The following is a 56,708-nucleotide window of genomic DNA, read 5'->3' on the forward strand; positions in this document are numbered from 1 at the left end:
TGACGAGGCGGCGAGTCCGCGCGCAGGAGGCGGTGTGAAGTCGATCCTGGCGGTCATCGACCTGCAGAACGTGTTCGCCGACCGGGCGAGCCCCTGGTTCACCCCGCGCTTCGCCGAGGTCGTCCCGCCGATCCGGCGGTTGGTGACGGCTTTCGGCGACGACGTCGTGTTCACGCGGTTCGTCGCGCCGGCACGTCCGGAAGGGGCGTGGAAGCAGTACTACGAGCAGTGGCCGTTCGCCTTGCAACCGCCGGATGCGCCGCTGTACCAGGTGGTCGACGCGTTCCAGCCATCCTCCACTGTGGACACGACCACGTTCGGCAAGTGGCACCCCCGGATGGCGACCCGCGTCGGCGGCGCCGGGCTGGTGCTGGCGGGCGTCTCGACGGACTGCTGCGTGTTGTCGACGGCACTGGCCGCGGCGGACGCGGGCGTCTCGGTGACCGTGGTGTCCGACGCGTGCGCGGGCGTGGACGACGAGAGCCACGCGAAGGCGCTGGACATCATGAGGCTGTACGGGCCGCTGGTGAAGGTGGCCACCACCGCCGAGGTGCTCGGCTAGGCTTGTCGCGGTGAGCCTCGAAGCCTCAGCGATCGCGTTGACGACTGCGGTGGTGAAGGCGGCTGCGAAGGTTTGGCTGGGAGACCGGACCATCGCCGTAGACGCCACGGCCAAGGTCTTCGATCTCCTGGAAAAGCAGGTCACCGGCCTCAACGACCGCCGCAAGCTCCGGCTGCTGTTCACGAACCTCGAATCCCGGGTCGCCGACCGGCTGCTGCCGTTCCTCGACGTCGAGTTCCGCGCGCTGCCGGAGAACGAGCGAGCCGCCGCGGTGGAGGCGGTGCGCGAGACGTTCGAGCACGCCGCGTTGACCGACGACGACCTGTTCGCCGCCGACCTCGACGCCGCCTACCTGTACCGCTACCTGCTCCGGACCGTCCCCGGCGTCACCAGGCTCCTTTCGGCGGACGCGACCGAGCTGTACCAGCGGGTGCTGCGGGAATGCTGCGCGTACCTGGTGCAGGTGACGAGCACCCTGCCCCGCTTCCAGCCCGGCGCGCTCGTCGAGGTCCTCCGGCGCGAGACGGAAATCCTCGAGGCGGTCCGGAACGTGCTCGCCGCGTTGCCGGAACGCCGTCACCCGGACGACTTCGCCGCGGACTTCCGCCGCCAAGTCGTGACGGCCCTCGACCGGATGGCCCTGTTCGGAGCGGGCCTGACGGACGCCACCCGGCTTTACCCCCTGTCGGTGGCGTACCTGAGCCTGAGCGTCAGCACCGACCACGACGGCGCGCCGGCAGACCGAATTGAGCACGTCCTGCCGCGGTCTTCGCGGATCCTGCTGCGCGGTGAGGCGGGATCGGGCAAGACGACGCTGCTGCAGTGGCTGGCCGTCCAGTGCGCGAGCCGGCAATTCCAAGACGTCGACGGCTGGGCCGATCTGGAGCCGTTCCTGGTGCGGCTGCGGCGGTTCAGCCGGTCGCCCCTGCCGACGCCGGAACGCTTCCTGGACGAGGTCGGCCGGCACATCACCGACGAGATGCCGACCGGGTGGGTGCAGCAGCGACTGCGCCGCGGGCAGGCCGTCCTGCTCGTCGACGGCCTCGACGAGCTCCCGGACGAGCGCCGCCGTGAGGTCCGCGAGTGGCTTCGCGAACTCGTCGGCGCGTTCCCGCGGGCCCGGTTCGTCGTGACCACCCGCCCGTCCGCGGTGGCTCCCGACTGGCTGCGCCGCGACGGGTTCACCGAGGTCCGGCTGCAACCGATGACGCCTCGCGACGTCCGCACGTTCGTCAAGCGGTGGCACCGGGCGATGCCGGCCGCCGAAGACCGCGGCGACGCACTGGTCGAAGCCATCGGCGCACGGAGCGCGTTGCGGCGACTGGCCGAGAACCCGTTGATGTGCGCGCTGCTCTGCGCGCTCCACCACGAAGGCAACGGGCGGCTGCCGGACAACCGCATGGAGCTCTACGAAGTCGCGTTGCGGATGCTGCTCGACAGCCGGGACATCGAGCGCCGGATCGAAGCAGCCGTCCGGCTTTCCCTGACCGAGAAACAGGTGCTGCTGCGGAACCTGGCGTACTGGCTGGTCCGCAACGGCCACACGGACGTCCCGGCCGTCGACGCCGAAGCCCGCATCGCGGCGAAGCTGCGTTCGATGGGGCAGATCGACGTCACCCCGCGAACGGTGTTCCGGCACCTGCTGGACCGCGGTGGCGTGCTGCGCGAGCCGGTTCCGGGCCGGATCGACTTCGTGCACCGCACGTTCCAGGAGTACCTGGCCGCGCAGGCGGCGGTCGAAGAAGACGACATCGGCATCCTGACGGCGAACGCGCACCTGGACGAGTGGCGTGAAGTGGTCGTGCTGGCGGCCGGTCACGCGCATCCGGCGCAGCGCGAACGCTTGCTGGACGGGATCCTCGGCTGGGACGCGGAAGAGCCGCAGCGGCTGAAGCTGGACCTGGTGGCGTTGGCCTGCCTCGAGACTTCGCCCGAGCTGAGCGAACGGCTGCGGAACGAGATCGAGGACCGCGCCAGCACCCTGATCCCGCCGTCCGGCTCCGATGTGGCCGCGGCGTTGGCGGCGGCGGGTGAGTTCGTACTGGACCTGCTGATCGACTGCGAACCGGAGCCACCGCAGGTTCCGTTCCTCATCCGCGCGGCCGCCCTCATCGGCGGCCCGGCGGCGCTCGACCTGATCGCCCGGCATCGCAGAAGTGACGACCCTCAAGTCGTCAGCGAACTCCTCACGGCTGAAGCACAGTTCGAACCCGGGGAGTACGCGGAACGAGTGCTGGCTGATTCGCCTCTGTTCGACGGATACGTCAGCTTGTACGACCCGGCGAAGCTGGTGATGTTGCCCCACCTCCGTCATCTCGAAGGGCTGCGGTGCCGGTTCACGGACGGCTACGGGCGGCTCGACTTCGTGCGCGATCTGCCTCGGCTCCATTCGCTCGTGGTCGAAGACACCGCAGGCTACGACCTGCCCTCGCTGTCGGGCACCGGACTGACCCACCTGACACTGGCCGGTCCCCCGTTGCGGGAGTCGGCGGACCTCAGCCCGCTGGCCGAAGTCCGCGGGTTGCGCTCGATCGAGGCTCGGGTCGCCACCCACGGCTGGCGGGCGCTGGCCGAGCTACCCGCCTTGAAGCACCTGCAGCTGAGCTGGATCCCCGACCCCGTCGAGCTGGCCGACCTGGTGCCGCTGACCGGCCTGCGGTCGTTGTCACTGAGCCACGTCTTCCGGCTCGGTGACCTCACGCCTCGCGTTCCTGGCGGCCCCGACCTCCCTCGCTTTCCTGGGCTGCAAGGCACTCGAAGACGTGTCGCTGCTCACCCGGTGGGCGGCCGGCCTCCGGTGGTTGCGCCTCGTCGCGTGCCCGCCCGTGGATCCGGCGCCGATCGCCGAGCTGACCAAGCTGCGGCTGCTCGACCTGACCGCGACCGACCTGCCGGACCTGGCGCTGCTGTCCGGGCTCCGGCAGCTGGAGGACCTGCGGTTGCGGGATCTGCGCGGCATGCCCGAGTTGACCCCGCTCGCCGATCTCGGCCGGCTCGAAAAGCTGACCGTGACGGGGATGGGCCGGCTCGATCTGCGGCCGCTCGCCGGGCGCTCGAAGCTCGACATCCGGATCAGCGATCTGGTCGAGCCGGTCGGGGTGGAGCTGCTCGGGCCGGACAGCACCGTCGTGACCGTCCAGGACCGCTGACACCGGACGTCCGGCCGGGCGAAGTAGATTCGCGTGCGTGATCGACCACATCAGCATCCCCACCGAGGCCGGTTCCTTCGACGCCATCGCCGCCGGCCCCGAAGACGGGCGGCCCGTCCTCCTGCTGCACGGCTTTCCCGAAGCGGCGGTCGAGTGGGAGCACCAGGTTGCCACTCTCGGGGTGCTCGGGTTCCGGGCCGTCGCGCCGGATCAGCGTGGCTACTCGCCCGATGTGCGGCCCGAACCGGCCGGCGACTACTCGATCGATCACCTCGTCGGGGACGTCGTCGCGATCACGGAAGCGCTGGGCTGGCCGAAGTTCGACCTCGTCGGGCACGACTGGGGTGGCGCCGTCGCCTGGTGGACCGCCGATGGGCACCCCGAGCGGCTGCGCAGCCTCACCGTTGTCTCGACACCGCACCCGGCCGCGCTCGCCGAGGCCATGAAGACCGACGAGGACCAGTACCTGCGCAGCCGCTACATGACCGAGTGGCGGCAGACCCGCATCACCGAACGGCGGATGCTGGAGAACGACGCCCGCGCGCTGCGCGACATGTTCGAGCGGCGCGTCCCGCCGTCCAAGGTCGACGACTACGTGCGGCGGCTGTCCGAGCCGGGTGCGCTCACCGCCGCCCTCAACTGGTACCGGGGCGGACGGCCGGGCGGGAAGATCGGCAAGATCGCCGTGCCGACGCTGTACCTCTGGAGCACCGAGGACGTCTCGTTCGGCTCCACCGCGGCGCTCGACACCGCCAACTGGGTCACCGGGCCCTACCGCTTCGAGATGCTCGAAGACGTCACGCACTGGGTGCCCGAGGAGGCGCCGGAAGTCGTCACCTCGTTGCTCGTCGAACACCTCAACGCGCGGTAACCACGCGTCACCCCGCCGGGCGGAAGGCGTTAACCCACCCTCCTCGCGGTACGGCTCGCAGGGGCCCGTCGTGTTCACTGGGGCACGTGGATATCGCGACCGAAACCGAAATCGAGCAGGTCGTCTTCGTCACCGAGGACGGCGTGCCCACCGGCGAGACCGGCCCGAAGCTGGCCAGCCACCACGAGCACACCCGGTTGCACCTGGCCTTCTCGTGCTACGTCCTGCGGCGCAGCGACAACGCCCTGCTGATCACCCAGCGGGCGCTCCACAAGAAGGTCTGGCCAGGGGTGTGGACCAACAGCGTCTGCGGCCACCCCGCGCCCGGCGAACCCCTCGAGGACGCCGTCCGGCGCCGCGCCGCCTACGAGCTCGGCCTGCCGTCGCTGTCCGGACTGCACTGCGTGCTGCCGAACTACCGCTACCGGACACCGCCGTTCCAGGGGATCGTCGAGAACGAGTTCTGCCCGGTGTTCGCCGCGTGGGCCGACGCCGAACCGGCGCCGAACCCCGAAGAGGTCGGCGACTGGCGCTGGGTCGCCTGGGCCGACTACACGGAGCTACTGAGCGACACGACCGCTGAGATGAGTTACTGGGCCAAGGACCAGTTCTCCCAGCTCAAGGGGATCGAGCCGTTCTCCGGACTCTGAGCCGTCTACTGCGCACGGTAGTCGCACCACTCTCGTTTGAGCGAAACTCACCTTCGCCCACCCCGGCGTCTCAAGCGCGGCTTCCGCCACGACGACAACCAAGGGGTGGTGGAAGTGGGCATGGTCGCCGAGGGTGAAAGCGCGCTGGAACGGACAGTCAGCCCGCAGCCGCCCGACCTGCTCCACCTGCACGAGGCCGTCGCCGGCCTCTTCGCCACCCAGGGCGATTGGCGGCGCGCCTACCAGCACCTGCGGTCCGCGCTGGCCATCGCCCGTGATGGGAGTCTCCGCGACGCGCTGACGTCGAGCTACAACCGCCGTTACCTCGACGAGCGGCTGTACGGACCGTTCACCGACCGTCCACCGCTGGGGCTCGCGCTGATCGATCTCGACCACTTCAAGAGCGTCAACGACACGTACGGTCACCTCGTCGGCGATCGCGTCCTGTGCGGCGTCGCCGATCTCCTCCAGCAGGGCCTGCCGCCGGACGGCTTCTGCGCCCGCTACGGCGGCGAGGAGTTCGTGCTGTGGCTGCCGGGGATCGACGCGCGGCACGCCTTCCGCATCGTCGAGGATGCGCGCCTCCGCGTCGCCGGTCATCCCTGGTCAGCCCTGCAGCCGGGACTGCGGGTGACCATCAGCGCGGGCCTGGCGCACGCGGCGCCGAAGTCCGTGGCGCCGGAGCGCCAGCTGCGCCACGCGGACGCTCTGCTTTATGCCGCGAAACGCGCGGGCCGCAACAAAGTGGTCTATCACGACGCGCAAACGACACAGTTAATAACCCACTCTGAGTAACACGAACGCGGCAATACTCCGTTCGCCAACCAGGGCCATCACCCGTTTGTCGACGCGCACCGGCCGTTCGTCGACTCAAGGTGAAGAAAATTCCGGGAGGGTGTCGTCACGAACAGGGGGTATCCGTACGATAACGAAAACCTCCGCGGGAACGATCACCTCCTGCGGGGGAAGACGGCCAAGTCGAAGCCACCCTGCGATCCCCGCGAAAGGAGACCGAGTGCCGGACGAGCACGACAGCCCGGGAACCGGTCGCCACTCCGGCAGTCCCGCGCGGCCCCGGCCCGGACGGCGCCGGTCGATGGAGGACCAGGGCGGGATCAGCGTCTCCGACGTCGTCGCCAAGACCACCGGCGTCCGTCCCCTGCCGGCCCGCGAGCAGCAGGACCGCTCCGACCAGCCGGGACATCGGGCCCGCCCCGCCGAACCACCGGTCCCGCCGGCCCCGGCCCGGGCGGCGCAGCCGCGGCCTGCGCAGGCTCCTGCAGAAGACCCAGTACCCACGGACGCCACTCGTCAACCGCGCACACCGCGACCGCGCCAGCCGCGCCGCACGACGGCCGCCGCCCCGCTGCCGGAGGCCCCGCTCCAGCGCCGCCCGCCGGCCGCGAACCCGGGCGCGCAGCAGACGTCGGCGGCACCGCAGCCACCCCGGCGGCTCCGCCGCCCGATGTCCGAGGGCACCGCATCCCAGGCCGACAGCGCCCCGCCGCGCCGCCCGGGGGCCGACGCGGACCGAGCTGCGCCCCCACGTCCGGCCCCGGACCACGCCGCGCCTCGCCGTTCCGCAGGCGCCCCCGAAGGACGCGCGGCAGGCACCGAGGCCGCTGGGCTCCAGCGCCCGACCCCGGACAGCCCGGCACCCCGCCGCACCACCGGCGCCGCTGAAGAGCGCACACAGCGCCGCCCCGCAGCGCCCCACGAGGCCGCTGGGCTCCAGCGCCCCACTCCCGACAGCCCGGCACCGCGCCGCGCCGCCGAAAGGCGCCCGTCCCGCCCCGCGACCGGCACCGAGGCCGCAGCGCCCCAGCGCCCGACCCCCGACAGCCCGGCACCCCGCCGCACCACCGGCGCCGCTGCCGAAGGACCGACCTCCCAGCGCCCCGCCGCCGACGGCCCCGCACCCCGCCACACCGCAGGCACCGCAGGCACCGCCGAAAGACGCCCGTCCCGCCCCGCGAACGGCACCGAGGCCGCAGCACCCCAACGCCCCACTCCTGACAGCCCGGCACCCCGCCGCACCACCGGCACCGCCGCCGACGGCCCCACCTCCCAACGCCCCGACGGCCCCGCACCCCGCCGCGCCGAAGGAGCGCCCCCGCGCGCTGCGGCCGGCCCCGATGGTCCGGCCCCCCAGCGTTCCTCGGCCGCGGTACCGCCGCGGGCCGCGCTTGATCCGCTGACCATGACCGACGAGATGGAAGCGATCGACGAGGCGACGCAGTACCGCCGCAAGATCGACCACACCCTCGCCCGGTTCTCCGCCGCGCACGACGAGATGGAAGCCGAGGAGGCCAAGCGGCGCGAACGCCGTGAACGCCTCTCGCCCGCCTCGCTGCTCGAGAGCACCCGCACCGCCCTTCACCGCGTCGTCACCACTGCGCCTTCGCCCGAAGAAGAGGCCGCCGAGCTGGCCGCGCAGACCCGGCTGCAGGAGAAGAAGCAGCGGAAGATCGACCAGTCGGCGCGGTTCGGGCGGATCGCCGCCGCCGTCGTCGCCGGGCTGGTGTTCCTCGGCATCGGGGGCGCGTGGGGCGCCCAGACCTACTTCGACGCCAAGTTCACCCAGGTCTCCGCCCTCGACGAGAACTCGGCCGACATCCAGGACGCCGAAGCGCAGGCCAACGACGAGAACTTCCTGATGGTCGGCTCCGACACCCGTGACGGCGCCTCCGCCGAAGAAGGCGTCGGTACCGCGGACAGCACGCCGGGGGCGCGCTCCGACACCGTGATGGTGGCGCACATCCCCGCGGACCGGAAGCGGGTCGTCGTCACGTCGTTCCCGCGCGACCTCGAGATCAACCGCCCCGAGTGCCAGCGCTGGGACCCGGCGCAGAGCAAGACGACCGACGAGAAGGTCCCCGCCCAGAAGATCGCGAAGCTCAACACCGCGTACGCGATCGGCGGACCGCCCTGCACCACCAAGGTGATCCAGCAGATCACCGGCCTGCGGATCAACCACTTCGTCGGCATCGACTTCAACGGCTTCAAGGAAATGGTCGACGCCGTGCACGGGGTGACCGTGCACAACGAGACCCCGATCGACGACACGATCCTCGGCAAGGTGCTGCTGGAGACCGGCGACGTCACGATCTCCGGCGACCAGGCGCTGAACTTCGTGCGCGCCCGGCACGTCAAGGGCGACCCGACCTCCGACTACGGCCGGATCAAGCGGCAGCAGGAGTTCATCGGCGCGCTGCTGCGGAAGGTCATGTCGTCGGACGTCGTGCTCGACCCCGGCAAGCTCAGCGACTTCATCACGGCGTTCGCGAAGGCCACCTTCGGCGACAACCTCGGCGTCAAGCAGATGATGACGCTGGCGCAGTCGATGAAGGGCCTCGACCCGTCGAAGATCACCTTCCTGACCGTGCCGACGGTCGGGTTGCCCAACAACCGCGGCAACGAGGTCCTCGTCGTCAGCAAGACGAAGACCCTCTTCGACGCGCTGCGCAACAACACCCCGCTGCCCGACCCGAACGCGCCGATCCCGGTGAGCGAGCAGGCTCCGCCGACCAGCACGTCGAAGTCGAAGGCGGGCTCGTCCAAGTCGACGACCACCAGCAAGAAGAGCGGCACCACGGGCTGATCCGCGACGATCGTTAGGCCGGGTTCACGTGCGGTTCACCCGGCGATGCGGTATCAGACCACGGTTGGCCGTAGGGTTGGGCCATGCGTGAGGCTTACCATGTCGAACTCGAACAGCTCGCCGACCACCTGGCCGCGATGTCGGTCCAGGTCGCCGAAGCGATGGAGCGGGCCACGCGGGCACTGCTGGAGGCCGATCTGAGCCTCGCCGAGCAGGTGATCAGCGACGACGCGAAGGTCGACAACGCCCGCGCCCAGTGCGAGGAGCAGGCGTACGCCCTGCTGGCCCTGCAGGCGCCGGTGGCGACCGACCTGCGCACGGTGCTCGCGGCGATCCACGCCGCCGAAAGCCTGGAACGGATGGGCGACCTGGCGCTGCACGTGGCGAAGACCGCGCGGCGCCGTCACCCCGAGCCGGTGCTGCCGGAGTCGGTGCGGCCGTACTTCGCCGAGATGGGCGAGGTCGCGGTCAAGCTGGCCCGCCAGACCGAGCAGGTCATCAAGTCCAAGGACGTCGAAGCGGCGAAGACGCTCGAGTCCGACGACGACCAGGTGGACGACATCCACCGCCACCTGTTCACGGTGATCATGGACCGCGAGTGGCCGCACGGCGTGGCCGCGGCGGTCGATGTCACCCTCCTCGGCCGCTTCTACGAGCGCTACGCCGACCACGCGGTTTCGGTTGCGAAGCGGATGATCTTCGTCGTCACCGGCAAGATGCCGGGCTACGGCTCCGACGACGACATGTGAGCCCTGACCACGAGAAAGCCCCCGGCCGGCGCCGGGGGCTTTCTCATTGCTCCACTTAGGACGAACCGGCAGGCTCAGCCGAAGCGGCCGGAAATGTAGTCTTCCGTGGCCTTTTCGTCCGGGTTGGAGAAGATCTTCTCCGTGTCGTTCAGCTCCACCAGCCGGCCCGGCTGCCCGACACCGGCGAGGTTGAAGAACGCCGTCTGGTCGGAAACCCGCGCCGCCTGCTGCATGTTGTGCGTGACGATGACGATCGTGTAGTCCTTCTTCAGCTCGCCGATCAGGTCCTCGATCGCCAGCGTCGAAATCGGGTCCAGGGCCGAGCACGGTTCGTCCATCAGCAGCACGTCCGGCTGGACCGCGATCGCGCGGGCGATGCACAGCCGCTGCTGCTGACCGCCCGAGAGCCCGCCGCCCGGCTTGTTGAGGCGGTCCTTGACCTCGTTCCACAGGTTCGCGCCGCGCAGGGCGCGCTCGGCGATCTCGTCGAGGGTCTTCTTTCCCTTGGCGCCGCCCAGCTTCAGGCCGGCGACGACGTTGTCCCGGATGGACATCGTCGGGAAGGGGTTGGGGCGCTGGAAAACCATGCCGATCGTGCGGCGCACCTGGACCGGGTCGACCGCCGAGGCGTAGATGTCCTCGCCGTCGAGCAGCACCTGGCCGTCCACGCGGGCGCCGGGAATCACCTCGTGCATGCGGTTGAGCGTGCGCAGCACCGTCGACTTGCCACAGCCCGACGGGCCGATGAACGCGGTGACGTTGCGCGGCGGCACGGAGAGGGTGACGCCGTCCACGGCGTGGAACTTGCCGTAGTAGATGTCCACGTCCTTGACGTCGATTCGCTTGGCCATCAGAAACAGCTCACTTCTTCTTCGGCGCGACCAGGCGCGCGAACACGGTGGCGAGGAGGTTGATCAGGGCGATGATGAGCACCAGGGTCAGTGCCGCGCCCCAGATCCGGTCGAAGCCGACCGAGCCCGGCTCCATCGGGTTGCTGACGCGTTCGTTGTTCATCAGCAGGGGCAGCGCGGCCTGCTCGCCGCTGAAGATGTCCCAGTTCGTGTAGGCCGAGTAGCCGACGAGGACCAGCAGCGGCGCGGTTTCGCCCATCACGCGGGCCAGCGCCATCATGACGCCGCCGATGATGCCGGACATCGCCGTCGGGAGCACGATCTTCATGATCGTCTTCCACTTCGGCACGCCCAGCGCGTACGACGCCTCGCGCAGGTCGTCCGGGACGATCCGCAGCATCTCTTCCGACGAGCGGACGACCACCGGGATCATCAGCAGCACCAGGGAGAGCGAGACGGCGAAGCCGCTGCGCGGCAGGCCGAACGTCGTGATCCACAGCGCGTAGATGAACAGCGCGGCCACGATGGACGGCACCCCGGAGAGGATGTCCACCATGAACGTGATGGCCTTGGCGAGCTTGCCGCGGCCGTATTCGACGAGGTAGATCGCGACGAGCATGCCGATCGGCACCGCGATGATCGCGCAGACGAGGCCCTGCAGCAGGCTGCCGATGATGGCGTGCAGCACGCCGCCGCCGACCTCGTCGGACAGCACGTCCCCGAAGTCCTGGCCCCACCAGTTGCTGTACGGGATGCGCTTGATGCCGTTCACGACCACCGTGTACAGCACCCACACCAGCGGGACGACGGCGATCAGGAACGACAGCCAGACCAGCGTGGTCGCCACGCCGTTCTTGACCTTGCGAGCCAGGCTGACCTGCTGGAACGCCGGAGTCGATGCGGGCGCTTCGAGCGAGGTGGTGGACACGCTCAGTCCCCCTTCTTGCCGATGACGGACCGCGCGGCGAAGTTCACCACGAAGGTGAGCACGAACAGCACCAGGCCGGCCGCGATGTACGCGCCCGCCGAGACCTCGTTGTTGAACTCGCTGTAGTTCGCGGCGATCTTCGACGCGAAGGTGGCGCCACCGTCGAAGAGGCTCCAGTCGAAGTTCTTGCCCTGCGGGATCAGCAGGATGACGGCCAGCGCGATCGTCTCGCCCAGCGCGCGGCCGAGGCCGAGCATGGACGCGCCGACGTACCCGGCCTTGCCGAACGGCAGCACGGTGGTGCGGATGACTTCCCAGCGCGTGGCGCCGAGCGCGAGCGCGCCCTCGATGTGCGGGGTCGGCGTCCGCTCGAACACCTCGCGCGAGAGCGAGGTGATGATCGGCAGGATCATCACGGCCAGGACGATGCCGGCGGTGAAGATCGTGCCGCGCACGCTCGGCGCGACGTTGCCGGGCGCGAGCAGCGGGAACCACGAGAACGCGTCGTTGATCCACTGCGCGAACGGCTCGATCGCCGGGGCGAACACCAGGATGCCCCAGAGGCCGAAGATGATCGACGGCACCGCGGCGAGCAGGTCGATGACGTAGGCGAACGGGCGCGCGAGGCGCGGCGGCGCGTACTGGGTCAGGAACAGCGCGATGCCCAGCGACACCGGCATCGCGATGATCAGGGCCACGAGCGACGTCGCCACCGTCACCTCGAGCAGGTCGAGGATGCCGAAGGACATGTTCGCGGGGTCGCTGGTCGACCAGCCGTGGTTGGTCAGGAAGTTGACCTTGTCGGCTTTCAGCGCCGGGATGGCCTGGATGAGCAGGAAGAGCCCGATCAGGCCGATCAGGCCGACGACGAAGATCCCGGCCCCGGTGGTCAGGTTCTCGAAGATGCGGTCACCGGGCCGCACCTTCTTCGGCTTCTCGCTCGGGGGCGGCTCGGGCGCCGCCGTCGAGGTGGGTTGCTCCGAAATCGGGTCCTCCGGGGGCGTGAGTGCGGACGACGAACGCCCACCGGGGTCGCCGGTGGGCGTTCGCGTCGAGGGTGACTCGCTCATCAGTTACTTCCGACCAGCCTCTATCACTCGTCGATCAGTCGCAACGCCGGTCAGGAGATCGCCTTGACCGCGGTCAGGACCTTGGTCTGCAGCGACTGCGGGATCGGCACGTAACCCTTCGCGGACAGCGGCTTCTGACCTTCGGTCGCGGCCACCGTCAGGAACGCCTTGACGGCCTTGGCAACGTCCGGGTTCGCGTACTTCGAGCAGACGATCTCGTAGGTCGTCAGCAGCAGCGGGTAGGCACCCGGGGTGTTGCCGGCGTAGATGCCGTTGAGGTCGAGCGCGAGGTCGTTGGTGCCGTCCTTGAGGAACTTGGCCGCGTCGAGGGACTTCGCCACGTTCTCCGAGGTCAGCTCGACGCCGCCGGAGCCGCTGTCGATCAGGGCCGGGGTCAGGCCCTCCTTGGCGAACGCGCCCTCGACGTAGGTGATGCCGCCGTCGGAGGCCTTCACCGCGGTCGCGACGCCGTTGGAGCCCTGCGCACCGTTGCCGACGCCACCGTTGAACTTCTTGCCGGCACCCTTGGTCCAGTCCGCCTTCGCGGCCGCCGCCAGGTACTTCTGGAAGTTGTCGGTGGTGCCCGACTCGTCGGAGCGGGAGACGACCTGGATGGCCTTGTCCGGCAGGTTCAGGCTCTCGTTGCCCTTGACCGCCTTGATGGCCGGGTCGTTCCACTTGGTGATGGCACCGCTGAAGATCTTGGCGGTGACCGACGGGGACAGCGTCAGCTTGTCCACGCCGGACAGCTTGTAGGCGACCGCGATCGGGCCGACGACGAGCGGGATGTTCCAGGCGTCGCTGGCGCAGCGGGCCTTGGCGGCGGCCGCGTCGGCGTCCTTGATCGGCGAGTCCGAGCCGCCGAAGTCGATCTGGTTGGCGTTGAACTGCTTGACGCCCGCGCCCGAACCGCTCGGGTTGTAGTTGACCTGCTGGCCCGAGCACTTCTTGCCGTACTGCTGCGTGAAGATGTCGATCGCGTTCTTCTGCGCCGACGAGCCTTCCGCGGACAGCGGGCTCTTGCCGCCGCACTCCACGTCGGCGGTGCCGGTCGCGGCGGGCGCCGAAGCCGAGTTCGAGCCGCTGCTGTTGGACGCCGCGGGGTCGGTGCCACAGGCGGCGAGCACCAGAGCGGCGCTCGCCACGATGCCGACCGCGCTCAGGGGCCGCATGATCTTCACTGCTGTTTCCTCCATCAGGAGCTTCGCCGGTTCGGTCGCGGCGGAGGTCGCCGTGCCCGGATCCGGACATTAGGCAGCGCTGATGGACGGTCGGCCGGGATCACATGAACGCAAAGTGAACAAGGCGCCCGATGTGAGGAGTGCTACTCCGTCGCAAGGGCGCCGTGTCCGGGCCGTGACCTGCGTGTTTGCCGTCAGTGACGACGTGCTCGCACGGCGTCGACCGTGCTCACCGACCGTACTGGACGTCGGTTTCGTGACGCGTGAACCCGAGCTTGGTGTAGACCGCCAGCGCCGGCGCGTTGTCGCCCTCGACGTACAGGATGATCTGCCGCAGCCCGCGGCCCGCGAGGTACCGCAGCCCGGCGAGCGTGAGCGCCCGGCCGAGGCCGCCGCCCTGCGCAGCCGGGTCGACGCCGACGACGTAGACCTCGCCGACGCGCTCGCCGCCGAACCGGCCCGGGGCCGGCTCGTGGACCTTCGTCCAGTGGAACCCGATCACCTCGCCGTCTTCTTCGGCGAGAAAGAAGCCGTCCGCGTCGAACCACGGCCGCCGCTCGTCGGCGCGGACGTCTTCGACGGTCAAGGCGCCCTGCTCGGGGTGCCAGTCGAAGGCCCGCGCGTTGACCCGGACGACGGCGTCCTCGTCTTGCCCCGGCACGAACGTCCGCAGCGAGACGCCGTCGCGCAGCACCGGCTCCGGCCAGTCCGCGTTTTCGACGGCCACGTGCAGGATCAGCAGCTCGCGCTTGCGCTCCAGGCCGCTCTTCCGGGCCAGGCGCCGCGCGCCGGGGTGGTCACCGTGCGCCCAGACGCGGAACCCGACCGCGGCACGCTCGTCGAGCGCCTGAAGCAGCTTCGCGCCGTACCCGCGGTTGCGGTGGGCGGGGTGCACGAACAGCTCGGCGACCTGGTGCCCGAACGAGTTACCGGTGGTGTTGAGGTGGGCGTAGCCGACGACGTCGTCCTCGACGCAGGCGACGAGGTGCTCACCGCCGTCGAACTCGCCGGGCAACGGCCCCGCGGGCTCGACCTCGGGCCGCCCGTCCGCTTCGCGCACGGCCAGCAGCAGCCGCCGCACGTCCTCGAGCTGCTGTTCGTCCAGTTCCTGGCGCCACTCGCCGTCTCCGCTCACCCTGCGACCGTACCCGCGCCGGACGCAACGCGACGGCTGTGCGGGACGTCTTCCGTGCGCGGAAGGGGGATCAGTGGGCGAGTTCGGGAGTACTGATCCGGCCAAAAGCAGGCCGACCCCCACACGGCACGTAACCGTGGCTAGGAAGTCATTCGGCCGTGACTGTGGTCGGATTGGTACTGATCAGCACAGTGTCGGCGGGGGCCTCGGCGGCGGCCTGCGCGGGCACGCCCGGACGCGACGCACCGCTCTTGGCCGGCCGCTCGAACTTGTAGCCGACGTTGCGGACGGTCCCGATCATCTGCTCGTGCTCGGGGCCGAGCTTGGCGCGCAGCCGCCGGACGTGCACGTCGACCGTGCGGGTGCCGCCGAAGAAGTCGTAGCCCCACACCTCCTGCAGCAGCTGGGCCCGGGTGAACACCCGGCCCGCGTGCTGCGCGAGGTACTTGAGCAGCTCGAACTCCTTGTAGGTGAGCTCGAGGGTGCGCTTGCGGAGGCGGGCGGTGTAGGTCGCCTCGTCGATCACCAGCTCGCCGACCCGCAGCTCGGCGTCGACCTGCGCGGAACCGCCGTCGCGGGTGGTGACCAGCCGCAGCCGGGCGTCGACCTCGGCCGGGCCCGCGGTGGGGAGCAGGATGTCGTCGGTGCGCCATTCGGCGCTGACCGCGACCAGGCCGCCTTCGCCGACGACCGCGATGATCGGGGTGGCCGCCTCGTCCTCGCCGGTGCCCTTGAGCAGCCGGCAGAGGCTCTTCGCCGAGGCCAGGTCGCTGCGGGCGTCGAGGAGGATCACGTCGCGGTGGCCCGCGTCGAGCAGGGCCGTCACCTCGGGAGCGCGGACGCGTACGGTGTGCGGCAGCAGGTCCAGCGCGGGAAGCACCGAGGTGGCGTCGGCCTCCGCAGTCAGTACCAGAAGGTCCAGGCTCATCAGCCGCACCGCCTTCTCGAGTCGTCGCCGCACAGCGGCTTTGGTCGGTGCTAAGTGAGAATAGCGGCTGAACGGCCGGGCACCTAACCCTTGCTGGATCGATCACACCTGGAGGAATCCGGGTGTCCCCGACGAACAGGAGTACGGACGCGATGGTGAGCAGGCCCGTGACCCGGGACGACCGACCCGCACCGAGGCCGGACGCACGACGCCGCGGGCGCCGCGCCCGGCGCTGGGTGATCGCGCTGGTCGTCCTGGTGCTGCTGCTGGTCGGCGCCGATTTCGGGGCCGCCGCGTACGCCGAGCACATGATCTCGCAGAAGACGCGCACGCAGCTGCAGCTGAGCGACGACCCGTCGGTGACGATCCACGGCTTCCCGTTCCTCACGCAGGCCCTCGGCGGTGACTACCGTCACATCAGCGTGTCCGCCGCCGGCATCCCGGTCGCCGGCAAGCTGCAGGACGTCGCGGTGAACGCCGAGCTGGAGAACGTCACGGCGCCGCTGTCGGACCTCACCGCGGGCAACACGAAGGCGATCACCATCGGCGAGCTGACCGGCTCGGTCACCATCAAGGCCGCCGACCTGGCCCGCCTCTCGCCGCTCGACAAGATCAAGGACCTGCGGATCGAGCCGTCGACCACCGAGTACGTCCAAAACGGCGACAGCGGGCAGAGCGAGCCGACGCCGACCACGACGAAGACCACCGAGGGTCAGCCCGAGCAGGACGAGTCGAGCACCGGTGTCCGCATTTCGGGACACCTTCAGTTCGCGGGCAAGGATCTGGAAATCTTCTGCTTCGCGATGATCGAGGCCGACGCGGCCAAGGGCACGATCAACTTCCTGCCCAAGCGTCTGCAGTTCGGGAACGACCAGGAGACCACCGTCGTCCCCGCGGCGGTGCAGAAGGTGCTGATGCCGAACTTCAACGCGTCGATCAGCACGAAGGACCTGCCGCTGTCGGTCACCCCGACCGGCGTGCAGGTGCACAGCGGATCGGTGACGATCAAGGGCAAGGCGGCGAACGTGTCCTTCGCGGACCTGAGCAAGTAGGGAGCGGCCGGTGACGGGGCTGTGGGTGCTCGTGGCGACGCTGGTGGCCGCCGGGGCCGTCGGCGTGCTGCTTCGAGTGCGCAACGGACGCGTACGTGCCGCGAAACCCGTGCGTGAGCTGCCCGCCCCCGTCACCGCCGCGCTCGACCCGGCGTCGGCGGTGACGCTGGTCCAGATCTCCACCACCTTCTGCGCGCCCTGCCGGCACGCGAAAGCCGTGCTCGCGCCGCTGGCCGCGCGGACCGACGGCCTGCACCACGTCGAGCTCGACGTGACGGACCGGCCGGAGGTCGCGCAGTCGCTGTCCGTGCTGCGGACGCCGACCACGATCGCGCTGACCCCGGACGGCCGGGAGCTCCTGCGCGTCGGCGGCGTCCCCAAGGGCCCGGAACTGCTGGACGCCCTGCGGCCGTATCTCACGACTCGGACGCCCTGACCAGGGCGTTGTCCCAGAAAACGGGAATCGTCCCAAGGTATGAACGTGGTTCCCACTCTGAGGGAGCTCTGGGTACCCTCGCACCCGTGACCGGGCTGACCACCTTCTTGACGCAGCGACGCGCAGTCGACCTCTGCCGCGTCCGCAGCAGCCTGTGTCGCGCTCGCTCCGACCGGCGCTGAACGACGCCCGGTCCCCGCCAGCCCCGAAGCCGCTGAAGCGTGCCGTTCGCACGTACCCGCTGGAGCTCCACCTGGAGGAACGATGTCCGCCGGACCGGCCGTCGACCCGCGAGGCCCGCGGTTCGCCGCCATCCTGACCACGATCGTGCTCGCGGTCGTGCTGGTCACCGAGTGGTGGCCGCTGCTGGCGGTCCAGACCGTCGTGTTCGCGATCGGCGCGTTCGTAGGGCTGAAGCCGGCGCCTTACTCGATCGTGTACCGCGCGCTCGTGGCCCCGCGCCTCGGCCCGACCGACCAGCGGGAGGACGCGGCACCGCTGCGGTTCGCCCAGGCCGTCGGGTTCGTGTTCGCCCTGGTCGGCACGATCGGGTTCGCTCTGGGAATCGACCCGCTCGGCATCGTCGCGACGGCGTTCGCGCTGTTCGCCGCCTTCCTCAACGCGGCCTTCAACTTCTGCCTGGGCTGCGAAGTGTTCTTGCTGATCAAACGCTTCAGCCCCACCCGCGCTTCTTCTTGAGAACCAACCCCAGAAAGAGAGTCCAGTTCATGAGCCGTGAAGACGTCCTGGTCACCACCCAGTGGGCCGAAGAGAACCTGGACACCCCCGGCGTCGTGTTCGCCGAGGTCGACGAGGACACCACCGCCTACGACGCCGGCCACATCCGGGGCGCGGTGAAGTTCGACTGGCGGAACGACCTGCAGGACGGGGTGCGCCGCGACTTCGTCTCCAAGGAGGGCTTCGAGAAGCTCCTCTCGGAGAAGGGCATCTCCAACGACGACCTCGTGATCCTCTACGGCGGCAACAACAACTGGTTCGCCGCGTACGCGTACTGGTACTTCAAGCTGTACGGCCACGAGAAGGTCAAGCTGCTCGACGGCGGCCGCAAGAAGTGGGAGCTCGACGGCCGTGAGCTGAACTCCGACGAGGTCAAGCGCGACCGCACCGAGTACCGGGCGCAGGACCAGGACCTGTCCCTGCGCGCGTTCCGCGACGAGGTCGTCCAGTCGATCGGGTCGAAGAACTTCGTCGACGTGCGCTCGCCCGACGAGTTCTCCGGCAAGCTGCTCGCCCCGGCGCACCTGCCGCAGGAGCAGTCCCAGGTGCCCGGCCACATCCCCGGCGCGCTGAACGTGCCGTGGGCGAAGGTCGCCAACGAAGACGGCACCTTCAAGACCGAAGACGAGATCCGGGAGCTCTACAAGGACGAGGGCATCGACGAGGGCAAGGGCACCATCGCCTACTGCCGCATCGGCGAGCGCTCCTCGATCGCGTGGTTCGCGCTCCACGAGCTGCTGGGCTACCAGGACGTGAAGAACTACGACGGTTCATGGACGGAATACGGCTCGCTCGTGGGCGTGCCGGTCGAGTTGGGAGCCAAGTGATGGCGGTTGACGACAGCTGCGGCGCACCGGTCCAGGAGGCCACGCCGGCGGACTTCGACACGCGCGGGCAGGTTGTGCTCGCCGGCAAGGTGACCGGCGCGGACGGGCCGGTCGGCGGCGCGTTCGTCCGGCTGCTGGACGGCGGCGGCGACTTCACCGGCGAGGTCGTTTCGTCGGCCGACGGCGACTTCCGCTTCTACGCGGCGCCGGGCGAGTGGACGGTCCGCGCCCTCCACCGCACCGGCAACGGCGAAGCTTCGGTCACGGCCGAGGGCCCCGGCCTGCACCAGCTGGCCATCTCGGTCGCCTGAGCCCCCAGCCGTGAATGCCACCTTCAGGGACGTTGAGTCCGTGAAGGTGGCATTCACGGTTTTCCGGCCGGGTGACCGTGCTCACCGCGGCGACCCTGCGCCGGGCCACCCGAGGGGCAGCGGACTATTCTGCGAGGCGTGGAAGCCATCTTTACGACTCTGCTGGTCCTCGCCGGCATCGCGATCACCTGGTTCGCCGTGTACGTCGTCTACCGGCTGTACGCGGACCAGCGCTGACCCATGACCGCCAGCGGCGACGAAGCCATCGTGGCAGCGGAGAGGCGTGCGGAGAGCACTCGCGCGCGCAACCTCCCGCTGTGGGACGACCTGCCCATCCCCAACGACACCGCGAACCTGCGCGAGGGGCCGAACCTCAACGACGCCTGCCTCGCGCTGCTGCCGCTCGTCGGCGTCTGGCGCGGTGAAGGCGAGGTCGACTATCCGACCATCGACGGCCCGCGCAAGTTCGCGCAGCAGCTGACGATCTCGCACGACGGCCGCCCGTTCCTCGTCCACGAGGCCCGCGCGTGGCTGCTGGACGACGAGGGCAACGTCATCCGCCCCGCCGCCCGCGAGTCCGGGTTCTGGCGGCCGCAGCCGGACGACACGATCGAGCTGCTGCTCACGCACAACACCGGCATCGTCGAGCTGTACTACGGCAAGCCGCGCAACCAGACGTCGTGGGAGCTCGGCACCGACGCGGTGATCCGCACGGCCACGGCCAAGGACGTCACCGCGGCCCAGCGCCTGTACGGCCTGATCGAAGGGTCGCTCGGCTACGTCGAGGAGCGGGCGATGGCGGGCCAGGAGATGCAGCCGCACACCTCGGCCCTGCTGCACCGCGTCGTCGGCTGACGCGGTGCGCTGGCGGCGGTGTGGCGAGGACGCCGCCCTGCTCGACTGCGACTCGCTCGACCAGATGCGGGCGGCGCACGCGACCGTGCTCGCCGCCCGTCCGGAAGGTGTGGTCGACCTCGTGCCCGGCGCCCGCAGTCTGCTCGTCGTCGGGGGCGTGGCCGCCGTGCGAGCGGTGCTGGACGACGCCGACCTCACCCACCCGCCTGCGGGCGAGCCCCGCGAAGTGACGCTCGACGTCCGCTACGACGGCGAAGACCTGTCCCTCGTCGCTTCGGATGCCGGGCTGTCCGCGGAAGCCGTCGTCTCACTGCACACCGGGGCGGTCTACACGGTGGCCTTCACCGGGTTCGCGCCCGGCTTCGGCTACCTGACCGGGCTTCCGGAGCCGTTGCGGCAACCACGGCTGGCCTCCCCGCGGACCCGCGTCCCGGCCGGGTCGGTGGGGCTGGCGGGCGAGTTCACCGGCGTCTACCCGCGCGAGTCGCCGGGTGGCTGGCGGCTGCTCGGGCACACGACGGCGACGCTGTTCGACCCGCACGCGGATCCGCCCGCGCTGTTCGCGCCGGGCGACCGCGTCCGGTTCCGGAGCGTCGGATGAGGGCACTCGAGGTGCTCGATCCGGGGCGGTACGCGCTGGTGGAGGACCTGGGGCGGCCCGGTTACGCCCACCTCGGCGTCGCGCCTTCGGGGGCACTCGACGCGGCGTCGCTGCGGCTGGCGAACCGCCTGGCCGGCAACGACGAAGCCGCGGCGGGTATCGAAGCCCTGCTCGGTGGTTTGGCGGTGCGTTTCACGGCGGCGGCGACGGCCGCGGTGACCGGGCCGTCGGTCCCGGTCACCGTCGACGGCCGGTCCGTCGGCTCCCACGCGCCGGTGCCGGTGCGAGCCGGGCAGACGCTGTCCGTCGGCACCCCGGCCGCCGGGCTGCGCTGCTACCTCGCCGTGTCCGGCGGCATCGCCGTCGAACCGGTGCTGGGCAGCCGGTCGCGGGACGTCCTGTCCGGCATCGGCCCGGCGCCGTTGCGGGTGGGCGACGTGCTCCCGCTCGGCGCTCCGGCGGGGATCCCGGCGGGCGCGGACGTCGTCCTCCCCGCCGCCGCCCCGGCGGACCTGGTGGTCCCGGTGACCCTCGGCCCCCGAGACGACTGGCTCGACGACCCGGCGCGCGGTCTTTCGGCGTGGTGGACGGTGACGGCCGAGTCGAACCGCGTCGGCCTCCGCCTCGACGGGACGCCGTTGCACCGGTCCACCGACCGCGAGCTGCCCAGCGAAGGTGTCGTCACCGGCGCGATCCAGGTGCCGCCGAGCGGGCTGCCGGTGGTGTTCCTCGCCGACCACCCGACCACCGGCGGCTATCCCGTCGCGGCCGTCGTGCGGACGGCCGCGTTGAGCGCGCTCGCGCAGGCACGGCCGGGTACCCGAATCCGGTTCCGGCCGTCCTGAGCAAGGCGTACCCCCACGCGGGTGAGACCCCGATCACGCCCTGCACCCGTCCGGGTAGGGCCTGGAACCATGTCGCGCCGTCGCCCGTCCTGATAGGCGTGGAACAGGTGACGATCAGCGGTGGCACGGGTTTCCTCGACGTGAACACGCGAGCGCGGGCCGAACTGCCGCAGTCGCTGCGGATCGCCTTGGCCACCGGGCAGCTGCGCCGTCCCCTGGCCACCACGCTCGGGCCGGTCCTCGACCTGCTCGTCGACGGCGACTACCGGGTGAGCGGCCCGGAACGGCTGCCGGACGAGCGGGAACTCACCCCGACCGACGCCTGGCCGCCGTCGGACGAGTCCCGCGTCGGCTACTACCGGACCGCCATCCGCACCGGGCACCGGCCGGTCGCGGTGGTGCTGGCCGACGGCGAACGCGAGCTGATCATCGACGGCCACCACAAGATCGCCGCCTACCGCGCCGAAGAGGTCGCCCCCGCCGTCGTCCGGATCAGCCAGCGTCAGGCGTATTCGCCTTCGTAGGCCCCGACCAGCTCGGCGTACACCGCCGAGGAGTCCGGCAGCCGCTCGCCGTCCAGCGTGTGCACCCGGGTCAGCTTGCGCACGCTCGACGCCATGAAGACGCCGTCGCCCTCGACGAGGTCGCGGACGGTCAGCGGCTCCACCTTGACCGCCCAGCCCGCCTTCTCGGCGCCGCGGAACAGCGCGGCCTGGGTAGTGCCCGGCAGGATGCCGATGCCCGGCGGCGGCGTGTAGAGCGTCCGCCCCTTCGCGAGCACCACGGTCGACGTCGGGCCTTCGAACACCGAACCGTCGGCGGCGGTGAAAATCACATCTTCGGCGCCGCGACGGCGTGCCTCGCGCAGCGCGGCCATGTTCACGCCGTAGGACAGCGGCTTCGCGCCGAGCAGCAGCCACGGCGCGCGCTCGGCGAGGTCCGGCGGGAAACCGCGTTCGAGGGTGATCGCGGCGACGCCTTCGGCGCGGGCTTTGAGGATGGTCGGCGCGACCTCCGAACCGAGCGCGAAGGCGGTCGGCACCGCGGCCGGATCGCCGTCGGATCCCCTGGTGTACAACAGTTTCAGCACCATTTCGGCGCTGCCGGCCCACCTTTCGAGCACCTGCGAAACGACCCGTTCCCAGGCCGCGAGGTCGGGTTCGGGCAGGTCGAGCATGGCCGCCGAGCGGGCCAGCCGCTCCAGGTGCGGACGCAGCTCACGGGGCCGGCCGTCGACGACGAGGATCGTCTCGAAGACGCCGTCGCCGCGCATCAGCCCGAGGTCGTCGACCTTGATCTGGGCCACTTCCGGGTCGGCCGGGGTTCCGTCGAGGAAGACGAGCACGCGCATGCCGACACGGTACTCACCTAGGCTGGGCGGTATGCCGTACCGCTCGCCGCTGCTGGACGTGCCCGGATCGATCCCTCCGCCCGACGACCACCCCGAAGCCGGTGTCCCCTGGCACTGGGGAGACCCGTTCGCGGAGCAGCGCACGGCCTCGCGAAGCGTCGTCGTGATCGACCGTTCGCACCGCGAATTCCTCGCCGTCACCGGCGAAGACCGGCTGTCGTGGCTGCACCTGGTCATCTCGCAGCACGTGACCGGGCTGGCCGAGGGTTCCGGCACCGAGGCGCTCGTCCTCGACAGCCAGGGCCGCGTCGAGACGCACATGGTGGTGGCCCACCTCGACGGCACGGTGTACCTCGACACCGACGCGGGCCCGAGCGTGACCAGCGCGCTGCCCAAGGGCGGCCCCCAGACGCTGCGCGAGTACCTCGAGGCGATGAAGTTCTGGTCCAAGGTGGACATCCGCGACGCGACCGGCGAGCTCGCGCTGCTCACCGTGCTCGGCCCGGACGCCGAGCGCGTGCTGAGCGCGGCCGGCGCCGAGGTCGGCCCGGAACCCTACGCCGTGGCGGCGCTGCCGGGTGGCGGCTTCGCGCGGCGGATGCCGTGGCCCGGCCGGTCCAGCGTGGACCTGGCGGTGCCGCGCGACGCGCTGGCGGACTGGTGGAAGCGGCTCACCGACGCGGGCGCCCGCGCGGCGGGCAGCTGGGTGTTCGACGCTTTGCGCGTCGAGTCGGTGCGGCCGCGGCTGGGCGTCGACACCGACGAGCGCACGATCCCGCACGAAGTGGGCTGGGTCGGCTCGGCCGCGCACGTCGCGAAGGGCTGCTACCGCGGCCAGGAAACCGTGTCGAAAGTCCACAACGTGGGACGACCACCGCGGAACCTGCTCCTGCTGCACCTCGACGGCTCGCCCGAGATCACCCCGGAGACCGGCGACCCGGTGCTGCTGGACGGCCGGACGGTCGGCCGGATCGGCACCGTGATCCAGCACCACGAGCTCGGCCCGATCGCGTTGGCCCTGGTCAAGCGGTCGACGCCGGTGGGTGCGGAGCTGCTGGCGGGCGCCGAGGACAACCTCGTCCAGGCGGCGATCGATCCCGACTCCGTGCCTTCGGAGCAGCCCGCACCGGGGCGGGCGGCCGCGGCGCAACTTCGTGGCTGAACGAAAGCCCCTGACAGCGAGATCACGCTCAACCGGGATAAACTGCGCTGTGATCGAAGTGCGGCCCGGCGGCAGGCGGCGGATCGACCGCGTGCTCGGCCCGGGGTACCTCAGCGGCCTGGGTGATCTGCCGCTGAAGGTGCTGCGCGAGCGGCGCGACGAAGCCGCGCAGGAAGAGACCGATCTGTCCTACCTGCGCCGTCTCCTGCACGCCCGGATCGACATCGTGCGCGCGGAGCAGGCGCGGCGCAGCTCCGGCGGGGAAGCCAGCATCGTCGACCAGCTGGCCACGATCCTGGCCGACAACGCGCTGGGCCCGGCGGCGGGTTCGGGACGGCACCAGCAGCTGGAGCCGTCGCGGGCCGGCGAGCACCGGCGGCACGCCGAGGCCCTGATCGGTGACACCGACCTGACCGACGTCGGGTCGCTGTCGGACGAGAAGCTGGCCTCCGCTTTGGACACCTACGCGCGCGAAGAGCTGTCGGTGTCGTCCTTCCGCCGCGAGGTCCAGGGCGTGATGGACACGCTCAACGCGGAGATCGCGAAGCGCTACCAGCAGGGTTCGGCCACTGTGGACGAGCTGCTGGAGAACGAAGGCGGCCGCGCCGAGTGACCGACCCCGTCCTCGCCGAAGTCGTCCGATCCGGTTTCGTCGAAAGCGTCCACCGCGGCGCGCTGGTGATCACCGGCCCCGAAGGCGACGCCCGCCTGGCCCTCGGCGACGTGGTGTCCCCGGTCTTCCCGCGTTCGTCGAACAAACCGCTGCAGGCGGTCGGCATGCTGCGCGCGGGGCTGGGCTTCACCGGCGAGGACCTGGCGCTGGCGTGCGCGTCGCATTCGGGCGAGCCCGGGCACGTCAAGCGAGTGCTGGAGCTGCTCGAGGCGGCCGGCCTGCACGAAGACCACCTGGCCTGCCCGCCCGACTTCCCGCTCCACGTGCCGAGCATGCGCGACGCCGCCGAGCCGCGGCGGGTGACGATGAACTGCTCGGGCAAGCACACGGCGATGCTCACGACGTGTGTCCGGGTGGGCTGGCCGGTGTCCGGCTACGAAAAGCCGGAGCACCCGCTGCAGCAGGCGATCGCCACGGCGGTGGCGGAGCTGACCGGCGAGCCGATCGCCCACACGGGAGTGGACGGTTGCGGCGCACCCCTCTTCGCGTTCTCCCTGACGGCGCTGGCCCGCGCGTTCGGCCGCATCGCTCGCGCGGCGGAAGGCCCGGCGCAGGCGGTCGCTTCGGCGATGCGAACCCACCCGTGGCTGGTCGCGGGGACGGGACGCGAGGACACCGAGCTGATGTCCGCTGTGGAGGGTCTGATCGCGAAGGCCGGCGCGGAAGGGGTCCAGGCGTTCGCGCTGCCGGACGGCTTCGCGGTGGCGATGAAGGTGGACGACGGCGCGAAGCGGGCCTGCGCACCGCTGGCGGTGGAAGCGCTGCGGTACCTGGGCGCGGACGTGTCCGGCCTGGCGGAGCTGGCCCGCCCGGCGGTGTTCGGCGGCGGGCGTCCGGTGGGCGAAATCCGGGTCCCGCACCTGCGCGGCTGATTCCGCGCGGCCCCTGCGTGGCTGATCCCGCGCGGCCCCTGCGCAGCTGATCCCGCGCGGCCCCTGCGCAGCTGATCCCGCGCGGCCCCTGCGTGGCTGATCCCGCGCGGCCCCTGCGCAGCTGATCCTGCGCGGCCTGAGGTGCCGAAACTCCAGGTCCGGCCGGTGCACCCACCTGCACCTCTGACCGCGCTGGTCGCGGCTCAGTTGGCGCGTTCGCGGGCGGCCACGTCGCCCCAGAACTCCCGGAGGTCGGAGAACAGCTCGGCCAGCTCCTCGACGTTGCCCGAGCGCAGTGCGTCCAGGATGTCGTGCACCTCGTCGGCGGTGTTGTCGGCTTCCAGCACCGGGTCCGTGAACAGCTGCACCAGGCCGCCGTAGTCGAGCTCGACCACCGAGTCCGCGTGGAAGTTGTCCAGCCACCGCCGCGTCTCGAACAGCACGCGGCCCGGCCCGGAGTCGCCGAAGGTCTGCTCCAGCAGCTCGCCGGCCTCGCGTGCCCGGTGCTGCGCGTCGGCGAGGGTGGCCCGCCAGGACAGCTCGCGGCGCGGGTCGGCGCGGCCGCTGCCGAGCACCAGCCGTCGCTCGTCCGGCTCGATCAGCACGAACCACGGCAGCGGGACGGTCCAGGTGGTCGACAACGTGTGCGCCGCCGACGTGCTGAGGTCCGCCATCGCCGACTTGGTCCGGGCGCGGATCGTCTCCTGGGTGAAGCCGCCCTCGCCGAGGACGACGTTCTTCAGCGCCGGGTGCGCGTCACCGAGGAAGGTGACCAGCGCGGCGGCCGAACGGGCCCGTAGCTCGAGCGGGCAGACCAGCGGGCCGTGCTCGGCCTTGCCGCCCGGGACCTCTTCGGGGTCGAGCACCAGGACGTCGGTCAGCAGGCTCGGCGCGGGACGGCCGTCGGCGAGCTCGGCCGGCAGCAGCCGCCGTGGCGCGGCCACCTGTGACTTGAGCCACATGGCCTGCTCGCGCGTCCCTGCGTCCGTCCGCTGCAGCTTGGCCGCCGCGACGGCCGCCCGCAGCCGTTCGTCCGGCGGCTCGCCCAGGGCGAGCAGGGGTTCGTACACCCGCAGGTAAGCCACGAAGGGACGGAGCACGGATAGATCGTGGCACGTCTACCTGCACGGATCGCCACCGACCGGCCGGTAACCGGTGTTCGGCGGACACTGTCACCACCGGCACACCGTGCCACGTCGCATCGAACCCCCCGGACACGGTACGGTGTGAGCAGGAAAGAATTGTCGAGACGATGCGGGGCCGCCGATTCCCCCGGCCGCCCCGCCCCTGTGCGAGGGGGTCGAGCCATGGGGCGCGGCCGGGCTAAGGCCAAGCAGACGAAGGTGGCGCGTGAGCTCAAGTACAGCTCGCACGAGACTGACTTCGATGCTTTGCAGCGCGAGCTGTCGAGTAACTCCTCCAGTAGTCATTACGAGGAGTCCGACAGCGATGATCAAGACCCGTACGACGACGGGTACGGCGAGTACCGTCGTTGAGCACGCGTAGACGCGCGAGGGTGGAGCCGGAACACATCCGGTAACCGCCCTCGCGCGTCGCGTGCTGCCCAAGTGCTGTCCACAGTGTTGACCAAAAAGCACGTCGGGCCTGCGAAGCGATGAAGGAGTGAGCCGGTGGTAAGTCGGGTTGGAGTCGTCGGGGCGGGCCTGATGGGGTCCGGCATCGCCGAGGTGCACGCGCGGTCCGGATTGGACGTCGTGGTCACCGAGGTGAACCAGCCGGCGCTCGACGCGGGCAAGGCGCGCATCGAGAAGTCGCTGCAACGCGGCCTCAAGAACGGCAAGCTGACCGCCGAGGACGTCGACGCGGCGCTCGGCAGGCTCCGGTTCACCACCGACATCGCCGAGTTCGCCGACCGCGAACTGGTCATCGAGGCGATCCTCGAGCAGGAACAGGCGAAGGTCGAGGTCTTCCGCCAGCTGGACAAGATCGTCGAGGCGGAGGACGCGCTGTTCGCGTCCAACACGTCGTCGATCCCGATCATGAAGCTGGGCATGGCGACGAGCCGGCCGCAGCAGGTGGTCGGCATCCACTTCTTCAACCCGGTGCCGGTGCTGCCGCTGGTCGAGCTGGTGCCCTCGCTGCTGACCAGCGAGGAAACCGCCCGCCGCGCGGAGGAGCACGCGACGACGGCGCTGGGCAAGACCGTGATCCGCTCGCAGGACCGTGCCGGGTTCATCGTGAACTCGCTGCTGGTGCCGTACCTGCTTTCGGCGATCCGGATGATCGAGTCGGGCTTCGCCTCGGCCGAGGACATCGACCGCGGCATGGAGCTGGGCACCGCCCACCCGATGGGTCCGCTGCGGCTGTCCGACCTGATCGGGCTGGACACCATCAAGGCCATCGCGGACTCGATGTACGCGGAGTTCAAGGAGCCGCTGTACTCGTCGCCGCCGCTGCTGCTGCGCATGGTGGACGCGGGCCTGCTCGGCAAGAAGACGGGCCGCGGCTTCTACTCCTACAGCTGACTCTTCTCGAACGTGACGGGCGCGTCGAAGGCCGCCCGTCGCGAGGCGCGCCGCAACACCGCCAGGACGCCGGGTCCCAGCAGGACGATCGCGGCAGCGTTGGTGACGGCGCGCCCGGTGTCCCAGCCGAGGGTCGACGTCAGGACGGTGTACACCGCGAACCGGTGCAGGTTGTCGGCCAGCGGCGCGCCGGGCACGAAGCCGAGCTGCGTGGAGTCGCCGGCGAGGAACGGCCACGACCACAGGCTCATGAGCAGCCCGAAGAAGTAGGCCGCGAAGACGCCGTACGCGACGAGCAGGGCAATCTCCGCTTTGCCACGCGGTTTCCGCGGTAGCAGCCCGGCACCCAGCCCGATCAGCGACGACGCGAGCATCTGGAACGGCAGCCACGGCCCGACGCCGGCGGTGAGCAGGGCGCTCGTGAACAGCGAAGTCGAGCCGAGCACGAAGCCGAACCCCGGCCCGAACACCCGCCCGGCGAGCACGAGCAGGAAGAACACCAGCTCGATCCCCCCGGTCCCGGCCCCGAGCGGCCGCAGGCCGGCGTTGACGGCCGAGAGGACGCCGAGCAGCGCGAGCGCCTTGGCGTCGATGCCACCGCGGGACAGTTCGGCGAGCACGACCAGGATGAGGACCGGCAGGGTCGCCATGAACACGAACGGGGCATCCAAGGCGTGCGCGGCCCCGCCCGGCCGGGGGTGCGCGAAGAGGGGCCAGCAGAACATGGCCAGCCCGAGGAGGCTGGCGACGCCGAGGACCAGCGCGGGCCGGAGGGTCAGGCGGACGACGCGGGGCGGTGGGCCGAGGAAGTCGGTCATGCCGGGACCTCAGCCGCTGCGCCCGTGCCGACGGCTGACGCTCGCCGAGCTGGGCCGGGGTGCCGCGCCACCAGCGGCCGCGGGAGAGCGCCGACCAGCGGAAACCCGCGGCGTGCGGCGAGGCAGCCGGTCATGCCGGAACCTCCGCCGCCGCGCGGGCGCCGACAGCCGACGCTCGCCGAGCTCCCCGCCCCTTCCGCGTCCTCATGCCAGCGCTTCCGCTACCTCGTCGACCGTCAGCCAGCGCTGCGGTGCCAGGATCTTCGCCACCTGCGGGGCGAACGCCGGCGAGGCGACGATCACCTCCTTCGTCGGGCCGTCCGCCACCACCTCGCCCTCGGCCATGACCACCACGCGGTGGGCCACCGTCGCCACGAACTCGACGTCGTGGGTGGCGAGCACCACCGCCCGGCCCTGCGAGGCCAGCTCTCGCAGGATCGCGGCGAAGCGCCGTTTCGCGTGGTAGTCCAGGCCGCGGGTGGGCTCGTCGAGCAGCACGACCGGCGGGGCCGCCGCCAGCTGGACGGCCAGCACCAGCGCCAGCCGCTGCCCTTCGGACAGGTCGCCGGGGTGCGCTTCACCGGCGATCCCGGGGGCCAGCCGGTCCAGCAGGGCACGGGCCGTCCCTGCCGGTACCTCCGATTCCGCGTCCGCCTGTGCGCACTCGGCGTTCACCGAATCGAGGTACAGCAGGTCGGCCGGTGTCTGCGGGACCAGCCCCACGCGCCGACGGGCCACCCGTGGCTTGAGCGACGCAGGATCCGCGCCGCCGACGTCGACCTTCCCCGCCGACCTCGGCCCGCTGCCCTGCACCGCCCAGAGAAGCGACGACTTGCCGGAGCCGTTGCGTCCCATCAGCGCGACCACTTCCCCCGGACCGACACGCAGGTCGACCCCGCGCACCGCCAGGACATCTCCGTATCGGACCACCACCCCTCTCACATCCAGTGCTCGACCGGTCACCGACAGAGTAGAACCCACCACCGACAATTCTGAGAGCCGAGCGCGGAGCGGCCCCGCGACCCGCCGCGCGTCCCGGACCGACAGCGGCAGCGGCGACCAGCCCGCCAGCCGCCCCAGCTCGGCGATCGGCGGCGCGATCTCGGCCGTCTCGAAGATCTCGGCCGGCGGCCCGGACCGCACCGAGCCGTCGCCCGGCAGGTACAGCAGCCGGTCCGCGTACTGCGCCACCCGCTCCATCCGGTGCTCGGCGACGATCACCGTCGTCCCGAGGTCGTGCACCAGGCGCGTGATCGCCGCGAGCACGTCCTCGGCCGCCGTCGGGTCCAGCGCCGACGTCGGTTCGTCGAGCACGACGACCGAGGGGTGCGCCGTCAGCACCGAGCCGATCGCGACGCGCTGCTGCTGCCCGCCCGACAGCGTCCGGAGTGGACGGTTGCGCAGTTCCGCGATACCCAGCAGGTCCAGGGTTTCTTCAACGCGCTTGCGCATGACGTCCGGCGGCACCGCCAGCTGCTCCATCGCGTACGCGAGTTCCTCCTCGACGGTGTCGGTCACGAACCCGGCCAGCGGGTCCTGCCCGACGACGCCGACAACCGAAGCCAGCTCCCGGGGCGGGAACCGGGCCGTGTCCCGCCCGTCGACCAGCACCCGGCCGGAAAGCCGCCCGCCGGTGAAGTGCGGGACGTGCCCGTTGATCGCGCCGAGGAACGTCGACTTGCCGGCGCCGGTCGGGCCGGCGACCAGGCACAGCTCACCCTCCTCGACCAGCAGCGACACGTCGACGAGCACCGGCCGCGCAGCGTCCGGGTAGGTCACCGTGACCCGCGAGAACTCGATCACCGAATGACCTCCGACGACGACGGCGGCGGGGGTGCGACGAACGCCGGGAGCACCCCGACCAGCAGGGACAACGCGTGCACCGGGGAGACCTCCGGCCAGCGCAGCGGGCTCAGCGACGGGTAGAGGTTCCCCGGGTCGACGCGGGCGGTCACGAACAGCAGCACGCACGCCCCGGCTCCGGCCGCGACGACCAGCGTCTCCGGCCACCGCCACGGATCCGGCCGGTACGCCGTCCGCCGCACCCGCCGTCCGCCGAGGACGAAGCCCACGACGGCCACGGCCAGCCCGGCCGCCAGCAACGGCACCCCGAGCCAGGAGGACGTCCCGTCGAGCACGCCGTAGACGCCGACGCACGCGCCGGCCAGCCCGGCCAGCACACAGCCGCCGATCAGCAGCCGCAGCCGGCGGCTCAGCTCACCCCGGCGGCCGTAGCCCCGGGAGTCCATCCCGGCCGCCAGCCGCAGGGACCGGTCCATCGCGTCCTCCAGCACCGGGACCACGATGCCCTTGACCGCCCGCAGCCCGCGAGTCCGGCCGGCCCGCAGCCGGCGGGCCCGCCGCACGCGCTGCACGCTCTCGACCAGCTGCGGGGCGACCGTCAACGCCACCGTCACCGCCGTGCCCACCTCGTACAGCGCCCCCGGGACCGCCTTGAGCAGCCGTTTCGGGTTGGCCAGGGCGTTCGCCGCGCCGACGCATACGACCATCGTCGCCAGCCGCAAGCCGTCGTAGAGGCCGCCGAGCAGCTCCTCCGCCGACGTCGGCCCGAGCACGGACAACCCGGCGACGAGGGGGATCCGTGGCAGCGTGAACAGCACGTGGCCGCCGTCTTCGCCGCCGATCAGGATCCGGAACAGCACCCGCGAGACGACGATCAGCGCGCCGACGTAGACGTACAACCGGAACGCCAGCGCCCAGGGCGCGTCACTCCGCCGGTTCGCGACGACGAACCCGGCCACCGCGATGATCAGGCCGAGCAGCAGCGGATTCGTCGTGCGGCTGGCGGCGACGGCCAGCGCGAGCGCCCAGGCCCACCAGGCGCCGGGGTGCAGCGCCCTACTGCGCACGCCGGCGACGGGCGACGACGATCCCCGCGCCGCCGACCACCACGATCACGACGGCTCCGGCCACCAAGCCCCACGGGAACGAACTGCCCTGCTCAGCGGGCGCGGAAGCCGGCGCGGCCGGCTGACGCACCGGCGGCACGCGGGGCGGCGCCGGCAGGTCGTTCGCGGACTTCGGCCGCGCGAACGCCCAGCCCTCGAAGCCACCGGCGACCGGCTTCGCGGTCTGGGCACCCTCCTGGCTCGACGTCCAGCTGCCCCCGGCGGAAGCGTGCCAGTAGCTCCAGTACGCCGTGGCCGACGGCATCCCCGCGCAGGACTCGACGTCGGGGCCGGGCTTGCCGTTGATCCGGCAGGCCACGGCGAGGCCGTACTTCTGCGAACCGGCCACCTCGATCCCGGCGTCCTTCAGGGCGGCGATGCCGGTCGCGGGCGTGCCGGGGGCGCAGCGGATCAGTGACTCGGGGGCCAGGTCGCCGAAGTCGACGACCACCGTCACGCCGCCGCCCTCGGGGCAGGCCCCCTCGGTGTCCGTCGCCGAAGCGGGCGCGGCGCCGATGAGACCGGCGCCGAGCAACACGGCGAAGACGGTGGCGAGACGGGACAGGCGGGCGGCGATCATGCAGGCACTTTAACCACGTCGGCGCCCGCCGAAGGTGCGGTTCCGGCGCGACGCGGGACACACCTAGACTGCGGACCGTGGGACAGCTCATCGCGGACGGACAGCTGCGCGTCGGCCTGATCGGCGCCGGCCCGTGGGCGACGACGGTGCACGCGCCCGGCCTGGCGGACCACCCCGGCACGGCGCTGACCGCGGTCTGGGCCCGGCGGCCAGAGGCGGCGCAAGCGCTTGCGGAGACGCACTGCGCGGCCACCGCCGCCAGCGTCGAAGAGCTGTTCGCGCAGGTCGACGCGGTGGCGTTCGCCGTGCCGCCGTCGGTCCAGGCGGAGCTGGGCGTGCGCGCGGCCGAAGCCGGGAAGCACCTGATCCTGGAGAAGCCGATCGCCGCCGATCTCGACGGCGCGCGCCGGCTGGCCGACGCCGTCGCCGCCGCCGACGTGGCCGCGCTGGTCATGCTGACCCTCCGGTACTCGGCGCAGACCCAGGAGTGGCTCGCCGGCCTCGCCCAGGCCGGCGGCTGGGCGGGCGGCGGAGCGCGCTGGCTGTCCGGTGCCCTGCTCGGCGGCCAGTACGCCACCTCGGAGTGGCGGCAGGACGACGGCGGCGCGTTGTCCGACATCGGCCCGCACGCCCTCGACATGCTGGACGCCGCGCTCGGTCCGATCACCGAGGTCGTGGCGGCCCGGCAGAGCCCGGGCGACCTCTGGCACCTGATGCTGGCGCACGAGGGCGGCGTGGTCAGCACGGCCACCCTCTCGTTGCGGCTGCCGGTGCAGCCGACCGTCGTCGAGGTCGCGGTCTGGGGCCGGCACGGCTACCGGACGCTCGGGGGCAAATCGGGCTCGGCGCAGGAGTCCTACACCGCACTGCTGGACGACTTCGCGGCGATGATCGCGAGCGGCACGACGGCGCACCCCTGCGATGTCCGGCGCGGTCTCCACCTGCAAGGTTTGCTCGAGCAGGCGCGGGAATCGGCCGCGAAGTAGTACACAGGCACGCTTCGCCCGGTTCCCTTGCGCGACAAGGGTTTTCCGCTTTTCGCGCGAATTCATCCACAGGGTTGTCCACAGGGTTCCACTGTGGACGACGCACTCCCTTGACCGAACCACGGAAAGATAACCGGCGCCACCGGAAAGATCACCGCATAGTGCGGTCCCCGGGGTGGAAGGTGCGCGATATCTGATCCACCCCATGGCCCATCGCGCAGCCGGAACGCCGGTAATCCGGTTGCCGGCCGTGCGATGATGGCCGGGAAGAGCCCGTTCGAGTTCAAGGAATGACTGCCTATGCCTGGCGCCGTCTCCGGCGTCGGCCCCCGCTAGGCCCGACGCCCAGCGCCCTGCCCGCACGCCGCTCGGCGGCTGCGGTTCCTTGACATGCTCTCGAAAGGCTCCAACCCAGCAATGTCTGCTATCCAGACCTATGTCCGAAAGACGGCGCCGCGCGGCCGCGAGACCGAGCAGGTCGGCCCGTTCCTCGCCACCTACTCGCCGGGCACGGCCCACCCGATGCTCAACTACGCGATCCCGGACGACGGCGCGAAGCCGACGCCGGCCGAGATCGACGCGCTGACCGAGGCGTACCGGCGGCGGGACCTGCTCCCGCGGCTGGAGTACTTCACCGACGTCGCCCCCGACCTGGAGAACTTGCTGGTCGAAGCGGGGTACGAGCTCGAACGGCGGGTGCCGCTCATGACGTGCGCACCGGCTCAGCGGGTCGGCAAGCCGGCCCCGGCGGGCATCCGGCTGCGCGTGCCGGAGTCCGCCGGGGACTTCCGGCGCATGCGGGAAGCGCAGAACACCGCGTTCGGCGCACCCGCCGAGATCGGCGACGAAGAGGTCGAGCAGCTGAAGTCCGGTGCCGAAACCGGGGTCCGGCACCTCCTGGCGGAGGACGTCGGCTCCGGAGCGGTCGTCGGCGGCGGGCTCGCGCTCGAAATCGTCGACGGCACCACCGAGGTCGCCGGGATCGCCGTGCTCGAGCCGTACCGCGGCCGCGGGATCGCCGCGGCGCTCACCGCGCACCTCACCCGCGAGGTCCACGAGGCCGGGGCCCACACGGCGTTCCTCACCCCCGGTGACCTGGGGATCGGCAACGTCTACGCCCGCGTCGGTTACCGGCCGGCGGGCGAGTGCGTGCACCTCTCGCTGCCTTAGTCGTCGAAGCGGCCGGAGCGGCCTCGTTTCACGTCGCTCCGGCGCTTCTTCGACGCCAGGCGGCGCTCCTTCGAACCGCGAGACGGTCTCGTGGGGCGCCGCTTGGCGGGCGGCGGGGCCGACGCGTCGAGCAGGAGGTTCGCCAGCCGGCCGCGCGCGGCCTCGCGGTTCTGCAGCTGGGAGCGCTGTTCGCTGGCCGCGATCGTCAGGACGCCGTCGACCAGCCGGGACGCGAGCCCGGCCAGGACCCGGTCACGCAGGTGCTCGGGAATCGACGGCGACGCGGCGACGTCGAAGGACAGCTCCACCCGCGAGTCGGTGGTGTTCACACCCTGCCCGCCCGGGCCGGACGACCGCGAAAAGCGCTCGCTCAACTCGGCTCCCGGGATCACGAACCGGGAGCCGACCACCACGTCTTCGGCTGCCACCCCTCAAGTGTGACAGCCGCGAGCAAGGCGCTTTTCGAAAACGCCGTCAGAACCGCGGGTGGTCGCCCGAGAGCACCGCGCGCGGGCCGTCGACGTCGTCGGCGGGCTGGACGTCGCCCAGCACCCACGCCGGGACGTGCCGCGCGGTGAGCATGGCCAGCGCCCGGTCGACGTCCTCCTCGCCGACGATCGCGACCATGCCGACGCCCATGTTGAACGTCTTCTCCAGCTCGGCGCGCTCGACCTTGCCGCGGTGGCCGATCAGCGCGAACACCGCCGACGGCGTCCAGGTGCCACGGTCGAGCCGGGCGACCAGGCCGCGCGGCATGACCCGGGCCAGGTTCGCCTCCAGACCGCCACCGGTGATGTGCGCGAACGTCCGGACCTCGGTCTCGGCGGCGAGCGCCAGGCAGTCCTTCGCGTAGATCCGCGTCGGCTCCAGCATCTCTTCACCGAGGGTGCGGCCGAACTCCTCGACGTGCCCGCCGAGCGGCATCCGGGCGATGTCCAGCAGCACGTGCCGGGCCAGCGAGTAGCCGTTCGAATGCAGGCCCGACGAGCCGAGGGCCAGCACGACGTCACCCGGGCGGACCTTCTCCGGCGAGAGCAGCTGCGACGCCTCGACCACGCCGACGCCGGTGGCCGACATGTCGTAGTCGTGCTCGCCCATCAGCCCGGGGTGCTCCGCGGTCTCGCCGCCGAGCAGCGCGCAGCCGGCCCGGACGCAGCCCTCGGCGATGCCGCCGACCAGCGCGGCGATCTTCTCCGGGTGCACCTTGCCGACGGCGATGTAGTCCTGGAGGAACAGCGGCTCGGCACCGGTCACGACCAGGTCGTCGACCACCATCGCGACCAGGTCGATGCCGACGGTGTCGTGCTTGTCGAGCGCCTGGGCGACCGCGATCTTGGTGCCGACGCCGTCGGTCGAGGACGCGAGCACCGGCTCCTTCCACTTGTCCAGCTTCAGGGAGAAGAGCCCGGCGAAACCGCCGACACCGCCCATGACCTCGGGCCGCGTCGCCCGCTCGGCGTGCGGCTTGAGCAGCTCGACGGCTCGGTCGCCGGCGTCGATGCTGACGCCGGCGGCGGCGTACGTGGCGCTCGTGGACTCGCTCACGGTGGAAGGACTCCCTACTGGAAGGAACTGTTAGGGACGCCGGACGGCGTCTTCGGCACCGTACCCGGCGGGGCTGACAGGGCTCGCCGCGCCATTGACGGCGTCGAGGCTTTCGAGCAGGTGTTTCCCGATCAGCGCGTCCTCCGGCAGAGCGATCGGGTACTCGCCCGAGAAGCACGCCATGCACAGCCGCGACTTCGGCTGTTCCGTCGCCGCGACCAGGCCGTCCAGGGAAATGTAGCCCAGGGAGTCGGCGCCGATCGAGCGTCGGATGCCGTCGAGGTCGACGCCGTTGGCGACCAGCTCGGCCCGCGAAGCGAAGTCGATGCCGTAGAAGCACGGCCAGCGGACCGGCGGCGACGCGATCCGGACGTGCACCTCGAGCGCGCCGGCCTCCCGCAGCATCCGGACCAGTGCGCGCTGGGTGTTGCCGCGGACGATCGAGTCGTCCACCACGACCAGGCGCTTGCCGCGGATGACGTCGCGCAGCGGGTTCAGCTTGAGCCGGATACCCAGCTGGCGGATGGTCTGGGACGGCTGGATGAAGGTGCGCCCGACGTAGGCGTTCTTCACCAGGCCGGTGCCGTACGGGATGCCGGAGCCCTGCGCGTAGCCGATCGCGGCCGGGGTGCCCGACTCCGGCACCGGCATGACCAGGTCGGCCTCGACCGGCTGCTCGGTGGCCAGGCGGCGGCCGATCTCGACGCGGGTGGCGTGGACGCCGCGGCCGGCGATCGTCGTGTCGGGGCGGGCCAGGTAGACGTACTCGAAGACGCAGCCCTTGGGGTCCGGGTTCGCGAATCGCGAGGAGCGCAGGCCCGCGGCGTCGATCGCGATCAGCTCGCCCGGCTCGACCTCGCGGACGAACGACGCGCCGACGATGTCGAGGCCCGCCGTCTCGCTCGAGACGACCCAGCCGCGCTCGAGCCTGCCGAGCACCAGCGGGTGCACGCCGTGCGGGTCCCGCGCCGCGTAGAGGGTGTTCTCGTCGGCGAACACCAGGCAGAAGGCGCCCTTCAGGGTGGGCAGCAGCTCCATGGCGGCGGCCTCGATGCCCCTGTCGGCGGCGTTCGCGGCGAGCAGACCGCAGATCAGGTCGGAGTCGCTGGACGAGCCGGTCAGGCCCGCGTGCGGCTTGAGGCCTGCCTCGATGGTGCGTTCACGCAGCTCGGCTGTGTTGACGAGGTTGCCGTTGTGGGCGAAGGAGAGGCCACTGCCGGTCGCGGTGGTGCGGAAGATGGGCTGCGCGTTCTCCCAGATGGTCGCGCCGGTGGTCGAGTACCGGCAGTGCCCGACGGCGATGTGCCCCTGCAGCGACTGCAGGGTCTGTTCGTCGAAGACCTGGCTGACCAGGCCGAGATCCTTGAAGACCACGATCTGCGAGCCGTCCGAAACGGAGATGCCGGCGGCTTCCTGCCCCCGGTGCTGCAGGGCGTACAGGCCGTAGTAGGTCAGCTTCGCGACTTCTTCCCCGGGAGCCCAGACGCCGAAGACGCCACACTCCTCGCGGGGTTCCGGGTCGGGCTGGTCGGACACGAGCTGCGGGTCGGAAACCACCGAGGTGCTCCCAGGAAGACGTGATCAGGCCGCCTTCAGTGTAGACGGTGCGAACATGAGCCAGGCCCCGCCCGACGTGGTTCTGACCACTTCGGACAGGGCCTGCAAGCCTGGGTGCCTAGCACGCATCCGGCAGCGAAAGGATCTCCGTGAGCACCTGTGCGCCGTCCCCGCGGCGGCGCCACAACCACCGCTCGGGCTCGAAGATGTTGTCTTCCGTTCCGGGCATCCGCGTCGCCACGACGTCGTCCTCGGCGTTGAGCCGGACCACGTCCACCACGTCGTCGTGCACCCGCACACCGACGACGGCGAGAACCTCGCCGCGCTCGTCGGCCGGGTGGACGAACTGGTAGCCGCGAGCCACCAGTTCCTGCAGGCCGGTTTCGATGTCGAAGACGGGGGCGACGGCCTCAGCCGAGGACATCGTCGAATTCACCGTCCTTGGCGCCCGCCAGGAACGCCGCCATCTCGGCGCGCGTGTACACGAGCGCGGGCCCGGTGGGGAACCGCGAGTTGCGCATCGCGATCTCGCCGCTTGCCAGCGGTGCGACCTCGACGCAGTTGCCGTAGGCACCGCTGTAGCTCGCCTTGCGCCACTCGGCTCCGGACAGCCGATCGGCCGGGATGCCGTTTTCGAATCGCTCAGCCATGGTCCCACCTCTCGATGCGGAAAACCTTCCGGGGCTATGCATATGCATGTGCATTTGCCCGCGTATCGGAGGCTAGCACGTGTGCTTGCAACGGTAAATGCACGTGCAGAATTTCTTGCAAAGTTCTCGGACGGTAAACAATTACCACCTCGGCGCTAACCAATCGGGTGACGATTACCCGCTCGATCGGCGGCATCACTACTGACGGTTACCGTTTCTAGATCTCCTGGCGGCGCTTCGCGAGCATCGAGCGGCTCCGCTCCGGCGTCTCCGCGTCGACGGCCAGCATGTCGAGCGCGCGGCTGTACTTTTCGATCTCTTCGCGCTTCTCGATGTAGTGCGCGCCGGTCAGGTATTCGACGTACGCGATGTTGGGCAGTTCCGGCTCGCCGAACCGCAGCAGCGAAAACGCGTGCTCCGCGGACAGCCCGCTGCGCGAGTACGGCAGCACCTGGACCGATACGTGCGGCAGCGCGCTCATCTCCAGCAGGTATTCGATCTGCTGCTTGAGGACCTTCATCCCCCCGATCGGCCGATAGAGCACCGACTCGTCGAGCACCATCCACACCCGAGGCGCGTCCGGCCTGCTGAACATCTTCTGCCGCCGCATCCGCAGCGCGACCAGCTGGTCGACCCGCTCGTCGGCCATCTCCGTCCGGCCGTGGCTGAAGATCGCCCGCGCGTACGGCTCGATCTGCAGGAGCCCCGACACGTAGATCGGCTCCCAGATCTGGATTCGCGCGGCGGCTTCTTCGAGGCCCACGAGGTCGGTGAACCAGTTCGGCATGGTTTCGCCGAAGCGCCGCCACCAGCCCGGCTCGTTCGACTGCTTGACCATGTCGAGGAACGTCCGGCGCTCCGTCGGGTCGTCGACGCCGTACATCGTCAGCAGGTCGGTGACGTCGCGTTCCTTGAACCCGACCCGGCCCAGCTCCAGCCGGCTGATTTTCGACTCGGACCCACGGATGTTGTAACCGGCCTGCTGGCGGGTGATGCCGGCCTCTTCGCGGAGTCGGCGAAGCTGCGAGCCGAGGATCATGCGGCGCGCCGTGGGGCCGATGTTCTGTTCACCTGCGGACGCGTTCACCGCGTTCATTCCCGAACCTTCCGCGCTCACGTCACCAGGGGGTTCTAGCCCGACTACCGAAAGTACACGTTGAGCCCTCCTGCGCAAAGAGGTGACCCGGTTTACCGCGTGCGTGTGGAGTCCTACTCTACGTAGAGTAGGAGACTTTCGACACAGAACTTGCGAGGTTCACCATGCCCGACGCCGCGACCCGGACCGAGCGAGTTCCCGTGGGGGTCGACCCGACCCGAGCGAGCATCGCGCGGGTGTACGACGCCTTCCTGCTCGGGAAGGACAACTACGAGATCGACCGGGAGGTTCTGCACAAGGTGCAGAAGGCCGCCCCGGAAGCGCAGGACCTCGCGTTCGAAAACCGCGGCTTCCTGATCCGCGCCTGCCGCTTCCTCGCCAGCCAGACAGGCATCACCCAGTTCCTCGACTGCGGCTCCGGCCTGCCCACCGCCGAGAACACCCACCAGGTCGTCCAGCGGATCAACCCGGACATCCAGGTCGTCTACATCGACAACGACCCGGTCGTGCTCGCCCACGGCCGCGCGCTGCTCGAAGAGAACGAGAACACCCACTTCGTCGCCGAGGACATCTTCGAGCCGCAACGGATCCTCGAGCACGAGGTCGTCCGGCAGTACATCGACTTCACGCAGCCGGTCGCCCTCCTCCAGATGGGCACGCTGCACCACTACAACGGCGCCCGGGAGCGGCCGGCGGAGATCATGAAGGAGTACGTCGACGCCCTGCCGTCGGGCTCGTTCGTGGCGATCTCGCACTTCTTCGACCCCGAGGACGAGGACTCCGAGACCGCCCGCCGGATGGAGGACTTCTTCCTGCACAGCCCCATGGGCTCGGGCTCCTTCCGCACCCAGAAGGAGATCGAGGAGCTGTTCCCCGGCCTCGAAATGGTGCCCCCGGGCGTCGTCCGGTGCGCCGACTGGTGGCCGGACGGCCCGCGGCTCAAGGAGCTCAACGTGGCGCAGCGGACCATCGCCGGCGGGATCGGCCGCAAGCTTTGACCACGGCCCCCGCCCGTCACAGACGGAGCAGGGGGAGCCAGTGGGAAAGGTCGGCCCGGGCGCCCGACGCGGACACCCGGCCGTCCGCCACGGCCGTGGTCCAGTCCAGTTGCCCGGTGGCCAGTTCGAGCCACGTGCGCGGGTCGGTCTCGATCACGTTCGGCGGGGTGCCCCGGGTGTGCCGCGGCCCCTCCACGCACTGCACCGCGGCGAACGGCGGCACGCGCACCTCGACCGTCCGGCCCGGCGCGTCCGCCGCCAGGGCGCGCAGGCTGAGCCGGACCGCCGCGGCCAGTTCCGGGCGGGCCGGAGCGGGCGCATCGCCCTGCAACCACGGGGAAATCGCCAGCACCGCCGCACGTAACTGTCCGGGGTCGACCGAACGCGAAGAGGCCATGGGCAAACAGTAGAGTGGCGCACCAAGACTTGGCAGGCACACCCGAGAACGTGGGGATGACGATGGCGCAGCGGGACGAGGCGGATCGGATGGTTTCGCAGCAGCCCACCGGAAGCGGAGCCGATCACCCCGGCGGGCACGGCAAGCCCAACCGCGCCGCGCGGCGCGACGGCCGGCAGGCGCGGCGCTCCGGCAAGCACGGTACGCCCGAGATCACCGCGGAGATGCGCGCGAACGCCCGCGCCAACCCCAACAGCTGGCTCTACGTCATCGACGAGGCCTTCGACCCGAACGGCCCGGTGCCGTCGTGGGCGGTCGTCGGCGCCTACCCGGTGAACGCCGCCGGCGACGTCGTCGCCGACTTCCACGCCAACGACCGCTACCGGCCCTCGCCCAAGGCGCTCGGCTTCCCGGACCCGGCGAACGACCTCGAGCACCTGCTGCAGCTCGTCCGGACCGAGCACCGCCCGCCGTCGGACCTGCCGAAGGCCGTCCTCGACGCGACGCTGTTCGTCTACGCGATGTCGCCGGTGCAGCGGACCGTCATCGGCTTCCACAACGCCGACGGCCGGGTCATGGTGCCCGCCTACACCCGCAAGGCGCTGGTGCCGCGCGAGTGGCCGCACGCGCGCGCCGTGCTCGGCCGCGACATCGTCGGCCTGCTCGGCGGGCACCCCGTCGCGATCAACCCGCACGACCTGATCACGGCTGTCGTGCCGGCCGAGCACCTCATGAAGGCCATCGTCGACGAGCGGCGCTGACCTGCGGTTTCCACCCCATCGAGTGAGCACCGGGTGGCCGAGTCGCCGATCCGGCGATGCCGGTGCATCGTGAGACTGAAGAAGTCTCACGAGACCGGTGGGGAGCAAGAGGGTGAACCGACAGCCGCTGCCCTTCGCCGCCGTCCTCGCCGTCGCGCTCCTCGTGGCCGGGTAGGCGCCGGCGACGGCCGACGATGTCTACGCCGGCGCCGAGGACCACCACGCGGGTTCGCAGATCGCCGAGGTCGAGGGCGTCGGGGAGAGCCCCGACGTGCTGTACGGAGGCGACGACCGGCAGCTCGGGCACGACGTCAGCGGGCACCAAGGCCCGGTCGATTGGCCCGGCGCGGCGCGGTCGGGCGCCAAGTTCGTCTACGTCAAGGCGACCGAGGGCACCGGCTTCGTCAACCCGCAGTTCGCGCAGCAGTACAACGGTTCCTACAACGTCGGCCTCATCCGCGGCGCCTACCACTTCGCGCGGCCGGACATCTCCGACGGCGCGTCGCAGGCCCGGTACTTCCTCGCCCACGGCGGCGGCTGGTCGGCCGACGGCAAGACGCTGCCGGGCGCGCTCGACGCGGAGTACAACCCGTACGGCGAAACCTGTTACGGCAAGGACGCCGCCGGCATGGTCGCCTGGATCCAGGCCTTCTCCGACACCTACCGCGCGGCGACCGGCCGGTTCCCGACGATCTACACGTCGACGAACTGGTGGAAGCGGTGCACCGCGAACAACGGCGGGTTCGGCGACAGCCCGCTCTGGATCGCCCGCTACAACACCTTCATCGGTGAGCTCCCGGCCGGCTGGAGCGTGCACACGATCTGGCAGTTCGCCGACCGCGGCACCCTGCCCGGCGACCAGAACTGGTTCAACGGCGCGGCGGACCGGCTGTTCGCGCTCGCGCTGGGCTGAACGGCCCAACGTTTTAATAATAGGTGTTAACCGGTAACCAATTAAAGATCAACTTCCCGGGAAAATCACCCACACGTATACCCAATTTCACGGAACTGAGTGACAAACGCCACTTCGTCCTCAACAATCGTGCACGGGCGGCTACCTGCAGTAAGCCGCCCTCAGCGAGGGTATCTGTGAAGGGATTCAACGATGTCCACTTCCCGAAGAAGGCGGCTGTTCGCTGCCCTGGTCGTCCCGGCCACGCTGCTCCTGCTCGGCAGCACGGCCCAGGCGACGACCTTCTCCCCCGAAGTCGACCCCGTGGCCGCGATCAACGCGGACATCGCCGAGCACAACCACGAACTGGGCTCGCAGATCCGGCGCGTCGAAGGCGACAAGTCGACCCCGGACACGCAGAAGGCGGCGCAGCAGCCGCAGCCCGGCCAGGCCATCCCCGGCCAGGTGCTGGCCACGGTGGCCGGCATGGACGTCGCCGGCTACCAGGGCAACGTCGACTGGGCGAGCTGGTGGAACCAGGGCAAGCGGTTCGTCTGGACCAAGGCCACGGAAAGCACCAGCTACACCAACCCGTACTTCGCGCAGCAGTACAACGGCTCCTACAACCAGGGCTTCATCCGCGGCGCCTACCACTTCGCCACGCCGAACACGTCGAGCGGCGCGGCGCAGGCCCGGTACTTCGTCGCCCACGGCGGCGGCTGGTCGAAGGACGGCAAGACGCTGCCCGGCGCGCTGGACATGGAGTACAACCCGTACGGCGCGACCTGCTACGGGCTGAGCAAGGCGGGGATGACGTCGTGGATCCTCGACTTCCACGACACGTACCACTCCCTGACCGGCCGCTACCCGGTGATCTACACGTCGACGACCTGGTGGGGCAGCTGCGTGAGCGGTGACTTCTCCAGCACGGCCCCGCTCTGGGTCGCGCGGTACTCGTCGTCGGTCGGCACCCTGCCCTACAACTGGGGCTTCCACACTGTCTGGCAGTACACCTCGAGCCCGCTCGACCAGGACACCTTCAACGGTGCCTACGACCGGCTCCAGGCCCTCGCCACCGGCTGATCCACCCGGCCCGGCTCCCGGATCGTGACGGCTTCGCGTCGCCACGACCGGGAGCCGGTTCCATGCCGTACCGTCCGAGCTTGCAGAAAGCTGCAGCTACGTTCTGGGGAACCGCACGCGTCCACCGGACGTCGGAAGCGCACGAACCCCCAGCGCTCGGAAGGCATGGAAAGATGACCTACCCGCCTCAGCCGGGCCAGCCCGGTCAGCCCGACCCGTACGGCCAGCCGCAGTCCGGCGGCGTCCCGCAGCAGCCGTATCCGCAGCAGGGCGGGTGGGACCCCAACCAGCAGCAGCCGTACCCGACGCAGCAGTACCCGCAGGGCTGGGACCCGAACCAGCAACAGGGCTACCCGCCGGCCTCGGGCGGTTTCCCGGCGAACCCGCAGCCGGGGTGGGGGGACCCGTACGCGCAGCAACAGCAGCAGTCGGCGTGGGCGGACCCGAACGCGCAGCAGTACGGCCAGCAGGCCTGGGACCCGAACGCGGCCGGCCAGGTGTCCGGCTGGGACCCGGCGACCGGGGGCTACTCGCAGGGCTTCGGCGGGCCGCCCGCGCCGCCGAAGAAGAGCAAGACCGGGATGTGGGTCGCGATCGGCGCCGCCGTGGTCGTCGTGCTCGCCCTGGTGGGCATCACGGGGTTCGTCGCGCCCGGGTTCTTCCTGTCGAAGGACGACACCAACACCGCCGCGGCCCCGAGCTCGAGCACGTCCGCCAAGCCGACGGCGCCGAAGACGACGGCCAAGAGGCCGACGACACCGTCCACAAAGCCCTCGACGTCCGGCGGCGGGGGCAGCTCGGACGCCAAGGCCGTGCTGCAGGGCTTCATCGACAAGCTGAACGCGGGCGACAACAACGGGGCCGTCGCGCTGGGCTGCGCCGACTCGAAGGAGCTGCTCAGCTCGTGGCTCGAGACGTTCCTCAAGCCGCCGCTGCAGCTGCAGCTGGGCGACGTGCCTGCCGACAAGTACCTGGTCGAGGGCCAGGTCACCGGCACGGCCGCCGGCAAGCCGGTCAAGGGCACGCTGAGCGCCACGAACTTCGACAAAAAGGGCTTCTGCGTCAGCACCATGCTGGTGTCCTGAGCCGGTGAAGCTGTGGCGATCGCCGCTGGCGTGGACGTTCTTCGCGTCGGTCGTGCTGCTGCTCGGGGTCGGCGGCTGGCTGCTGACCGACCCCGCCACCAGCCGCAGTGACGCGCTGAAGACCGGCGGCCTCGCCGGCGGCGCGATCGTGGCGCTGTACGCGCTGTGGCTGAACGACCGGCGGCGCCGGGTCGAGGAGCGGCGCCAGGACATCGAGCGGCAACGGCACGAACTCGAGGCGCAGCGCGCGGAACAGGACCGCGAGCGGGTCGCCGACGAGCGGTTCGCGAAGGCGGTCGAGCTGCTCGGGCACGCGGCCGACCAGGTGCGGGTGGGGGCCCTGCACGCGCTGGCGGGACTGGCGCGCAGCCGGCCGGAATACACGCAGACGGTGCTGGACGTGCTGTGCTCGTACCTGCGGCGGCCGTTCACGTATTCACGGGCGGACAAAAACCGGGATCCGGAGCAGGAACGCGAGCTCACGGTCCGGCTCACGGCGCAACGGCTGGTCACCGACCTGCTGCCGGGGCGCGACGACGACGCCCCGGCGTACGACCTCGACCTGACCGGCGCAAGGCTGGAGTACTTCGACCTTTCGGGCAAGCTGATCGGCGGCTTGCTGCTGCGGTACGCGGCGCTGTACAGCAGCACGAACTTCAGCGGCTGCCGCTTCAAGGGCCGGGTGTACCTCACCGCGGCGGGCACCGAGTCCGGCCGCCTGCTGGGCTACTTCCGGTGCCGCGGCGCGGTTTTCGAGAGCCACGCGTGGTTCAGCGGAACGGCGTTCGCCGAGGCGGCGGACTTCACGGAGACGACCTTCGCGGGGCCGACGACGTTCAAGGACGCGACGTTCGCCCAGGACGCGGAGTTCACCGCGGCGCGCGCGACGGACTCCCTGGAACTGCGCCGGACCCGGTTCAAGGGCCAGACCGATCTGCGGTTCGCTGAGCTGCCGGCGTCCGTCTCGCTGTACAACACGCTGGTGCGGACGGAGAAGGACGTGCAGCTGCCGGAAGCCTGGGGGCTCGAGGAGTTGCGTGACGGGGATGCGCGGATCGTCGCCAAGGTGGGCTGAGCTCCCCCGCCCTTCCCTTGGGGGGCGTCCCCAGGTCCAGTCTATCGGCAGGGTGCGACGAAACCCGGGGAACAGCTCGACGAGACCCGACCTGTCCACAACCGAGCCCGGCTGTGGACAGGTCGGACCAGCGTCAGTTGAACAGCGCGGGAAGCGTGCTCTCCCAGGCCTCGCGCAGCTCGTCGAGCGTGAACTCCGTGATGTCCTGCAGCTCCAGTGCGCCCGACTCCGGGTCCACCACGCCCGTCTTGCGCCAGGGGAGGCCGCGCGCGGTGCACATCTCCGTGAAACGCAGCTCCTCCGTGCGCGGGACCGCCACCAGGACCCGGCCCGCCGACTCGGAGAACAGCTGGACGAACGGGTCCTGGTCGGCGTCGAGGAACACCCGGGCGCCGCACTGTCCGATCAGCACCGTCTCGACCAGCGTCTGAATGAGACCGCCGTCCGACAGGTCGTGGGCCGCCGAGATCATGCCGTCGCGGGAACCCGCCACCAGGATCTCCGCCAGGAGCTTTTCGCGGGCTAGGTCCACGCGCGGGGGCACGCCGCCGAGGTGGCCGTGCAGCTCGCGGGCCCACGCCGAACCGTCCAGCTCGTCGTGCGTCTCGCCCAGCAGCAGCAGCGTTTCGCCCGCCTCCGCGCCGATGCCGGTCGGGATGCGGCGGGTGACGTCGTCGATCACGCCGAGGACGCCGATCACCGGCGTCGGCAGGATCGCCGTGGCGCCCGTCTGGTTGAAGAAGCTGACGTTGCCGCCGGTCACCGGGATGCCGAGCTCGACGCAGCCGTCCGCCAGGCCGTGCACGGCCTGCTCGAACTGCCACATCACCCCCGGATCGGTGGGGGCGCCGAAGTTCAGGCAGTCCGACACCGCCACCGGCGTCGCGCCGCCCGTCGCCACGTTGCGGTACGCCTCCGCCAGCGCCAGCTGCGCGCCGCGGTACGGGTCGAGGTAGACGAACTTGCTGTTGCAGTCCGTCGCCACCGAGACGCCGCGACCGCTCGACTCGTCGATCCGGATCATGCCCGAGTCCGACGGCTGGGCCAGCACGGAGTTCCCGCGCACGTACCGGTCGTACTGCGACGTCACCCATTCCTTCGACGCCTGGTTGGGCGAGGAGATCAGCTTCAGCACGTCCGCGCGCAGTTCGTCCGGAGTGGACGGACGCGGCAGGGAAGCCGAGGTGTCCGCGATCAGAGCGTCCTGAAAGGACGGTCGCTCGATCGGCCGGTCGTACACCGGGCCCTGGTGGGCCACCGTGTGCGCCGGGACGTCGACGACGACCTCGTCGTGCCAGGTGATGACCAGGTGCTCGCCGTCGGTGACCTCGCCGATGTCGGTGGCGATGACGTCCCACTTGCGGCAGACCGCCATGAACGCCTCGACGTTCTCCGGCGCGACGACCGCGCACATGCGCTCCTGCGACTCGCTGGAGAGCACCTCGGCCGGCGTCATCCCGGTGGCGCGCAAGGGAACCCGGTCGAGGTAGATGTGCATGCCGCCGTCGCCGGCCGCTGCCAGCTCCGACGTCGCGCAGGACAGCCCGGCGCCGCCGAGGTCCTGGATGCCGACCACGAGGTCCTGGGCGAACAGCTCGAGGCAGCACTCGATGAGCACCTTCTCGGTGAACGGGTCGCCGACCTGGACGCTCGGCAGCTTCTTGCGGCCCGCCGCCGACTCGTCACCCGAAAAGGTGTCACTCGCCAGGACGGAAACGCCGCCGATGCCGTCGAGGCCGGTGCGCGCGCCGAACAGGATGATCTTGTTGCCGGTGCCGGACGCGAACGCCAGGTGCAGGTCCTCGACGCGCATCGCGCCGACGCACAGCGCGTTCACCAGCGGGTTGCCCGAGTAGGACGGGTCGAACACCAGCTCGCCGCCGATGTTCGGCAGGCCGAGGCAGTTGCCGTAGCCGCCGACGCCGGCGACCACGCCGGGCAGCACGCGCTTGGTGTCGGGGGCGTCGGCCGGGCCGAAGCGCAGCGCGTCGGCGACCGCCAGCGGCCGCGCGCCCATCGCCATGATGTCGCGGACGATGCCGCCGACGCCGGTCGCGGCGCCCTGGTACGGCTCCACATAGGACGGGTGGTTGTGGCTCTCCACCTTGAAGGTGACCGCCCAGCCCTCGCCGATGTCGACGACGCCCGCGTTCTCGCCGATGCCGGCCAGCATCTTGGCCTTCATCTCGTCGGTGGCGGTCTCCCCGAAGTACCGCAGGTGCTTCTTCGACGACTTGTACGAGCAGTGCTCGCTCCACATGACCGAGTACATCGCCAGCTCGGCGTCGGTGGGCCGGCGGCCGAGGATTTCCCGGATGCGGGCGTACTCGTCGTCGGCGAGCCCGAGCTCGCGATAGGGCTGGGTGTGGTCCGGGGTCGCCCCGGCACGCTCGGTGGTGTCAACGGTGCTGGTCACGGTGTCCGTGTCAGGGTTCGCCACGGCCGCCAGGATACGGGGCGCTCCTGGTTGCCCCGGACGGTGGGCCGCGGAAATCGGGCGACCCGCCGCCGGTGTGAGCGAGCCGACACCGCGAGGCCCGAACGCCCCTGTGGACAACCCGGGTGCGCGGGCCCGGAACTGTCGGTCCCCGCGAGTAACGTTGAAACCGGGGGTCCCCCGAGCCGCCGGGCGCCGGAAAATCGGTCGCCTTCCGCTGGGCGTCGGCTTACCGTCGGGAATCGTGCTTTCCGCCACATATCCCTTTCCGCCGCTGCGGCTGCCCGCACGGCCGACCGCGAGCCGCTTCCTGCTCGCCGTGTTCCGTGCCCGGCTGGGCGCGGTGCTCGGCGCGGCCGCGATCGGGGTCGTCTGGGCGCTGCCGGGCGCGCTCGTGCCGCTGGTGATCGGCCAGGGCATCGGCGCCGTCAGCGCGCACGACGGCGCCGCCGTCTGGCGCTGGGCGCTGGCCGCGGCCGCGCTCGGCGTCGTGCAGACGCTGTCCGGGACCTGGCTGCACTTCCTCAACTACGGCCTGTGGCTGCACGGCGCGGGCTCGACGCAGCGGGCCGTTTCGGCGCACACCACGCGCGTCGGCGCCGCGCTGCGGGAGCAGACGACCACCGGAAACCTCGTCGCGATCAGCACCACGGACATCAACCACATCGGCAACACCGTCGAGATGAGCGGGCGGGCGTTCGGCTCGCTGCTGGCGTTCGTCGCGGTGGCGGTGTGGCTGATCTCGACGTCGCCGTTGCTGGGCGTGGTCGCACTGGTCGGCGTGCCGGTCGCGGTGCTGGGCATCGGGCCGCTGCTGGCGCCGCTGCAGAAGCGCAAGGCGAAGCAGCGCGAGAAGCGCGGAGACGTCAACGCACTCGGCGCGGACATCGTCTCCGGCCTGCGGATCCTGCGTGGCATCGGTGGCGAACGGCGGTTCTTCGCCCGCTTCCGGGACACGAGCCAGCGGGTGCGGCGGGCCGGCATCGAGGTCGGGAAGGCCGAGGCGTGGCTGGCCGCGGCGGAGATCGCGCTGCCCGGCCTGGTCACCGTGGTGATCACCTGGCTGGGCGCGCGGCTGGCCGTGGCCGGCGAGATCGGCATCGGGCAGCTGGTGGCGTTCTACGGCGTTTCGGCGTTCCTCATCTGGCCGGTCAACGCCGCGACGGAGGCGGTCGGCTCGATCACGTCCGGCCTGGTCGCGGCGCGGAAGGTGGTGACGCTGCTGGCGCTGCGCCCGAAGCTGGCGGACCCGGAGACGCCGGTGCCGTTGCCCGAGGGGCCGCTGGAGCTGGTGGACACCGAGTCCGGCATCCGGGCCGCCGCCGGGCAGCTGACGGTCGTCGACCTCGGCGCCGGCGGCGAAGCGGTGGCCGACCGGCTGGCCCGGTTCGCCGATCCGGCCGATGGCGAAGAGGTGCTGGTCGGCGGGGTCCGGGCGGACCAAGTCGCGCTCACGGAGCTGCGGCGGCGGATCGTCTACGCGCACAACCAGGACATCTGGTTCTCGGGCGTGCTGCGCGAACAGCTGGCGCCGGCGCGGCCGGGCGAGGTCGGCATCACCGAAGCGCTGTCCGCGGCCGACGCCGACGACATCGTCGACGCGCTGCCCGACGGCGTCGAGGAGGTGATCGGCGAACGCGGCCGCGAGGTGTCCGGCGGCCAGCGGCAACGGCTGAACCTGGCCCGCGCGCTGGCCACCGACGCCGACGTCCTGGTGCTCGACGAGCCGACGTCGGCGGTCGACGCGCACACGGAGGCCCGCATCACCGAACGCGTCGCCGCGCTGCGGCGGGGCAAGACGACGGTGGTGTTCAGCCAGAGTCCCTTGTGGACACACGTGGCCGACGAAGTTTTCACGGCGAAGGTAGTGACGGTATGAAACGGCTCCCCACGGCGTCCCGGCAGGACGTCCGGCGCTGGGCGCTGAAGACGGCGGCGAACCACAAACGCGAGTTCGGCCTGCTGCTGGGCTCGCTGGCCGCGGCCACGCTGATCGGACTGGCCGGGCCGCAGCTGCTCGGCGCACTCGTCGACGACGTCGCGGGCGGCACCACGACCGGGCACGTCGACGTGCTGGCGATGGTGTTCGTCGCGATCCTCCTGCTCCAGGCGCTGGCGCGGAAGGTCGCGCGGCTGCGCGGCGCGATGTTCGGCGAACTGGTGCTGGCCGAAACGCGCGAGGAGTTCGTCGGGACGGCGCTGCAGCTGCCGCTCGGCACGGTCGAGGCGGCCGGGACGGGCGATCTGCTCAGCCGGGCCACCACCGACCTCGGCCGGATCGACCACGCGGCGCGGTTCGCGGCGCCGGAGATCCTGGTCGCGGCGGTGACCGTGGTGTTCACGGTCACCGCGATGGTGCTGACGTCACCGCTGTTGTCGCTGGGTCTGCTGGTCGCGCTGCCGCTGCTGGTCCCCGTGAACGTCTGGTACCAGCGGCGGATCCCGGCGGTCATGCAGTGGATGCTCGACCGCTGGGCGGACCTGACCACCAGCGTCCACGAGACCGCGGAGGGCGCCCGCACGATCGAGGCGCTCGGGCTGACCGACCGGCGGATCGACGCCGCGCACCACGCGCTGGACCGGAGCATCTTCGGGGAGCGCCGGATGCGGGCGCTGCAGCTGCGCTGGCTGCCGTCGCTGGAGATCAGCTACGTGCTGCCGCTGGCGGTCATGCTGCCGCTCGGGTTGCTCGCGTACACGCAGGGCTGGGCCGGGCTCGGCGAGATCACCACGATGCTGCTGTACATGCAGGCGATGGCGGCGCCGCTCAACGAGGCGCTGTTCTGGCTGGAGGACCTGCAGGTCGCGGCGGCCGCGGCGCGCCGGATCCTCGGCGTCCGGACGGTGGCCGACGATTCCGCGCGCGTGACCGAGGTGCCGCGCGGGCGGGACATCGACGTCCACGGCGTCCGGTTCGGCTACACCGCCGACCGCGAAGTGCTGCACGGCATCGACCTGCGGGTCCCGCGCGGCGAACGGCTGGCGATCGTCGGGCCGTCCGGCGCGGGCAAGTCGACGCTCGGCCGGCTGCTGGCCGGCATCGCGGCGCCGTCGTCGGGCTCGGTGCGGATCGGCGGGCAGGACGTTTCGGCGCTGGCCGACGACGTGCTGCGCGGCGAGGTGCTGCTGCTGACCCAGGAGCACCACGTGTTCTCCGGGACGCTGCGGCAGAACCTGGCGCTGCCGGCCCGTCGTGCGGGTGGCGACTGGACGGACGACGAGCTGACGGCGGCGCTGGCGTCGGCGGGCGCGTCGGACTGGGTCGCGACACTGCCGGACGGGCTCGACACGAAGCTGGGTTCGGGCGAGCACCCGGTGCCGGCGGCAATCGCTCAGCAGCTGGCGCTGGCCCGGGTGGTGCTGGCGGACCCGCACACGCTGGTGCTCGACGAAGCGACGTCGCTGCTGGACACCGGCTCGGCGCGGGACCTGGAGCGGTCGCTGAACAGCGTGCTGGCTGGCCGCACGGTGATCGCGATCGCCCACCGGCTGCACACGGCCGCGGCGGCCGACCGGGTCGCGGTGGTCGAGGGCGGCCGCATCACCGAGCTGGGACCGCACGACCAGCTGCTTTCCGCGGGCGGGTCGTACGCCCGGCTGGTGGCGGCGGCCAGTTAGTCCGGAATGTCCGGAGTTCTTCCGCTGTTGCTCCCCAGGTAGCCGATCTTCTACCTGGGGAGTGACATGTCGTCGTTCGTGATGACCGCCGCGGAGCGGGAAGAGTTCCTGAGCGGGGTGCACGTCGGGGTCCTGGCGGTGGAGCGGGCCGGACGGGCCCCGCTGGCGGTCCCGGTTTGGTACGACTACTCGCCGGGCGGCGAGCTGCTGATCTGGATGGAACGCGACACGGTCAAGGACCGCTCGATCCGCGCGGCGGGCCGCCTGAGCCTGGTGGCCCAGGACGAGAACCCGCCGTACAAGTACGTGACGGTCGAGGGGCCGGTGATCGCGAACGACTCGCCGCCGACCCGCGAGCAGGCGCTGCGGATCGCGGGACGGTACTGGCCGGAGGACCAGGCAACGGCCTACGTCGACTCGGCCCTGGGCGAGAAGTCGATCCTGGTGCGGGTGCGGCCGGAGAAGTGGCTGTCGAACGACCAGAGCAAGGGCTGACGGGTTCCGGGGTTGTGGACAACTCCGGTCCGCAACCCCGGGACTGTCGGTACCCCCCGGTAAACTGGCTACCGGGGGGCGAGGCCCGCTCTCAGGCCTTCACGAGCGCGTCCACCGCGCTGAAGAACATGCCCAGCCCGTCGTCCGACGGGCCGGTCAGCGCGTCGATCGCGTGCTCCGGGTGCGGCATGAGCCCGACGACCCGGCCGTTTTCGCTGCGGATCCCGGCGATGTCGTTGCGCGACCCGTTCGGATTGCCCCCGACGTACCGGAACACGACGCGCCCCTCGCCCTCGAGCTCGTCCAAAGTGGACTGCTCGGCCACGTAGCAGCCGTCGATGTTCTTCATCGGAATGAGGATCTCGGCGCCGGTTTCGTACCTCGTGGTCCACGCGGTGTCACTGTTCTCCACCCGCAGCCACTGGTCGCGGCAGATGAAGTGCAGGCCCTGGTTGCGGATCATGGCGCCCGGCAGCAGGCCGGCCTCGCACAGGATCTGGAACCCGTTGCAGATGCCGAGCACCGGCATGCCCGCGCGCGCCGCCTCGATCACCGGCGTCATGACCGGCGCGAACCGAGCGATCACGCCCGCGCGCAGGTAGTCGCCGTAGGAGAAGCCGCCCGGGACGACCACCGCGTCGACCTCGCGCAGGTCTTCGTCGGCGTGCCACAGCGGCACGGCCTCGCCGCCGGCGTAGCGGACCGCGCGGGCCGCGTCACCGTCGTCCAGCGTGCCCGGAAAAGTGATGACCCCGATGCGCGCGCTCACGCGTCCACCCGCTTGATGGTCCACTGCTCGATGACCGGGTTCGCCAGGAAGCCTTCGGCGATCTTCTCCAGCGTCGCGTCGTCGACCGTGTCGTCGACCTCGATCTCGAAGTGCTTGCCCTGGCGGATCTCGGTGATCCCGGTGAACCCCAGGCGGCCGGCGGCGCCGAGCGCGGCCTGTCCCTGCGGGTCGAGGATTTCGGGCTTCGGCATGACGTCGACGACAACTCGGGCCACGGCAGGCTGCTCCTTATTCACGCAGGTCGTGGGTACCCCGCGAGCATAGTTCACCCGCTCGCCCACCCGGCGGGGCCCACCGGGAAACCTAGACTGGCCGATGGCGTGGCGCTGCGCCATGATGAGTCGTTGACCTCTCGCCAACAGGAGGCACCGTGGCCGTCCAAGACTCCTACGACTACATCATCGTCGGCGCCGGGAGCGCGGGCTGCGTGCTGGCGAACCGGCTGACCGAAGACCCGTCGGCCCAGGTCCTGCTGCTCGAAGCGGGCGCCGAGGACACCGCGGACGAAATCCACATCCCGGCCGCGTTCGCGTCGCTGTTCAAGACCAAGTGGGACTGGAACTACGAGACCGTCGAGCAGAAGCACACCGGCAAGACGTCGTACTGGCCGCGCGGGAAGATGCTCGGCGGCTGCTCGTCGATCAACGCGATGATCTACATCCGCGGCAACCGCGCCGACTACGACGGCTGGCGCGATTCCCACGGCGCCGAAGGCTGGGGCTGGGACGACGTCCTCCCGTACTTCAAGCGCGCCGAAGCCAACCAGCGGCTCGGCGGCCCGCTGCACGGCACCGACGGCCCGCTGCACGTCGAGGACCGCCGGTTCACTCACGAGCTGTCGCACGCCTGGGTCGACTCGGCCGTCACCTGGGGACTCAAGCGCACCGACGACTTCAACGGTGAGAGCCAGGAAGGCGCCGGCGTCTACCAGGTCACCTGCAAGAAGGGCCGCCGGTGGTCCACCGCCGACGCCTACCTGCGCCCCGCGCTCGAGCGGCCGAACCTCACCGTGAAGACGTGCACGCCCGCGACCCGCGTCGTCTTCGAGGGCACCCGCGCGGTCGGCGTGTCCTATTTGGACAAGGGGGTCGAGCGCACCGCGCGCGCGTCGGCGGAGGTGGTGCTGAGCGGAGGCGCGGTGAACTCGCCGCAGCTGCTGATGGTTTCGGGCGTGGGCCCGGCCGAGCACCTGCGCGAGTACGGCATCGACGTCGTCGCCGCGCTGCCCGGCGTCGGCGAAAACCTGCACGACCACCCGGCCTGCGGGATCATCTGGTCCACGCGCGGCACCACCGACCTGATCGACGCCGCCACGCCGCGCGGCCTGGTCCGCTACCAGCTGACCAAGCGCGGGCCGCTGACGTCCAACGTCGGCGAAGCGGGCGCGTTCTACCCGACCACGGACGGCCTGCCGGCGCCGGACATGCAGATCCACGTGGCGCCGACGTTGTTCTACGACAACGCGATGCGCGAGCCGACCGTCCCGGGCTTCACGTCGGCGGCGACGCTGGTGGACGTCGCGAGCCGCGGACGGCTGCGGCTCAAGTCGGCCAACCCGTTGTGGAAGCCGGAAATCGACCCGGCTTATTACGCGGAGCCTCGCGATATGGAGACGATGATCGCGGGGTTGCGGGCGCTGATCGAAATCGGTCGCGGCGGCCCGTTGAAGCGGTTCCTGGACAAGCCGTTCCTGCCTTCGCGCCACGACCTGAGCGACTCCGAGCTGGCCGAGCACGTCCGGGAGAACACGCAGACCCTTTACCACCCGGTCGGGACGTGCGCGATCGGTTCCGTGGTCGATCCGCAGCTGCGGGTGCAGGGGGTGGAGGGGTTGCGGGTGGTGGACGCGTCCGTGATGCCGGTGGTGCCGCGGGGCAACACCAATGCGCCGACGATCATGGTGGCGGAGAAGGCGGCGGATCTGATCCGGGGGCGGTGAAGGCGGGTCCGCGGGGCTTCGGCTGCGCCGCTGGGGGACGAATTCACGCGGCCGGACACCGGTTCGCGCCGCAGGTCATCGGTTCGGGTGGTGCGGCCGCCGGTTCGGGTGACGGGGCTGGCCGATTCCTGCGGCGCGACCGGTTGGGGTGCCGAGCCTGCTGCACCGTCGCCGCGTAAATTCACCGCCGCGGGCTCAGTTGGCGTGATCGCCGAGGCTTCGGTCACCGCCGACCGCACCCGCCGTCGGGGACGACTCCGCTGGTCGGGCGGTCGCGACATCGAGGCGATCGAGACAAAGGGCGGCCCTCGGCCCCCGGTCTCCAGTTTACCGGCGCGCACCGACAGTTCCGGGGCTGCGGACGTCGGTTGTCCACAGCCCCGGGCCGATCAGCGCTTGCCGTGGAGGATGGTCACCAGCTTGGCCACCAGGGCGTCCGTCGATTCCTTGCGGGTGAACGAGGTCAACGTCAACGGGGCCGTGAAGCGCTGGCGGGCGATTGCCTTCGTGCGGGCGAACTCGCGCAGGCCCTCCGGGCCGTGGATGCGGCCGAAACCCGAGTCGCCGACGCCGCCGAAGGGCAACGATGCGATGCCCGCGAACGACAGCGGTGCGTTGATCGCCGTCATGCCCGTGCGCAGCTTCTCCGCCAGCTCCACGCCGCGGGACTTCGAAAACACCGTCGAACCCAGGCCGTACTTCGTGTTGTTCGCGCGCTCGACCGCTTCGTCCATGTCGCGGACCTTGGCGATCGTCACCGTCGGGCCGAACGTCTCCTCCTTGACCGCCTCGGAGTCCTCCGGGACGTCCACGAGCACCGTCGGCTGCGCGTACCGGTCACCGACCGCGTCCTCGCCGCCGAGGACCGCCTTGCCGCCGCGGGCCAGCGCGTCGTGGATGTGGCGCTTGATCACCGCCAGCTGGGACGGCATCGTCACCGGGCCGTACTGGGCCGCCTCGTCCGAGCCCGCGCGCACGTCCTTCGCCTTCTCGACGACCTTCGCGACGAACTCGTCGTGGACCTTCTCGTGGACGTACACCCGCTCGACGCCGATGCAGGTCTGGCCGGAGTTGGAGAACGCGCCCCACACCGTGGCGTCCGCGGCGGCGTCGAGGTCGGCGTCCGCGTCGACGAGCACCGGGTCCTTGCCGCCCGCTTCGATGACGACCGGCGTCAGCGTCTCGGCGGCCGCGGCCATGATGCGCTTGCCGGTGCCGGTCGAGCCGGTGAAGGCGATCTTGTCCACGCCCGCGCCGACCAGCGCCGCGCCCGTCTCGCCGAAGCCCGTGATCAGCTGCAGCACCGGCTGTTCCGGCACGATCTCGGCGAACGCGTCGACCAGCCACTTCCCGACGCCGGGTGTGTACTCGCTGGGCTTGAACACCACGGCGTTGCCCGCCGCGAGCGCGTACGCGATCGAACCGAGTGGCGTGAACACCGGGTAGTTCCACGGGCCGATCACGCCGACCACGCCCAGCGGCTGGTACTCGACGGTCGCCGCCTGGTTGGACATCAGCAGCCCGGCCGAGCGCTTCTGCTTGCCGAGGATCTTCTTCGCGTGCTTGCCCGCCCAGGCGATGTGCTCGATGGCCAGGATGCTCTCGAGCTGCGCGTCGGCGATCGGCTTGCCGGTCTCGTCGCGGACCACCTGGCACAGCTGCGGCAGCCGCCGCGTCAGCACGCCCTTCCAGCGCTTGAGCCGCTCGGCGCGCCCGGCGAAGCCCAGGTCCGCCCACCACCCCGCCGCGACACGCGCCCGCGCGACGGCGGCCTGCACGTCTTCGGCGCTGTGCACGGGGTAGGTTCCGACCACCTCGTCGGTCGCCGGGCTGAGCGAGTCGAAGGTCTCGCCGACCGACGTGGGCTTCGGCTGGACGGCAGTCATCGGCGTCTCCCGTAGGTCGAGGTTCAGCCCAGGTTACGACGTTACTGACACCGTGCC

Annotated in this window: 57 protein-coding genes and 1 pseudogene (2 of these 58 cut by a window edge); 34 read left to right on the plus strand and 24 right to left on the minus strand. The window is 70.9% G+C overall.

Translation table 11 applies throughout. From position 1 onward, the window contains the following. The 8 genes from AB0M80_RS13295 to phoU form a co-directional block, all read left to right on the plus strand. Window positions 1-38: the final stretch of a cytosine permease gene (locus AB0M80_RS13295; protein WP_364563179.1), read on the plus strand. 1,396 nt of this gene lie to the left of the window's left edge; only the last 38 of its 1,434 coding nucleotides appear in the window; the start codon falls outside the window, past its left edge; it ends in the stop codon at window positions 36-38. Next, complete coding sequence (locus AB0M80_RS13300) at window positions 35-562, plus strand: cysteine hydrolase (protein ID WP_364563182.1); 528 nt, start codon at window positions 35-37, stop codon at window positions 560-562. Before AB0M80_RS13295 ends, AB0M80_RS13300 begins: the two co-directional genes overlap by 4 nt. Before the next feature lie 10 nt (window positions 563-572). Next, a complete protein-coding gene (locus AB0M80_RS13305; protein ID WP_364563185.1) occupies window positions 573-3,752 on the plus strand; it encodes an NACHT domain-containing protein in 3,180 nt (1,059 codons plus the stop codon). Then, window positions 3,749-4,582, plus strand: a complete 834-nt coding sequence (locus tag AB0M80_RS13310; protein ID WP_364563188.1) for an alpha/beta hydrolase — start codon at window positions 3,749-3,751, stop codon at window positions 4,580-4,582. Before AB0M80_RS13305 ends, AB0M80_RS13310 begins: the two co-directional genes overlap by 4 nt. 86 nt (window positions 4,583-4,668) lie before the next feature. Further along, window positions 4,669-5,232: an isopentenyl-diphosphate Delta-isomerase gene (gene idi, locus AB0M80_RS13315; RefSeq protein ID WP_364563191.1), complete on the plus strand. Its 564-nt coding sequence runs from the start codon at window positions 4,669-4,671 to the stop codon at window positions 5,230-5,232. 120 nt (window positions 5,233-5,352) lie between these two features. After that, on the plus strand, window positions 5,353-6,027 hold the full coding sequence (locus tag AB0M80_RS13320) for a GGDEF domain-containing protein (protein WP_364563661.1): 675 nt from the start codon (window positions 5,353-5,355) through the stop codon (window positions 6,025-6,027). A gap of 1,405 nt (window positions 6,028-7,432) precedes the next feature. After that, window positions 7,433-8,833 carry an LCP family protein gene (locus AB0M80_RS13325; RefSeq protein WP_364563194.1) on the plus strand — a complete coding sequence of 467 codons (1,401 nt, stop codon included), beginning with the start codon at window positions 7,433-7,435 and terminating at the stop codon, window positions 8,831-8,833. Between the two features lie 83 nt (window positions 8,834-8,916). Continuing rightward, the gene (gene phoU, locus AB0M80_RS13330) at window positions 8,917-9,582 is read left to right on the plus strand and encodes a phosphate signaling complex protein PhoU (protein WP_364563197.1); all 666 of its coding nucleotides are present in this window, start codon (window positions 8,917-8,919) and stop codon (window positions 9,580-9,582) included. A gap of 74 nt (window positions 9,583-9,656) precedes the next feature. Here phoU and pstB read toward each other — a convergent pair whose 3' ends face one another. The 6 genes from pstB to AB0M80_RS13360 all read right to left on the minus strand — a co-directional run bounded on the left by pstB (window position 9,657) and on the right by AB0M80_RS13360 (window position 15,675). Continuing rightward, a complete protein-coding gene (gene pstB / locus AB0M80_RS13335; protein WP_364563199.1) occupies window positions 9,657-10,433 on the minus strand; it encodes a phosphate ABC transporter ATP-binding protein PstB in 777 nt (258 codons plus the stop codon). Between the two features lie 10 nt (window positions 10,434-10,443). Beyond that, complete coding sequence (gene pstA / locus AB0M80_RS13340) at window positions 10,444-11,361, minus strand: phosphate ABC transporter permease PstA (protein ID WP_364563202.1); 918 nt, start codon at window positions 11,359-11,361, stop codon at window positions 10,444-10,446. A gap of 2 nt (window positions 11,362-11,363) precedes the next feature. Further along, the gene (pstC, locus tag AB0M80_RS13345; RefSeq protein WP_364563664.1) at window positions 11,364-12,284 is read right to left on the minus strand and encodes a phosphate ABC transporter permease subunit PstC; all 921 of its coding nucleotides are present in this window, start codon (window positions 12,282-12,284) and stop codon (window positions 11,364-11,366) included. A 197-nt stretch (window positions 12,285-12,481) separates the two neighbouring features. Beyond that, window positions 12,482-13,612, minus strand: coding sequence for a phosphate ABC transporter substrate-binding protein PstS (gene pstS / locus AB0M80_RS13350; protein ID WP_364563667.1), 1,131 nt, complete (start codon window positions 13,610-13,612; stop codon window positions 12,482-12,484). Between the two features lie 229 nt (window positions 13,613-13,841). After that, a complete protein-coding gene (gene mshD / locus AB0M80_RS13355; protein ID WP_364563205.1) occupies window positions 13,842-14,747 on the minus strand; it encodes a mycothiol synthase in 906 nt (301 codons plus the stop codon). 148 nt (window positions 14,748-14,895) lie between these two features. Then, window positions 14,896-15,675: a response regulator transcription factor gene (locus AB0M80_RS13360; RefSeq protein ID WP_364563208.1), complete on the minus strand. Its 780-nt coding sequence runs from the start codon at window positions 15,673-15,675 to the stop codon at window positions 14,896-14,898. Window positions 15,676-15,827: 152 nt separating this feature from the next. On the opposite strand from AB0M80_RS13360, the gene AB0M80_RS13365 reads away from it, so the two are divergent. The 9 genes from AB0M80_RS13365 to AB0M80_RS13405 all read left to right on the plus strand — a co-directional run bounded on the left by AB0M80_RS13365 (window position 15,828) and on the right by AB0M80_RS13405 (window position 21,864). Beyond that, window positions 15,828-16,727 carry a DUF2993 domain-containing protein gene (locus AB0M80_RS13365; protein ID WP_364563211.1) on the plus strand — a complete coding sequence of 300 codons (900 nt, stop codon included), beginning with the start codon at window positions 15,828-15,830 and terminating at the stop codon, window positions 16,725-16,727. A gap of 10 nt (window positions 16,728-16,737) precedes the next feature. Continuing rightward, window positions 16,738-17,163 (plus strand): thioredoxin family protein, encoded by a 426-nt coding sequence (locus tag AB0M80_RS13370; RefSeq protein WP_364563214.1) that lies wholly within the window; start codon window positions 16,738-16,740, stop codon window positions 17,161-17,163. A 264-nt stretch (window positions 17,164-17,427) separates the two neighbouring features. After that, window positions 17,428-17,862, plus strand: coding sequence for a DUF4395 domain-containing protein (locus AB0M80_RS13375; protein ID WP_364563216.1), 435 nt, complete (start codon window positions 17,428-17,430; stop codon window positions 17,860-17,862). Between the two features lie 29 nt (window positions 17,863-17,891). After that, on the plus strand, window positions 17,892-18,728 hold the full coding sequence (locus AB0M80_RS13380; RefSeq protein ID WP_364563218.1) for a sulfurtransferase: 837 nt from the start codon (window positions 17,892-17,894) through the stop codon (window positions 18,726-18,728). Continuing rightward, entirely contained in the window at window positions 18,728-19,039 is a 312-nt protein-coding gene (locus AB0M80_RS13385; RefSeq protein WP_364563221.1) for a DUF1416 domain-containing protein, read from the plus strand. Before AB0M80_RS13380 ends, AB0M80_RS13385 begins: the two co-directional genes overlap by 1 nt. 240 nt (window positions 19,040-19,279) lie before the next feature. Next, entirely contained in the window at window positions 19,280-19,894 is a 615-nt protein-coding gene (locus AB0M80_RS13390; protein ID WP_364563224.1) for an FABP family protein, read from the plus strand. Window positions 19,895-19,898: 4 nt separating this feature from the next. Further along, the gene (locus AB0M80_RS13395; protein WP_364563227.1) at window positions 19,899-20,495 is read left to right on the plus strand and encodes an allophanate hydrolase subunit 1; all 597 of its coding nucleotides are present in this window, start codon (window positions 19,899-19,901) and stop codon (window positions 20,493-20,495) included. Beyond that, window positions 20,492-21,340, plus strand: coding sequence for a biotin-dependent carboxyltransferase family protein (locus AB0M80_RS13400; RefSeq protein ID WP_364563230.1), 849 nt, complete (start codon window positions 20,492-20,494; stop codon window positions 21,338-21,340). The genes AB0M80_RS13395 and AB0M80_RS13400 overlap by 4 nt, the downstream gene beginning before the upstream one ends. A 98-nt stretch (window positions 21,341-21,438) precedes the next feature. Beyond that, complete coding sequence (locus AB0M80_RS13405) at window positions 21,439-21,864, plus strand: hypothetical protein (protein ID WP_364563233.1); 426 nt, start codon at window positions 21,439-21,441, stop codon at window positions 21,862-21,864. Here AB0M80_RS13405 and AB0M80_RS13410 read toward each other — a convergent pair. Beyond that, the gene (locus AB0M80_RS13410) at window positions 21,843-22,691 is read right to left on the minus strand and encodes an aminodeoxychorismate lyase (RefSeq protein ID WP_364563236.1); all 849 of its coding nucleotides are present in this window, start codon (window positions 22,689-22,691) and stop codon (window positions 21,843-21,845) included. The genes AB0M80_RS13405 and AB0M80_RS13410 overlap by 22 nt on opposite strands. Window positions 22,692-22,722: 31 nt before the next feature. Between AB0M80_RS13410 and AB0M80_RS13415 the strand changes: the two genes are divergently transcribed. From AB0M80_RS13415 to AB0M80_RS13425, 3 genes are read left to right on the plus strand one after another with little or no spacing between them, the layout of a single operon-like run. Next, window positions 22,723-23,853, plus strand: coding sequence for a folate-binding protein (locus AB0M80_RS13415; RefSeq protein ID WP_364563239.1), 1,131 nt, complete (start codon window positions 22,723-22,725; stop codon window positions 23,851-23,853). A 49-nt stretch (window positions 23,854-23,902) separates the two neighbouring features. Then, a complete protein-coding gene (locus tag AB0M80_RS13420) occupies window positions 23,903-24,466 on the plus strand; it encodes an aerial mycelium formation protein (protein ID WP_364563242.1) in 564 nt (187 codons plus the stop codon). Continuing rightward, window positions 24,463-25,398: an asparaginase gene (locus AB0M80_RS13425; RefSeq protein ID WP_364563245.1), complete on the plus strand. Its 936-nt coding sequence runs from the start codon at window positions 24,463-24,465 to the stop codon at window positions 25,396-25,398. Before AB0M80_RS13420 ends, AB0M80_RS13425 begins: the two co-directional genes overlap by 4 nt. A 203-nt stretch (window positions 25,399-25,601) precedes the next feature. On the opposite strand, the gene AB0M80_RS13430 is transcribed toward AB0M80_RS13425, so the two are convergent. Beyond that, complete coding sequence (locus AB0M80_RS13430) at window positions 25,602-26,498, minus strand: hypothetical protein (RefSeq protein WP_364563247.1); 897 nt, start codon at window positions 26,496-26,498, stop codon at window positions 25,602-25,604. Between the two features lie 207 nt (window positions 26,499-26,705). Between AB0M80_RS13430 and AB0M80_RS13435 the strand changes: the two genes are divergently transcribed. After that, window positions 26,706-26,894, plus strand: a complete 189-nt coding sequence (locus AB0M80_RS13435) for a DUF3073 domain-containing protein (RefSeq protein WP_364563250.1) — start codon at window positions 26,706-26,708, stop codon at window positions 26,892-26,894. A 135-nt stretch (window positions 26,895-27,029) separates the two neighbouring features. Continuing rightward, entirely contained in the window at window positions 27,030-27,884 is an 855-nt protein-coding gene (locus tag AB0M80_RS13440) for a 3-hydroxybutyryl-CoA dehydrogenase (RefSeq protein WP_364563252.1), read from the plus strand. Here AB0M80_RS13440 and AB0M80_RS13445 read toward each other — a convergent pair. The 4 genes from AB0M80_RS13445 to AB0M80_RS13460 all read right to left on the minus strand — a co-directional run bounded on the left by AB0M80_RS13445 (window position 27,875) and on the right by AB0M80_RS13460 (window position 32,191). Beyond that, window positions 27,875-28,702, minus strand: a complete 828-nt coding sequence (locus AB0M80_RS13445; RefSeq protein ID WP_364563255.1) for an ECF transporter S component — start codon at window positions 28,700-28,702, stop codon at window positions 27,875-27,877. The genes AB0M80_RS13440 and AB0M80_RS13445 overlap by 10 nt on opposite strands. A gap of 204 nt (window positions 28,703-28,906) precedes the next feature. After that, complete coding sequence (locus AB0M80_RS13450) at window positions 28,907-30,505, minus strand: ATP-binding cassette domain-containing protein (protein WP_364563258.1); 1,599 nt, start codon at window positions 30,503-30,505, stop codon at window positions 28,907-28,909. Beyond that, entirely contained in the window at window positions 30,502-31,572 is a 1,071-nt protein-coding gene (locus AB0M80_RS13455; protein ID WP_364563261.1) for a CbiQ family ECF transporter T component, read from the minus strand. The genes AB0M80_RS13450 and AB0M80_RS13455 overlap by 4 nt, the downstream gene beginning before the upstream one ends. Next, window positions 31,562-32,191 (minus strand): hypothetical protein, encoded by a 630-nt coding sequence (locus AB0M80_RS13460; protein ID WP_364563264.1) that lies wholly within the window; start codon window positions 32,189-32,191, stop codon window positions 31,562-31,564. Before AB0M80_RS13460 ends, AB0M80_RS13455 begins: the two co-directional genes overlap by 11 nt. A 77-nt stretch (window positions 32,192-32,268) precedes the next feature. Between AB0M80_RS13460 and AB0M80_RS13465 the strand changes: the two genes are divergently transcribed. Beyond that, a complete protein-coding gene (locus AB0M80_RS13465) occupies window positions 32,269-33,177 on the plus strand; it encodes a Gfo/Idh/MocA family oxidoreductase (RefSeq protein ID WP_364563267.1) in 909 nt (302 codons plus the stop codon). Between the two features lie 417 nt (window positions 33,178-33,594). Then, a complete protein-coding gene (locus AB0M80_RS13470) occupies window positions 33,595-34,347 on the plus strand; it encodes a GNAT family N-acetyltransferase (protein WP_364563270.1) in 753 nt (250 codons plus the stop codon). Here AB0M80_RS13470 and arfB read toward each other — a convergent pair. From arfB to AB0M80_RS13500, 6 genes are all read right to left on the minus strand, one after another. Next, window positions 34,344-34,760, minus strand: coding sequence for an alternative ribosome rescue aminoacyl-tRNA hydrolase ArfB (gene arfB / locus AB0M80_RS13475; RefSeq protein ID WP_364563670.1), 417 nt, complete (start codon window positions 34,758-34,760; stop codon window positions 34,344-34,346). The two genes, AB0M80_RS13470 and arfB, sit on opposite strands and share 4 nt — an antisense overlap. A 61-nt stretch (window positions 34,761-34,821) precedes the next feature. Continuing rightward, window positions 34,822-35,892: a phosphoribosylformylglycinamidine cyclo-ligase gene (gene purM, locus AB0M80_RS13480; RefSeq protein ID WP_364563273.1), complete on the minus strand. Its 1,071-nt coding sequence runs from the start codon at window positions 35,890-35,892 to the stop codon at window positions 34,822-34,824. A 30-nt stretch (window positions 35,893-35,922) separates the two neighbouring features. Next, window positions 35,923-37,449: an amidophosphoribosyltransferase gene (gene purF / locus AB0M80_RS13485; RefSeq protein WP_364563276.1), complete on the minus strand. Its 1,527-nt coding sequence runs from the start codon at window positions 37,447-37,449 to the stop codon at window positions 35,923-35,925. Between the two features lie 118 nt (window positions 37,450-37,567). Beyond that, entirely contained in the window at window positions 37,568-37,873 is a 306-nt protein-coding gene (locus AB0M80_RS13490) for a hypothetical protein (protein ID WP_364563279.1), read from the minus strand. Then, entirely contained in the window at window positions 37,860-38,099 is a 240-nt protein-coding gene (locus AB0M80_RS13495; protein WP_364563282.1) for a DUF397 domain-containing protein, read from the minus strand. Before AB0M80_RS13495 ends, AB0M80_RS13490 begins: the two co-directional genes overlap by 14 nt. Window positions 38,100-38,316: 217 nt before the next feature. Further along, on the minus strand, window positions 38,317-39,195 hold the full coding sequence (locus AB0M80_RS13500) for a helix-turn-helix transcriptional regulator (RefSeq protein ID WP_364563284.1): 879 nt from the start codon (window positions 39,193-39,195) through the stop codon (window positions 38,317-38,319). A 200-nt stretch (window positions 39,196-39,395) separates the two neighbouring features. Between AB0M80_RS13500 and AB0M80_RS13505 the strand changes: the two genes are divergently transcribed. After that, complete coding sequence (locus tag AB0M80_RS13505; RefSeq protein ID WP_364563673.1) at window positions 39,396-40,193, plus strand: SAM-dependent methyltransferase; 798 nt, start codon at window positions 39,396-39,398, stop codon at window positions 40,191-40,193. Window positions 40,194-40,209: 16 nt separating this feature from the next. On the opposite strand, the gene AB0M80_RS13510 is transcribed toward AB0M80_RS13505, so the two are convergent. Beyond that, window positions 40,210-40,590, minus strand: coding sequence for a sterol carrier family protein (locus tag AB0M80_RS13510; protein ID WP_364563287.1), 381 nt, complete (start codon window positions 40,588-40,590; stop codon window positions 40,210-40,212). A 56-nt stretch (window positions 40,591-40,646) separates the two neighbouring features. Here AB0M80_RS13510 and AB0M80_RS13515 point away from each other — a divergent pair, with 56 nt between their 5' ends. The 5 genes and pseudogenes from AB0M80_RS13515 (at window position 40,647) to AB0M80_RS13535 (ending at window position 45,486) form a co-directional block, all read left to right on the plus strand. Further along, the gene (locus AB0M80_RS13515; protein ID WP_364563676.1) at window positions 40,647-41,351 is read left to right on the plus strand and encodes a type VII secretion system-associated protein; all 705 of its coding nucleotides are present in this window, start codon (window positions 40,647-40,649) and stop codon (window positions 41,349-41,351) included. Between the two features lie 112 nt (window positions 41,352-41,463). Continuing rightward, a pseudogene (locus AB0M80_RS13520) lies at window positions 41,464-42,264 on the plus strand (lysozyme). A 192-nt stretch (window positions 42,265-42,456) separates the two neighbouring features. Then, a complete protein-coding gene (locus AB0M80_RS13525; protein ID WP_364563290.1) occupies window positions 42,457-43,326 on the plus strand; it encodes a lysozyme in 870 nt (289 codons plus the stop codon). Window positions 43,327-43,499: 173 nt separating this feature from the next. Then, a complete protein-coding gene (locus AB0M80_RS13530) occupies window positions 43,500-44,411 on the plus strand; it encodes a hypothetical protein (RefSeq protein WP_364563293.1) in 912 nt (303 codons plus the stop codon). 4 nt (window positions 44,412-44,415) lie between these two features. After that, window positions 44,416-45,486, plus strand: a complete 1,071-nt coding sequence (locus tag AB0M80_RS13535) for a pentapeptide repeat-containing protein (RefSeq protein ID WP_364563296.1) — start codon at window positions 44,416-44,418, stop codon at window positions 45,484-45,486. A 133-nt stretch (window positions 45,487-45,619) separates the two neighbouring features. Here AB0M80_RS13535 and purL read toward each other — a convergent pair whose 3' ends face one another. Continuing rightward, window positions 45,620-47,902: a phosphoribosylformylglycinamidine synthase subunit PurL gene (gene purL, locus AB0M80_RS13540; protein WP_364563679.1), complete on the minus strand. Its 2,283-nt coding sequence runs from the start codon at window positions 47,900-47,902 to the stop codon at window positions 45,620-45,622. A gap of 265 nt (window positions 47,903-48,167) precedes the next feature. On the opposite strand from purL, the gene AB0M80_RS13545 reads away from it, so the two are divergent. The 3 genes from AB0M80_RS13545 to AB0M80_RS13555 all read left to right on the plus strand — a co-directional run bounded on the left by AB0M80_RS13545 (window position 48,168) and on the right by AB0M80_RS13555 (window position 52,036). After that, window positions 48,168-49,802 (plus strand): ABC transporter ATP-binding protein, encoded by a 1,635-nt coding sequence (locus AB0M80_RS13545; RefSeq protein WP_364563299.1) that lies wholly within the window; start codon window positions 48,168-48,170, stop codon window positions 49,800-49,802. Continuing rightward, window positions 49,799-51,541: an ABC transporter ATP-binding protein gene (locus AB0M80_RS13550; RefSeq protein WP_364563302.1), complete on the plus strand. Its 1,743-nt coding sequence runs from the start codon at window positions 49,799-49,801 to the stop codon at window positions 51,539-51,541. Before AB0M80_RS13545 ends, AB0M80_RS13550 begins: the two co-directional genes overlap by 4 nt. Before the next feature lie 66 nt (window positions 51,542-51,607). Then, entirely contained in the window at window positions 51,608-52,036 is a 429-nt protein-coding gene (locus AB0M80_RS13555; protein WP_364563305.1) for a pyridoxamine 5'-phosphate oxidase family protein, read from the plus strand. A gap of 91 nt (window positions 52,037-52,127) precedes the next feature. Here AB0M80_RS13555 and purQ read toward each other — a convergent pair whose 3' ends face one another. Together purQ and purS are read right to left on the minus strand one after the other, a co-directional pair. Further along, entirely contained in the window at window positions 52,128-52,805 is a 678-nt protein-coding gene (gene purQ / locus AB0M80_RS13560) for a phosphoribosylformylglycinamidine synthase subunit PurQ (RefSeq protein WP_364563308.1), read from the minus strand. Continuing rightward, entirely contained in the window at window positions 52,802-53,041 is a 240-nt protein-coding gene (gene purS / locus AB0M80_RS13565) for a phosphoribosylformylglycinamidine synthase subunit PurS (protein WP_003056885.1), read from the minus strand. The genes purQ and purS overlap by 4 nt, the downstream gene beginning before the upstream one ends. Window positions 53,042-53,196: 155 nt before the next feature. On the opposite strand from purS, the gene AB0M80_RS13570 reads away from it, so the two are divergent. After that, window positions 53,197-54,765 (plus strand): GMC family oxidoreductase N-terminal domain-containing protein, encoded by a 1,569-nt coding sequence (locus tag AB0M80_RS13570; protein ID WP_364563311.1) that lies wholly within the window; start codon window positions 53,197-53,199, stop codon window positions 54,763-54,765. 389 nt (window positions 54,766-55,154) lie between these two features. Here the strand turns inward: AB0M80_RS13570 and AB0M80_RS13575 are convergent, their stop codons facing one another. Then, on the minus strand, window positions 55,155-56,651 hold the full coding sequence (locus AB0M80_RS13575) for an aldehyde dehydrogenase family protein (protein WP_364563313.1): 1,497 nt from the start codon (window positions 56,649-56,651) through the stop codon (window positions 55,155-55,157). Between the two features lie 33 nt (window positions 56,652-56,684). Continuing rightward, a protein-coding gene (locus tag AB0M80_RS13580; protein ID WP_364563316.1) for an MFS transporter crosses the window boundary here: on the minus strand, window positions 56,685-56,708 show its final stretch. 1,122 nt of this gene lie beyond the right edge of the window; 24 of the gene's 1,146 nt are visible here — the last part of the coding sequence; the start codon falls outside the window, past its right edge — the gene reads right to left on this strand; the stop codon is at window positions 56,685-56,687.

The sequence above is a fragment of the Amycolatopsis sp. NPDC051045 genome, from assembly GCF_040682955.1.
Classification (GTDB): domain Bacteria; phylum Actinomycetota; class Actinomycetes; order Mycobacteriales; family Pseudonocardiaceae; genus Amycolatopsis.

Excerpts from the sequence above, each read along its gene's own strand:
- AB0M80_RS13320 (WP_364563661.1), top strand. The coding sequence starts at position 5,353 with ATGGTCGCCGAGGGTGAAAGCGCGCTGGAACGGACAGTCAGCCCGCAG.
- AB0M80_RS13325 (WP_364563194.1), top strand. The coding sequence starts at position 7,433 with ATGACCGACGAGATGGAAGCGATCGACGAGGCGACGCAGTACCGCCGC.
- phoU (WP_364563197.1), top strand. The coding sequence starts at position 8,917 with ATGCGTGAGGCTTACCATGTCGAACTCGAACAGCTCGCCGACCACCTG.
- pstB (WP_364563199.1), bottom strand. The coding sequence starts at position 10,433 with ATGGCCAAGCGAATCGACGTCAAGGACGTGGACATCTACTACGGCAAG.
- AB0M80_RS13360 (WP_364563208.1), bottom strand. The coding sequence starts at position 15,675 with ATGAGCCTGGACCTTCTGGTACTGACTGCGGAGGCCGACGCCACCTCG.
- AB0M80_RS13365 (WP_364563211.1), top strand. The coding sequence starts at position 15,828 with ATGGTGAGCAGGCCCGTGACCCGGGACGACCGACCCGCACCGAGGCCG.
- AB0M80_RS13375 (WP_364563216.1), top strand. The coding sequence starts at position 17,428 with ATGTCCGCCGGACCGGCCGTCGACCCGCGAGGCCCGCGGTTCGCCGCC.
- AB0M80_RS13380 (WP_364563218.1), top strand. The coding sequence starts at position 17,892 with ATGAGCCGTGAAGACGTCCTGGTCACCACCCAGTGGGCCGAAGAGAAC.
- AB0M80_RS13385 (WP_364563221.1), top strand. The coding sequence starts at position 18,728 with ATGGCGGTTGACGACAGCTGCGGCGCACCGGTCCAGGAGGCCACGCCG.
- AB0M80_RS13390 (WP_364563224.1), top strand. The coding sequence starts at position 19,280 with ATGACCGCCAGCGGCGACGAAGCCATCGTGGCAGCGGAGAGGCGTGCG.
- AB0M80_RS13400 (WP_364563230.1), top strand. The coding sequence starts at position 20,492 with ATGAGGGCACTCGAGGTGCTCGATCCGGGGCGGTACGCGCTGGTGGAG.
- AB0M80_RS13410 (WP_364563236.1), bottom strand. The coding sequence starts at position 22,691 with ATGCGCGTGCTCGTCTTCCTCGACGGAACCCCGGCCGACCCGGAAGTG.
- AB0M80_RS13415 (WP_364563239.1), top strand. The coding sequence starts at position 22,723 with ATGCCGTACCGCTCGCCGCTGCTGGACGTGCCCGGATCGATCCCTCCG.
- AB0M80_RS13435 (WP_364563250.1), top strand. The coding sequence starts at position 26,706 with ATGGGGCGCGGCCGGGCTAAGGCCAAGCAGACGAAGGTGGCGCGTGAG.
- AB0M80_RS13445 (WP_364563255.1), bottom strand. The coding sequence starts at position 28,702 with ATGACCGACTTCCTCGGCCCACCGCCCCGCGTCGTCCGCCTGACCCTC.
- AB0M80_RS13460 (WP_364563264.1), bottom strand. The coding sequence starts at position 32,191 with ATGATCGCCGCCCGCCTGTCCCGTCTCGCCACCGTCTTCGCCGTGTTG.
- AB0M80_RS13470 (WP_364563270.1), top strand. The coding sequence starts at position 33,595 with ATGTCTGCTATCCAGACCTATGTCCGAAAGACGGCGCCGCGCGGCCGC.
- AB0M80_RS13490 (WP_364563279.1), bottom strand. The coding sequence starts at position 37,873 with ATGTCCTCGGCTGAGGCCGTCGCCCCCGTCTTCGACATCGAAACCGGC.
- AB0M80_RS13495 (WP_364563282.1), bottom strand. The coding sequence starts at position 38,099 with ATGGCTGAGCGATTCGAAAACGGCATCCCGGCCGATCGGCTGTCCGGA.
- AB0M80_RS13500 (WP_364563284.1), bottom strand. The coding sequence starts at position 39,195 with ATGAACGCGGTGAACGCGTCCGCAGGTGAACAGAACATCGGCCCCACG.
- AB0M80_RS13510 (WP_364563287.1), bottom strand. The coding sequence starts at position 40,590 with ATGGCCTCTTCGCGTTCGGTCGACCCCGGACAGTTACGTGCGGCGGTG.
- AB0M80_RS13515 (WP_364563676.1), top strand. The coding sequence starts at position 40,647 with ATGACGATGGCGCAGCGGGACGAGGCGGATCGGATGGTTTCGCAGCAG.
- AB0M80_RS13525 (WP_364563290.1), top strand. The coding sequence starts at position 42,457 with ATGTCCACTTCCCGAAGAAGGCGGCTGTTCGCTGCCCTGGTCGTCCCG.
- AB0M80_RS13530 (WP_364563293.1), top strand. The coding sequence starts at position 43,500 with ATGACCTACCCGCCTCAGCCGGGCCAGCCCGGTCAGCCCGACCCGTAC.
- AB0M80_RS13550 (WP_364563302.1), top strand. The coding sequence starts at position 49,799 with ATGAAACGGCTCCCCACGGCGTCCCGGCAGGACGTCCGGCGCTGGGCG.
- AB0M80_RS13555 (WP_364563305.1), top strand. The coding sequence starts at position 51,608 with ATGTCGTCGTTCGTGATGACCGCCGCGGAGCGGGAAGAGTTCCTGAGC.
- AB0M80_RS13575 (WP_364563313.1), bottom strand. The coding sequence starts at position 56,651 with ATGACTGCCGTCCAGCCGAAGCCCACGTCGGTCGGCGAGACCTTCGAC.